At 44.0% G+C, this 57671-nt stretch carries 49 protein-coding genes (2 of these 49 running past the window's edge); 30 read left to right on the top strand and 19 right to left on the bottom strand.

Features of this window, described 5'->3' with window-relative positions; genetic code table 11:
* The 8 genes from ABDV94_RS08985 to ABDV94_RS08950 form a co-directional block, all read left to right on the top strand.
* Positions 1 to 1282 carry the 3' portion of a S9 family peptidase gene (locus ABDV94_RS08985; RefSeq protein WP_343606654.1) on the top strand. It extends 749 nt beyond the left edge of the window, so the window shows 1282 of its 2031 coding nt (coding positions 750–2031); the start codon falls outside the window, past its left edge; its stop codon occupies positions 1280 to 1282.
* Positions 1283 to 1435: 153 nt separating this feature from the next.
* Positions 1436 to 4120 carry an MMPL family transporter gene (locus tag ABDV94_RS08980; RefSeq protein ID WP_343606652.1) on the top strand — a complete coding sequence of 895 codons (2685 nt, stop codon included), beginning with the start codon at positions 1436 to 1438 and terminating at the stop codon, positions 4118 to 4120.
* Positions 4121 to 4123: 3 nt separating this feature from the next.
* Entirely contained in the window at positions 4124 to 4987 is an 864-nt protein-coding gene (gene rfbA, locus ABDV94_RS08975; RefSeq protein WP_343606650.1) for a glucose-1-phosphate thymidylyltransferase RfbA, read from the top strand.
* The gene (locus tag ABDV94_RS08970) at positions 4987 to 5955 is read left to right on the top strand and encodes a polyprenyl synthetase family protein (RefSeq protein ID WP_343606648.1); all 969 of its coding nucleotides are present in this window, start codon (positions 4987 to 4989) and stop codon (positions 5953 to 5955) included. Before rfbA ends, ABDV94_RS08970 begins: the two co-directional genes overlap by 1 nt.
* 13 nt (positions 5956 to 5968) lie before the next feature.
* Entirely contained in the window at positions 5969 to 6388 is a 420-nt protein-coding gene (locus ABDV94_RS08965) for a hypothetical protein (protein ID WP_343606646.1), read from the top strand.
* A 190-nt stretch (positions 6389 to 6578) separates the two neighbouring features.
* Positions 6579 to 9596 (top strand): hypothetical protein, encoded by a 3018-nt coding sequence (locus tag ABDV94_RS08960; RefSeq protein ID WP_343606645.1) that lies wholly within the window; start codon positions 6579 to 6581, stop codon positions 9594 to 9596.
* 44 nt (positions 9597 to 9640) lie between these two features.
* The gene (locus ABDV94_RS08955; protein ID WP_343606643.1) at positions 9641 to 10723 is read left to right on the top strand and encodes a hypothetical protein; all 1083 of its coding nucleotides are present in this window, start codon (positions 9641 to 9643) and stop codon (positions 10721 to 10723) included.
* A gap of 1 nt (position 10724) precedes the next feature.
* The gene (locus tag ABDV94_RS08950; RefSeq protein WP_343606641.1) at positions 10725 to 12401 is read left to right on the top strand and encodes a hypothetical protein; all 1677 of its coding nucleotides are present in this window, start codon (positions 10725 to 10727) and stop codon (positions 12399 to 12401) included.
* Positions 12402 to 12994: 593 nt separating this feature from the next.
* Here ABDV94_RS08950 and ABDV94_RS08945 read toward each other — a convergent pair.
* The 7 genes from ABDV94_RS08945 to ABDV94_RS08915 all read right to left on the bottom strand — a co-directional run bounded on the left by ABDV94_RS08945 (position 12995) and on the right by ABDV94_RS08915 (position 19130).
* The gene (locus ABDV94_RS08945) at positions 12995 to 13684 is read right to left on the bottom strand and encodes a lycopene cyclase domain-containing protein (protein WP_343606639.1); all 690 of its coding nucleotides are present in this window, start codon (positions 13682 to 13684) and stop codon (positions 12995 to 12997) included.
* Entirely contained in the window at positions 13684 to 14166 is a 483-nt protein-coding gene (locus tag ABDV94_RS08940; RefSeq protein ID WP_343606636.1) for a carotene hydroxylase, read from the bottom strand. Before ABDV94_RS08940 ends, ABDV94_RS08945 begins: the two co-directional genes overlap by 1 nt.
* A complete protein-coding gene (locus tag ABDV94_RS08935; RefSeq protein ID WP_343606635.1) occupies positions 14163 to 14789 on the bottom strand; it encodes a carotenoid biosynthesis protein in 627 nt (208 codons plus the stop codon). The genes ABDV94_RS08940 and ABDV94_RS08935 overlap by 4 nt, the downstream gene beginning before the upstream one ends.
* A gap of 4 nt (positions 14790 to 14793) precedes the next feature.
* Positions 14794 to 17001: a tetratricopeptide repeat protein gene (locus tag ABDV94_RS08930; protein WP_343606634.1), complete on the bottom strand. Its 2208-nt coding sequence runs from the start codon at positions 16999 to 17001 to the stop codon at positions 14794 to 14796.
* Positions 17002 to 17184: 183 nt separating this feature from the next.
* Positions 17185 to 18357: a GTPase HflX gene (hflX, locus tag ABDV94_RS08925; RefSeq protein ID WP_343606633.1), complete on the bottom strand. Its 1173-nt coding sequence runs from the start codon at positions 18355 to 18357 to the stop codon at positions 17185 to 17187.
* Positions 18358 to 18360: 3 nt separating this feature from the next.
* Positions 18361 to 18702, bottom strand: coding sequence for a cytochrome c (locus ABDV94_RS08920; protein WP_343606631.1), 342 nt, complete (start codon positions 18700 to 18702; stop codon positions 18361 to 18363).
* Positions 18693 to 19130 carry a hypothetical protein gene (locus ABDV94_RS08915; RefSeq protein ID WP_343606629.1) on the bottom strand — a complete coding sequence of 146 codons (438 nt, stop codon included), beginning with the start codon at positions 19128 to 19130 and terminating at the stop codon, positions 18693 to 18695. The genes ABDV94_RS08920 and ABDV94_RS08915 overlap by 10 nt, the downstream gene beginning before the upstream one ends.
* A gap of 115 nt (positions 19131 to 19245) precedes the next feature.
* On the opposite strand from ABDV94_RS08915, the gene ABDV94_RS08910 reads away from it, so the two are divergent.
* The 3 genes from ABDV94_RS08910 to ABDV94_RS08900 all read left to right on the top strand — a co-directional run bounded on the left by ABDV94_RS08910 (position 19246) and on the right by ABDV94_RS08900 (position 24686).
* Positions 19246 to 22278 carry an amidohydrolase family protein gene (locus ABDV94_RS08910; RefSeq protein WP_343606627.1) on the top strand — a complete coding sequence of 1011 codons (3033 nt, stop codon included), beginning with the start codon at positions 19246 to 19248 and terminating at the stop codon, positions 22276 to 22278.
* A gap of 19 nt (positions 22279 to 22297) precedes the next feature.
* A complete protein-coding gene (locus ABDV94_RS08905) occupies positions 22298 to 23581 on the top strand; it encodes an amidohydrolase family protein (RefSeq protein WP_343606625.1) in 1284 nt (427 codons plus the stop codon).
* Between the two features lie 505 nt (positions 23582 to 24086).
* Positions 24087 to 24686: a superoxide dismutase gene (locus ABDV94_RS08900; protein WP_343606624.1), complete on the top strand. Its 600-nt coding sequence runs from the start codon at positions 24087 to 24089 to the stop codon at positions 24684 to 24686.
* Between the two features lie 200 nt (positions 24687 to 24886).
* Here the strand turns inward: ABDV94_RS08900 and ABDV94_RS08895 are convergent, their stop codons facing one another.
* The 3 genes from ABDV94_RS08895 to ABDV94_RS08885 all read right to left on the bottom strand — a co-directional run bounded on the left by ABDV94_RS08895 (position 24887) and on the right by ABDV94_RS08885 (position 31149).
* On the bottom strand, positions 24887 to 25132 hold the full coding sequence (locus ABDV94_RS08895; protein WP_343606622.1) for a NifU family protein: 246 nt from the start codon (positions 25130 to 25132) through the stop codon (positions 24887 to 24889).
* Complete coding sequence (locus ABDV94_RS08890) at positions 25119 to 26213, bottom strand: Mrp/NBP35 family ATP-binding protein (protein ID WP_343606621.1); 1095 nt, start codon at positions 26211 to 26213, stop codon at positions 25119 to 25121. Before ABDV94_RS08890 ends, ABDV94_RS08895 begins: the two co-directional genes overlap by 14 nt.
* A gap of 97 nt (positions 26214 to 26310) precedes the next feature.
* Positions 26311 to 31149 (bottom strand): hypothetical protein, encoded by a 4839-nt coding sequence (locus ABDV94_RS08885; RefSeq protein WP_343606619.1) that lies wholly within the window; start codon positions 31147 to 31149, stop codon positions 26311 to 26313.
* A gap of 158 nt (positions 31150 to 31307) precedes the next feature.
* Between ABDV94_RS08885 and ABDV94_RS08880 the strand changes: the two genes are divergently transcribed.
* The 5 genes from ABDV94_RS08880 (at position 31308) to ABDV94_RS08860 (ending at position 35799) form a co-directional block, all read left to right on the top strand.
* Entirely contained in the window at positions 31308 to 32597 is a 1290-nt protein-coding gene (locus tag ABDV94_RS08880) for a gliding motility-associated C-terminal domain-containing protein (RefSeq protein ID WP_343606617.1), read from the top strand.
* Positions 32594 to 33523: a type IX secretion system membrane protein PorP/SprF gene (locus ABDV94_RS08875; protein WP_343606615.1), complete on the top strand. Its 930-nt coding sequence runs from the start codon at positions 32594 to 32596 to the stop codon at positions 33521 to 33523. The genes ABDV94_RS08880 and ABDV94_RS08875 overlap by 4 nt, the downstream gene beginning before the upstream one ends.
* Before the next feature lie 98 nt (positions 33524 to 33621).
* The gene (locus ABDV94_RS08870; RefSeq protein WP_343606613.1) at positions 33622 to 34587 is read left to right on the top strand and encodes an OmpA family protein; all 966 of its coding nucleotides are present in this window, start codon (positions 33622 to 33624) and stop codon (positions 34585 to 34587) included.
* A gap of 88 nt (positions 34588 to 34675) precedes the next feature.
* Entirely contained in the window at positions 34676 to 35035 is a 360-nt protein-coding gene (locus ABDV94_RS08865; protein WP_343606611.1) for a CoA-binding protein, read from the top strand.
* A gap of 5 nt (positions 35036 to 35040) precedes the next feature.
* The gene (locus tag ABDV94_RS08860; protein WP_343606610.1) at positions 35041 to 35799 is read left to right on the top strand and encodes a hypothetical protein; all 759 of its coding nucleotides are present in this window, start codon (positions 35041 to 35043) and stop codon (positions 35797 to 35799) included.
* On the opposite strand, the gene ABDV94_RS08855 is transcribed toward ABDV94_RS08860, so the two are convergent.
* From ABDV94_RS08855 to ABDV94_RS08830, 6 genes are all read right to left on the bottom strand, one after another.
* The gene (locus ABDV94_RS08855; RefSeq protein ID WP_343606609.1) at positions 35796 to 36866 is read right to left on the bottom strand and encodes a Fic family protein; all 1071 of its coding nucleotides are present in this window, start codon (positions 36864 to 36866) and stop codon (positions 35796 to 35798) included. The two genes, ABDV94_RS08860 and ABDV94_RS08855, sit on opposite strands and share 4 nt — an antisense overlap.
* A 78-nt stretch (positions 36867 to 36944) precedes the next feature.
* On the bottom strand, positions 36945 to 37994 hold the full coding sequence (gene queA, locus ABDV94_RS08850; RefSeq protein WP_343606988.1) for a tRNA preQ1(34) S-adenosylmethionine ribosyltransferase-isomerase QueA: 1050 nt from the start codon (positions 37992 to 37994) through the stop codon (positions 36945 to 36947).
* A 70-nt stretch (positions 37995 to 38064) separates the two neighbouring features.
* Positions 38065 to 38760, bottom strand: a complete 696-nt coding sequence (gene truB / locus ABDV94_RS08845) for a tRNA pseudouridine(55) synthase TruB (RefSeq protein ID WP_343606607.1) — start codon at positions 38758 to 38760, stop codon at positions 38065 to 38067.
* 4 nt (positions 38761 to 38764) lie between these two features.
* The gene (locus ABDV94_RS08840; RefSeq protein ID WP_343606605.1) at positions 38765 to 39559 is read right to left on the bottom strand and encodes an undecaprenyl-diphosphate phosphatase; all 795 of its coding nucleotides are present in this window, start codon (positions 39557 to 39559) and stop codon (positions 38765 to 38767) included.
* A gap of 3 nt (positions 39560 to 39562) precedes the next feature.
* On the bottom strand, positions 39563 to 39811 hold the full coding sequence (locus ABDV94_RS08835; protein ID WP_343606604.1) for a DUF3098 domain-containing protein: 249 nt from the start codon (positions 39809 to 39811) through the stop codon (positions 39563 to 39565).
* 24 nt (positions 39812 to 39835) lie between these two features.
* Positions 39836 to 40726, bottom strand: a complete 891-nt coding sequence (locus tag ABDV94_RS08830) for a permease-like cell division protein FtsX (protein WP_343606602.1) — start codon at positions 40724 to 40726, stop codon at positions 39836 to 39838.
* A 151-nt stretch (positions 40727 to 40877) separates the two neighbouring features.
* Between ABDV94_RS08830 and ABDV94_RS08825 the strand changes: the two genes are divergently transcribed.
* The 3 genes from ABDV94_RS08825 to ABDV94_RS08815 all read left to right on the top strand — a co-directional run bounded on the left by ABDV94_RS08825 (position 40878) and on the right by ABDV94_RS08815 (position 43844).
* Positions 40878 to 41510, top strand: a complete 633-nt coding sequence (locus tag ABDV94_RS08825; RefSeq protein WP_343606600.1) for a YceI family protein — start codon at positions 40878 to 40880, stop codon at positions 41508 to 41510.
* 218 nt (positions 41511 to 41728) lie between these two features.
* Positions 41729 to 43000, top strand: a complete 1272-nt coding sequence (locus ABDV94_RS08820; protein ID WP_343606597.1) for an aspartate kinase — start codon at positions 41729 to 41731, stop codon at positions 42998 to 43000.
* Positions 43001 to 43076: 76 nt separating this feature from the next.
* Entirely contained in the window at positions 43077 to 43844 is a 768-nt protein-coding gene (locus ABDV94_RS08815) for an OmpA family protein (RefSeq protein WP_343606596.1), read from the top strand.
* Positions 43845 to 43947: 103 nt separating this feature from the next.
* Here the strand turns inward: ABDV94_RS08815 and ABDV94_RS08810 are convergent, their stop codons facing one another.
* Positions 43948 to 44529, bottom strand: coding sequence for a hypothetical protein (locus tag ABDV94_RS08810; RefSeq protein WP_343606595.1), 582 nt, complete (start codon positions 44527 to 44529; stop codon positions 43948 to 43950).
* A gap of 156 nt (positions 44530 to 44685) precedes the next feature.
* Between ABDV94_RS08810 and ABDV94_RS08805 the strand changes: the two genes are divergently transcribed.
* The 7 genes from ABDV94_RS08805 (at position 44686) to ABDV94_RS08775 (ending at position 50722) form a co-directional block, all read left to right on the top strand.
* On the top strand, positions 44686 to 45552 hold the full coding sequence (locus tag ABDV94_RS08805; protein ID WP_343606594.1) for a MerR family transcriptional regulator: 867 nt from the start codon (positions 44686 to 44688) through the stop codon (positions 45550 to 45552).
* 143 nt (positions 45553 to 45695) lie between these two features.
* The gene (locus ABDV94_RS08800; RefSeq protein ID WP_343606592.1) at positions 45696 to 47174 is read left to right on the top strand and encodes an oleate hydratase; all 1479 of its coding nucleotides are present in this window, start codon (positions 45696 to 45698) and stop codon (positions 47172 to 47174) included.
* Positions 47175 to 47185: 11 nt separating this feature from the next.
* Positions 47186 to 48022: a phytoene/squalene synthase family protein gene (locus tag ABDV94_RS08795; RefSeq protein ID WP_343606590.1), complete on the top strand. Its 837-nt coding sequence runs from the start codon at positions 47186 to 47188 to the stop codon at positions 48020 to 48022.
* Positions 48023 to 48025: 3 nt separating this feature from the next.
* Positions 48026 to 48547 (top strand): isopentenyl-diphosphate Delta-isomerase, encoded by a 522-nt coding sequence (gene idi / locus ABDV94_RS08790; RefSeq protein ID WP_343606588.1) that lies wholly within the window; start codon positions 48026 to 48028, stop codon positions 48545 to 48547.
* Positions 48544 to 48948, top strand: coding sequence for a 6-carboxytetrahydropterin synthase (locus ABDV94_RS08785; RefSeq protein WP_343606586.1), 405 nt, complete (start codon positions 48544 to 48546; stop codon positions 48946 to 48948). Before idi ends, ABDV94_RS08785 begins: the two co-directional genes overlap by 4 nt.
* A 35-nt stretch (positions 48949 to 48983) precedes the next feature.
* Positions 48984 to 49304 carry a hypothetical protein gene (locus tag ABDV94_RS08780; RefSeq protein ID WP_343606584.1) on the top strand — a complete coding sequence of 107 codons (321 nt, stop codon included), beginning with the start codon at positions 48984 to 48986 and terminating at the stop codon, positions 49302 to 49304.
* A 104-nt stretch (positions 49305 to 49408) separates the two neighbouring features.
* Positions 49409 to 50722, top strand: coding sequence for a deoxyribodipyrimidine photo-lyase (locus ABDV94_RS08775; RefSeq protein ID WP_343606582.1), 1314 nt, complete (start codon positions 49409 to 49411; stop codon positions 50720 to 50722).
* 12 nt (positions 50723 to 50734) lie between these two features.
* Here the strand turns inward: ABDV94_RS08775 and ABDV94_RS08770 are convergent, their stop codons facing one another.
* Positions 50735 to 51367, bottom strand: a complete 633-nt coding sequence (locus ABDV94_RS08770) for a carboxypeptidase-like regulatory domain-containing protein (RefSeq protein WP_343606580.1) — start codon at positions 51365 to 51367, stop codon at positions 50735 to 50737.
* A gap of 166 nt (positions 51368 to 51533) precedes the next feature.
* Between ABDV94_RS08770 and guaB the strand changes: the two genes are divergently transcribed.
* The 3 genes from guaB (at position 51534) to ABDV94_RS08755 (ending at position 55890) form a co-directional block, all read left to right on the top strand.
* Positions 51534 to 53006, top strand: coding sequence for an IMP dehydrogenase (gene guaB / locus ABDV94_RS08765; RefSeq protein WP_343606578.1), 1473 nt, complete (start codon positions 51534 to 51536; stop codon positions 53004 to 53006).
* Positions 53007 to 53095: 89 nt separating this feature from the next.
* Positions 53096 to 55090, top strand: coding sequence for a hypothetical protein (locus tag ABDV94_RS08760; protein ID WP_343606577.1), 1995 nt, complete (start codon positions 53096 to 53098; stop codon positions 55088 to 55090).
* Positions 55087 to 55890, top strand: coding sequence for a hypothetical protein (locus ABDV94_RS08755; protein ID WP_343606576.1), 804 nt, complete (start codon positions 55087 to 55089; stop codon positions 55888 to 55890). Before ABDV94_RS08760 ends, ABDV94_RS08755 begins: the two co-directional genes overlap by 4 nt.
* A 123-nt stretch (positions 55891 to 56013) precedes the next feature.
* Here ABDV94_RS08755 and ABDV94_RS08750 read toward each other — a convergent pair whose 3' ends face one another.
* The gene (locus ABDV94_RS08750; RefSeq protein WP_343606574.1) at positions 56014 to 57162 is read right to left on the bottom strand and encodes an imelysin family protein; all 1149 of its coding nucleotides are present in this window, start codon (positions 57160 to 57162) and stop codon (positions 56014 to 56016) included.
* A 138-nt stretch (positions 57163 to 57300) separates the two neighbouring features.
* Between ABDV94_RS08750 and ABDV94_RS08745 the strand changes: the two genes are divergently transcribed.
* Positions 57301 to 57671: the 5' end (the start) of a peptidylprolyl isomerase gene (locus tag ABDV94_RS08745; RefSeq protein WP_343606572.1), read on the top strand. It continues 1585 nt past the right edge of the window; only the first 371 of its 1956 coding nucleotides appear in the window; the start codon lies at positions 57301 to 57303; the stop codon falls past the right edge of the window.

Below are 57671 nucleotides of genomic sequence, written 5' to 3'. Positions count from 1 at the left end.
AATTTATGCTTACCGCACGGCAGATAAAATCACCACGATTCTTTCTTCTGCGCACAAAGGCTACGATACCAATCCATCCGTAAATGCATCGGGAAAAACGCTTGCATGGCTGAGCATGGAAAAAGACGGTTTCGAAGCAGATAAAAACCGCATCCGCATCATGGATTTGGCGAGCAGACAGGAAAAAGACCTTACTGCTAGCCTGGATTTGAGCGTAGACGATTACGCCTGGCATCCATCCAAAGAACTGATTTATTTCACGGCAACCATCAAAGCGACCAAGCAGTTGTTCTCCGTGGATGTATTGACAGGGAAAATCCAGCAATTGACATCGGATCGCTGTGACTATGTTCACATCAGTGTGATGAAAGACCGCATTCTATTGGAAAGACAGGATATGATCCACCCGACGGATATCTGGATCTACACTCCGAAAACCGGTCAGAAAGAACAATTGACTTTTTCCAACAAAGAAGAATTGAGCGGAATCGCGGAACCGACCGTCCAGGAAAAATGGATCACCACTACAGACGGAAAGAAAATGCTGACCTGGGTGATTTATCCTCCGAACTACGATCCGGCGAAGAAATATCCTGCATTGTTGTACTGCCAGGGCGGACCTCAAAGTCCTGTTTCGCAGTATTTCTCCTACCGCTGGAATTTCCGGTTGATCGCTTCCCAGGGTTACATTGTGATTGCACCGAACCGCAGAGGTCTTCCGGGATTCGGGCAGGAATGGAATGATGCAATTTCGAAAGACTGGGGCGGACAAGCCATGCGCGATTACCTGACGGCAGTGGATAGCTGTGTGGCGCAAATTCCTTCCATCAACAAAGACAAATTGGGAGCTGTGGGAGCAAGTTACGGCGGATATTCTGTTTACTACCTTGCCGGAATCCACGAAAACCGCTTCAAGACATTCATCGCACATTGTGGTTTGTTCAACCTCGAAAGCTGGTACGGAACAACCGAAGAATTATTCTTTGCAAACTGGGATATCGGCGGGCCATACTGGCTTCCTGAAAACAAGGAGCTTTATGCGAAAAACAGTCCGCACCGCATGGTCGACAAATGGAACACGCCGATGCTCGTCATTCACGGAGGAAAGGATTTCAGAGTTCCGGAATCCGAAGGAATGCAGGCATTCCAGGTACTTCAGCTGAAAGGAATTCCAAGCAAGTTCCTGTACTTCCCGGATGAAGGCCACTGGGTAACCAAGCCGCAAAACAGCCTATTGTGGAACAGGGAATTCTTCGACTGGTTGAATACGTATTTGAAGTAAAGCCAGCACAACCGGATAATAGAAACAAACGTTCGTGCAGTTTTAAGAAATAAAACACCGTTTCAGACAAAAACAAGCGTTCACACAGATTAAAAAGTAACCAAAAACAGGTCCGTTCAATCGGTCTGATTCAAATTAAAAAACGAAAGAAGCATGTGGAATAGAATAGCCAACATCATTCTCAGAAACCGTTTCATCATTCTTGCCATCATGGCGCTTTTAACCGTGTTATTGGGTTATTACGCTTTGACCGGTTTGAAAATCGATAACAAGTATGGAAACATGCTTCCGAAGGACAGCGACACACAGATTACGTATCTGAAGTTCAAAAAAATGTTCGGGGAAGATGGTTCTGCGCTGATCATTGCGATCCAGGACAAGGATTTGTACACCAAGGAGAAATTCCTCTTGTGGAAAAACCTGGGAGATTCGATTCTCCAGATTGATGGGGTTGTATCGGTCATTTCGGAAGCGAAACTGTTCAACCTGATCAACGATACTGCCAACAGCCAGTTTACCATTAAACCAATTTTCTCCGATATAACCTTCAAGGAGAAATCCATTGAGCAGATCAAGAAGGAAATCCGACGCAACCCGATTTACAACGGGGTACTTTACAACGACTCTGCAAACGTGAGTTTGATGATGGTGAGCCTGGACGAAAGCTTCCTGGTTGACAAGGACAAACAAAAGGTGGTAATCGAGATCGAAAACCTGGCAAAATCCTACGAAAAGGAATTCAACAAAGTTCACTTCGCCGGATTGCCACACATGCGTGTACTTATCGGGAAACGCGTGATGAGCGAGATGTACATTTTCGTGATCCTTTCCTTGCTAATCTCTTTCGGAATCATGTATTTCTTCTTCCGTTCGGTGCGCGTAACACTCATCAGTTTGATTGTGGTTGCCATTACGGTAATCTGGGCAATGGGAACCATCGGGTTGTTCCAATACAACATTTCCATCATCATGGCGCTTATTCCGCCGCTGATGATTGTAATCGGGATTCCGAACTGTATTTACCTGTTCAACAAATACCACTTCGAATTCCGTTTACACCAAAATAAGATCAAGGCACTGGCACAAACGATCCGCAAAACCGGAACAGCCATGTGGCTCACCAACGTGACTACGGCAATCGGTTTCATGACCTTTATCTTCACCAATTCTACGAAATTCTTCGAATTCGGGGTGATTTCTTCCCTGAATATCATGCTGTGTTACGTGGTTTCATTGTGTTTGATTCCAATTTTCGCGTCGTTCTCCAAGCAACCGAAGACCCGGCACCTGAAACACCTCGACAGAAAAGCAGCTGTCCGATTCCTTGAAAAGCTGGTTTACATCACTGCAAACCGCCGCAAACTGGTTTATACGATCACCATTATTCTCACACTGGGGACAGGAGTTGGTATTGTTTTTATCAAAGTAACCGGAAACATCACGGGTGACCTCCCGGCAAAAGATCCGATCCTGAAAGACATCCAATTCATGGAGGCAAACTTCGGGGGAGCAGTTCCATTTGAAGTGTTGATTGATTACAAGGAAAGAGGCCGTTTGTTCGGGAAAAATACCATGCAAAGCGTGGAACAGGTTCAGGACATGCTCAACAAAGACACGTTGTTTGCGAAAAGCCTTTCCATCGTGGATTTTGTAAAAGTCGTGAACATGGCTTATTACAACAACAATCCTGCTCAATACAAGATTTTTGCAACGAAAGACAAACTCCGTCTGAATGATTACCTGAAGAATTTGTCTACGACTACAAACAATTCTACGTTCTCCATCAAGGAACTCGTTGATACGACGAACCACATCCTGCGTGTCCGTACTTCCATGAAGGATTTGGGATCGTATGAAGTGGAAGATGAGGTACACCTGATTCATCAGCGTATCGACAGTATCATGAACCCGGATAAGCCGATCCTGGAAACGTACTACAAGCAGGTGAAAAAAGGCAAACTGGGGTACATCGATTCTATTTTCGATCTGTCGAGCGGTGTCTACAACAACGTAACGGAAATTCTGTCGAACGGAGATGATAAAAAACAATACGCGTTTGACTCCGATCCGGAAATGGTTCGCCAATACTTCACCAAACCGAATTTCAAGAAAACGCTCCGTAAAGCCATTGATAAAGAATACTACGATGTAACGCTGACCGGAACCTCGGTTGTGGCGTCTGAGGGAACCAAATACCTGGTGAGTAACTTAACGCAGGATATTATTGTTGCGGTCTTTTCCATTGCCGCTCTGATGTGTGTCCTCTTCTACTCTTTCCGCATGGTACTCGTTTCGATGATCCCGAACCTCATCCCGATGGTAACTACTGCAGGAATCATGGGGCTTTTCGGAATTCCGTTGAAACCTTCTACGTTATTGATCTTCTCTATTGCATTGGGGATCACCGTCGATAATACCATTCACTTCCTGGCGCATTACCGTCACGAACTCAAGTTAAAGAAATGGGATTTGAAGGAATGTGTCGCAATCTCTATCCGCGAAACCGGTTTGAGTATCATCTACACTTCCGTGATCCTGTTCTTCGGATTCATCGTGTTTGTATTCTCTGATTTCGGAGGAACACAGGCCTTGGGTTACTTATCTGCGCTTACTTACTTCGTGGCTTTGTTCACCAACCTGATCCTGCTTCCTTGTTTGTTACTGAGCTACGAGCGCAGATTGACAACCAAATCATTCGAAGAACCGCTTTTCGAGATTTACGACGAAGATTCCGATATCAACTGGGATTTGCTGGAGATCGAAAAGGCAGAGGATGAAGAATTGAAGAAGCCCAACCCGGATTCGGAAGGTGAATCAAACGACAAAAAGGAAGATTAAACCATGAAAGGAATCATTCTGGCAGGAGGCTCAGGAACCAGGCTTCACCCGCTGACATTGGCGATCAGTAAACAGCTTATGCCGATTTACGACAAACCAATGATTTATTACCCGCTGTCGATTCTAATGACAGCCGGAATCCGGGAGATCCTGATTATTTCTACGCCGCACGATTTGCCACAGTTCAAAAAACTGCTTGGTGACGGAAGCCAGCTGGGATGTGCATTTTCCTACGCCGAACAACCGGAACCGAATGGACTCGCTCAGGCCTTTGTAATTGGAGAATCGTTTATCGGGTCTGATTCCGTGGCGCTCATTCTCGGAGACAACATCTTTTACGGTGTCGGAATGGACGAATTGCTGAAAGAAAATGTTTCTCCGGACGGGGGCGTTGTTTACGCGTATCATGTCAGTGATCCGGAACGTTATGGTGTGGTGGAATTCGATGAGGTCATGCAGGTCATTTCCATCGAAGAGAAACCCAAAAATCCGAAATCGAATTATGCTGTTCCCGGCTTGTATTTCTATGACAACGATGTGATCGAAATTGCCAAAAACCTGGAGCCTTCCGCACGCGGAGAATATGAAATTACCGATGTCAATGCAGAATACCTGCGACGTGGAAAACTGAAAGTGGCTATCCTGAGCAGGGGAACTGCCTGGCTCGATACCGGGACTTTCCCTTCACTCATGCAGGCCGGACAGTTTGTTCAGGTCATAGAAGAGCGCCAGGGACTGAAAGTAGGGTGTATCGAAGAGATTGCCTACCGGAACGGTTTTATTTCGGCAGAACAGCTAAAAACCATTGCTCAGCCTTTGGTAAAAAGCGGCTACGGAACTTATTTACTGCAATTGCTGAATAAATAATGGAGGAATTGACGGAATACACACAGTATCTCGAAAGCCGGATCTCAGAGATTGATTTCGACCGGGAACCGCGCAACTTATTCGACCCGCTGCGTTACTTTTTGGCTTTGGGAGGTAAACGCATGCGCCCGATGCTCACCATTCTTTCGGGAAGTATTTTTGATCTTCCGAGAGAAGAAAGTATTCATGCCGCTTTGTGCATCGAACTCTTTCACAATTTCTCGCTGATCCACGACGACATCATGGATGAAGCGCCGGTGCGCCGGGGAAAAGCAACCGTACACACCAAATGGAATTCGAATATTGCGATTCTTTCCGGCGATGTACTTTTCGTGGAAGCTTACCAGCAACTCGCAAAGTATGCTGATGCACGCCTGCCGCTGTTATTGAAACGATTCAACGAAACGGCCATTGAAGTGTGCCAGGGACAACAACTGGACATGGATTTTGAATCCCGGAAAGATGTTACGGAATTGGAATACATTGAAATGATCCGCTTGAAGACTTCTGTTTTATTGGGATGTGCGCTTGAATTCGGTGCAATCCTGGCAAACCAGGATGAAGAAACACGGAGCAGTTTGTACCAATTCGGTGTTTCGCTGGGAATTGCCTTTCAAATCCAGGACGATATTCTCGACCTTTACGGTGATCCGGAATTATTCGGGAAACAAGTCGGCGGAGACATTCTCTCAAACAAGAAAACACTGCTTTTCCTGAAGGCCAAAAAACTGGCAGCTCAACAAGGAGATTCGCGCTTTGACGATTTATTAAAGATGGAGCCTGCAAAAGACAAAATTGAGTTCGCGAAAGTCCTGTTTGAAGAAATCGGGGCACGCAACAATACGCTGGAAGTGATGGATTCCTATTACCAGTCAGCGATGCAGAATTTGAAAAACCTGGAAGAAAAAGGATTAAAAGTTTCTCCCCTGTTTAAACTTTCTGCCTATTTGATGAATCGAAACGTTTAAATACATCAAGCTTATGTTTAAATTCAAGGTACTCACAAGCATTTTAGTCCTGTTTTTGGCTGTTTCCTCGTTGAACTCCTGTAAGAAATATCCGGACGGTCCGGGCCTTTCTCTTCTGACGAGAAAAGCACGCATGCAGGGAAAATGGGATTTGCAGCAAACTGAACACGCTGATGGAACCACGACCAACGATCCGTATAAATATGTGCTCGAACTCAAAAAAGGAGGTACATTGACCTACACGATGGGAAACATTTCTTCAGATGGGCAGTGGGCGTTTTCGAGTGATAAATCGCATGTGACTTTTACAGGTGCAGGAGCTACGGGAACATTCCTGATCAGACGTCTGAAGAACAGACAACTTTGGCTGCAGGATGAGAGCTCACTGGACGTATTCAAATACGAAACATTCGATAATAACGCATTGTATTAAATAGAATCTAATTTTGACAGGGCGGTCTTCGGATCGCTTTTTTTTGCGCATTTCTTTTCAGAAATCACAATAGCAAAACATTTATGAATTATTTCCTTCAAAAAAACGTGTCTTTTTTTTGAAAATGCATTTCTTTTTTATACCTTTCACAAAATAGTTAACCTTTCTAGAAACCATTTAAACACCAAATATGAATAGCCCTATTAATGATGTCTTCAAGTTTTTGAACGTAAGACAGGCTCAAAAACTGACAGATGAAGAAATAAGCGCTCGCTTTATTACCTATAACTTTTTTTTCTCAATTGATCCAATTATCCTGCAAGAAATTCAGAGTCACGGACAACTACTTTATTCCCGTTTACTATCTGACCTCTCAAAAGCAAATCCACGGGATGTCATGGAAGCAACTGTATCTGAATACAGACTATCAAGTTCTTTTTACTGGGAAACAAAAGCAGAGTTGTCTGCAATCTTTCCCGGACTCAGTTCAATTCTGGATTATTTAACTTCCAAACAATTTCTGGATACTGCAGCATCTTTTAAAAGTGAGGTTGAGGATCACTTTATTGAATCTACGATAATTGAGTATCTAGAATCTTCCGATTATCTTGAAAAGAAATTACGTTTGTGGGATATCCTAATGGCGGAAGTAATTCTTCCTAAGAATCTGGGAGAAAGAGAACTCATAACCAACTTTCTCCGAGTTCTGCACATATTCGAGGAGATCGCTTCGAATAACAAATTGATGATGGACGAGGGCGGGTTTCGCAAGGTTGCTCTAGCATCCTGTGTTTTACCGAAACCCATATTTCCCTTACCGGAAATTGTAAATCCTATTGATGAAAATAATACTCCGATTGAACAGGACAACTCTGATATTATTGCAGCTCAAAAAAAGATTGAAGCCTTATCAGCAGCATTGGAAGAAATCACTCTATCATTAGATAATCAAGGGTATAATACTGCTTTCTCGACAAAGAATTCGGATGAAAAGTTAAGAGAAGATGTAAATAGTGCGACCGAGAACCCCATAAGAGAAGGGCCAATGTCAAAACTACCTGTTGATCCTATTTACTTAACCAGTGATAGCTATGATTTACTTACAGAAGAAACAAAAGAAGTTATCAATCTTTTAAAGATTCCTAACCAATATACCAAGATTGATACTGTTGCCGCAAGAATTCAAAAAGAAATCGACAAGCAAACAAACATCGTTTACCAAAAAAGAAAAGGTTCGGAAAGAGTCGTTCGCATCGGAGGGGCATTGGTTTCATTGTCGAATTATTGCTGGGAACTTCTTGAATTAGAAGATCAGCGAAATCCTTGTGATCCATTTTATGGTACAACAATCCCAAAAGGTTCAGGAAATATTCAACCGATAGGTGTAGCGGACTTATTAGTAATCAAGCAACAATTACTAAAATATGAAATGGGCGAAATTGCTCATATCGAAAATATTCTTCAATCGGAGAAAAAAGAACGTGAACATCGAAAACTGGAACGTATTGAGGAGACATATACCACTGAAACGGAAACAACTACAGAGACACAAAGAGACACTCAAACCACAGAACGTTTCGCATTGGAAAGAGAAATATCCAATGTAGTTCAGGAAAGTCAACAAAATCAGTCCTTCAATGAAAGCGGATTCGGAGCTACACTTACTGCAAGTTACGGTCCGGCAAGTATCTCCGCTTCGTATAACAACTCTTCAGGTGGCTCCTTTGCCTCTTCTTCTGCTTCTCTTGACGCAGAAAAAGTAGCTTCTTCTTATGCAAAAGAAGTGACCGAAAAAGCAATGCAAAGAGTCATTGAACGAGTTAGAGAACAACGCTCAAGAACAACAATAGATGAGGTTGTTGAAGTCAATACTCATGGCTTCGATAATACAGCCGGTACAGGTCATGTAACAGGAGTATACCATTGGGTTGATAAATATTATCTCTCAAAAATCATCAATTATGGTCGACGGATGATGTTTGAATTCATGATTCCGGAGCCAGCCGCATTTCATATTTTCTCACAAATAAACAGACCTCCGGAAGGTGGAGTTTTAGAAAAACCCGTTCCCTTAAAAGAAAACGGGCTGAATAACTTTAACGATATTACAGAAAGCAATTACGCGCACTTAGCTGCTTTATATGGAGTTCCAGATATTACGCCTCCCCCATCAATTTACAAATGGGTAAATAAAGCCTTTAATAAAGATAAAACTCCCAATAGTGATCCATATCCATGGCCGGTTACTTTTTCAAGTAATGATCTGGCTGTACCTGATGGATACGTTGCTAAATCAGCTATTGTTAAAATCATGAAATCATGGAGCGGTTGGGTGAAAGTATGGATTGGCGACAAATGGCAAGATGACGCCAACCAATATACCGTTTCACTAAACGATGAGACTGGAATAGTTCCATTTTCAGTAATGGCGGATCACCCCAACTCTTATGTTATCAACGTAGAAGTATTATGCCAACGGGCAGCGGATACATTGAGCAAATGGAAAATAAGCACATATAACGCAATTGTCGACACTTACAATCGCTCACTGGCAGCTTATGAGGAACAAGCCTCAGCAGCAAACATACAAGCAGGTGTCAGCATTTTGGGAGACAATCCTGCCCGAAACAGAGAAATCGAAAAAGAAGAATTAAAACGAGCATCGCTAGAGCTGTTCACCGGTCAGAAATACGAGGCATTTGATGCCATGAGAGATAATCAGCCATCACAAGGTTATCCTCAATTTAAGAATAACGAAGCAATAGCCGAAGGAAACTATATTAAGTTCTTTGAACAAGCATTTGAATGGTATAATATGATGTACCTCTTCTACCCATATTTTTGGGGCAGAAAGAAAAACTGGGTTGTCACTAAAAACTATGATGATACAGATCCTTTATTCATGAAATTTTTGCAGGCAGGCTATGCCCGTGTTGTCGTTCCGGTTCGTCCGATGTTTACTAAAGCGGTATTACATTATGTAAAAACAGGGCAAATCTGGAACGGTGGAGATCCTCCAACAATTGATGATGATCTTTACTTGTCTATTGTTCAGGAAATAAAAGATGCTGAAGATGACACAGAAGGTACTCCGGTAGGATCGCCATGGACTGTAAAAATGCCAACCAACCTGGTCATGTTACAGCAAACAATTCCTCCTGTACTTCCAGACTTTTCAAGTACTTTATTACCTCCGGTAACTCCATAACAAGTTTAACTGATAATTATCCGTCGACCATTATTTCTGCTAAAATGAAGGAGTTAATAAGAGTTTATTCCCTTGAAGACCCTATTATTTGGGATGAAAATAAACAGCTTTTATTGAAAGCTATTTTAAAAGCTATCAATATGCCATTTTCTATGGGAGTAAAAAAAGAATTTGCTTTTCAAGTTAATCCTGTTTCAGGATGGGTAAACTTTGAATGGCAGAATCAACTATGGACCTCATTCCAAAAGAGGGTGTTAAAAACTCCTCAGGAAGCAAAAAAAGTGGCCGATACTTTTTTGAGATCACTCATTAAAGAATCTGCGGGTAAGGAGTTTTCATCTAAAAAAATCCCTCCTATCCTGCCTCATAGCATTCATACAAAGATCGTACATAAATCAACGAGACTAGTACCACACCAGGACCGTTTTTTAATTGATCATTGGATGGTGAGTTATGCCGTTCAATTAAAAAAGAATAGTACAGATACTGAATTTATCGAGTTAGAAGGTAGTACAATTACAATTCGGATCGGATTTAATGACAATATCATTGGTTTTTCATCTCAATGGAGACCTTCTTTTTTGCAATCAGAAGAAGAAGAATTGGTTCACCATCATGAAGAAGAACACTCAGATGATGAAACTCACGACCACGATGAAACACAAAGTACTAGTTCAGACCAGGAAGAACATGAAGAACAAACAATCATTTTTGAATTAGCTGGAGAAAGTGAGTTTCAGAACAGAATAGTTCCATACTATAAGTCAGCTGAATCGCACCACTCCAGCTATTCTCCCGCTTCTTCAACTGCTTTTGTAATTTCGCTATCAGAAAATTACACTTTATCAGGAGAAAAGGAAATATCCATTCAAATTAATGGAGGATCGGGTGATTTTGCGTATTCCGTGCATGCATTCAAACCTGATGAAGTATTCGAAGAAGGGCATTTTAAAATAGCTGACGGTATTTACAGGGAGGGAGACTCAAAAATTTACCTCCCCAAGGCTATTTATAACCTGATAATATGGGTAGCCGACGTGCAAACAGGATTTATCCGAAAATATGAACAAAGTATTTATTCATTTCCAATAACAGACGGTGAAACTCCGTCTGAAAGTATCGTCTAACATGGCTATTTTCAAAACATCTCGTTGGTATATGGAATATGATGCCGAAAAAGACGGCTCATTACCCGATGGCGGAATTATTCTCAGAAATGTTCGGCATGATAATTATAATCTGGCAAAAGAAATCAGGGTCATTGGATTTTGGATCGAGTTTGAAACTTTTACAAACGGAAAAAGCACCGCAAAACAACATAAATTTTTTGCTCTCAACAAGGCAACATTTACATATGGAAATCAAGGCAAACCCCTTCTTCTGGATGAAAGAAGTGATTCTGCCTTAAAAAAGATCAAGGATCTGAAGTCAAAAAAGCTTTATGATAAACAGGATAAAAACCAGAAGAAAAAGTACGATTCCTACATCAATATTCTGGACAATTTGCAAAATTTTTCAAAATACCACTTTATCAAAGGAATTCAGGAAAAATACCTATTAAAGAGTACCTTTGATTTTGAAAATTGCGAGTTTTCGGGGGTCAATATCACACAAACCTATTTATTTACTGACTATCAGGACAGACCTGCCCATGAACCCAGCGGAGCGCTGAAAGCCGCCCGGCTTTTCCCGCTGGTCAAAACGGAATTCACAAAAAACCAGGATTTTAAACCAAAAGAGCAAAAAGTAACTCGGATCAATTCCATACGCATTGATTATAAATTTCATCCTGCTTTGGATACTTACCTATTTGATAGTGACACACAAGAAAAAATAAACCAGGCAAACAATCAAAAATTGGAAGGAATGGTAAATGGTTTATCCGGAATCTCCAAAGATGAAAAAGCAGAAGCTCTTTATATATTAAAAAACAAACCGCAACAAGCAGGTGTTTTTATTGACGAAGAAAGTGTTGACTATCCGAGCGGCGGGCTTTATGGTCCACAAGAAGCAGTATTTAAAGCTGCAGAAAAACCCTTAGTGTATGAAATTGGCGGAGTTGGTCTTGCTAAAGGAATGCCTGCGTTTTCCGATAAGGATCAGAAAGCGTACAAAACCTGGGACAATATCCACTGGTGGGGAGGATACAAAAAAACACATATTCCTTCCGCTCCGGGTGCTTTTCATGCTCTTCACTTACATTGGCGCTGGGGTGGAGCTGTAAAAAAAACGTCGGATCCGGCGAGTCCCAAATACGGAAATGACTCGCAATTTTCTTCGTCAGGTGTGCCATCAGAAGTTTTAAAAGACAAGCGGTACAAGGGACTTCTCGGACCACTTGTACATCCGGATTGCTGGATTCAGTCTATTCGTTTTGCCGTCGTGAAACATACTGACAAAACAACCAATACAACAACTAAAGAATTTAGAGATAAGTTTGCTGATAAGATCGATACTCCGTCAACGAATCTGAAAAAGATTGATCAAGGGGATAATATATTGCTGTGGTACTCTATAGAAATTCACAAAAAAGTAACCTTGCCAGGATATACGACTGAAGACATTTCTCTTGCTCCTGGGAATACGAGAGTCAATATACCTGAAAAGGAACTCACCGGAAAATTGAACGGAACAGTATTCATTCATGGAATGTTTTTTGCGCATGAGCAGGAAAAAACGGTAAAAGCAAAAACTTTTCTTGGTGTAAAAATTGAAACTACAGGTTCTCAAACAGAAGAGTATTTTCCAAACGAAAAAAATACTATTATTAAAGAAAAAAAGTTTATACGTGATGTCGAGTATTAAGAACTGCATAACAATATATACCATACTAATTGTAATCAATGCAATTGCGTGTTTCATTGACTTACCTGTAATATCCTCGAATATTCAGGCGAATTCTGGCGTTAGATTACATATCCTACCAACAATCATCAATAGCTTCCTGTTTTTAATTCTGGTTTCTATATCAAACGTCCTATTGCAAAAAAAGGCTTCTGAAACAATCCTGAAAGCCCTTTATATCGGGGTTTCTTTTTTCATTTATTTGATATCCGTTATTTTCCTGTTTGCCGGAGCGTACATCATCGGAGGCGAATACGGAGCATTGGCTCTATTTCTAATTACTTTATTAGTATCACACGGTATTATCTTTTATACGATACATCCTAAAAGCGAAAGGAGCCTATTCATATTATCTTCTATTTTAATCATGATCGTATATTTTACGATGTATATTGTAATTCCGGCAAAAGCTAAATATGGTTTTGGAAATTACTTGTCTTTCTTATTAGATTTTATCTTATTGCTTAATAGCATTGGAGCACTTGTGATACTCCGAAAGAAATTATCCTGATATGGAAAAGTATAAAAGTGGCGTTCTTATTGACTTATTGACTCTACCCCTTCTTTCTCTTCTGTGACAGTAACTCGTGAATGAACACAACCGGTAGCAACATATCCAGGTTGTAAAAAATGTCTTCCAGTGGAATGGTTCCGATCCGGATTCCCACGATATGGTCTTCGGAATACCAGACCACGGGTTCAGGAGTTGTAAAACCTGTCAGGATACCATTGACAATCAGGAAAGGAATCAAACAAATGATAAATGCAAGGGCGAAATGATTGAACCATGTGGCCCGTGCCCGGAAGTAAATCCCAATGATCAGCAGAACGGACAGTGCGCAAGCAGTGAGTGTGTACCAATTCCGCAGGTAGCAGATCGTCAGTAACAAACCCGAAAGCACCATCAGGAAAGCAAAAGCACGTCCCAGTAAATCCAGTTTTAGATCCGGGAAATATCCCTTGATTACTTCGTAAACAAACACACAGGCATACGGAACGACCAGGAAAAACAAGATTTCTTCGAGCGGAAGCCGGAGCAGGTAAATTCCCTGTACGTATTTTCCGTTGAACCCCCACACTCCGTGATCGGTGAAATAATTATCCCACAGGAGAAAGAATAAACCAACCAGTAGAATCGCCGGGAAAATGGTTTTCCAATGCGTGTAAAAATGAATTTTCCGATCAAAACTCAACAGAAAAGGAAAGGTAATCGTTCCCAGGATGATCCACAGATACAAGCTCATCAGACAGCCCGGTTTTGCCTGGAAGCTTTTCGGGCTTCCAAATAATACTTCATCGGAACAATCAACAGACCGAAACATTCACCATCTTCTTTATTCACGTGCTTGTGATGCATTTTATGCGCTCTGCGAATTGCCATGAAATAAGGCGTATTGATCTCCCGAATCCATTTGAAACGTCGGTGGATAAACACATCGTGGATGAGGAAATAGGTAAATCCGTAAGCCATAATCCCGAATCCCATCCACACAAAAATGTAGTATTGGTACATGAGTCCGAGCATGATTCCAAGCCAGCTCGGAATGGCAAAAATGAGGAAGAAGACATCGTTTCGTTCAAAAAATCCGGATTTTCCCTGGTGATGATCCCGGTGGAAATGCCACATAAAACCATGCATCACGAATTTGTGTGCAGACCACGCAGCGAATTCTGTCAGGAAAAATGTCAAGACCAAAAAAAATATGCCAAGTCCAATTGAAATCATCGGTTTAAAATTGCGAAAAAAAGTGCAATTATCACAAATAATCCGACACTTACTTTATTCGTTTCAACGGTTTTCCGTTTCAGGATCCAGTAACTGAACAAGGTTGAGAAGATCATCCAGCACACGTAGTTGTATACGGGAATCGCGCCATTTGTCCAATGCCAGAAACCGGAACGAACGGCAACCGGTTCCATCAACCAGTCCAAAGCGGTCATTAAAACCCCGGAAACAAGTGCTTTCAGCAGCAAAGGCAGCTTCCATTTGTGTACGATGGCCGCAGCACCAAACGTGAGCAACACCCAATTCAGCCCAATGATCAGCGGAATGTCATCTGCTTTGAAACCTAAAACCGTTCCGTAAGCGTAATGACCGAACAGCAGCGAAGTATGCACTCCAACCCACTCGATGAGGTAACCACAAAGCGCTACCAGGAACAGGTCGACATGTTTTTTTGCAGAATAATCTTTAAATGACAAATACAAGCATCCGAATGACAACAGCAGGTTGAACGGTGTCAGCTTCAGGAAAGCTCCCCGCATATCCGTATGCAGACCGATTACTCCGACCGTATAGAAAATCATCAGAATCACCAGCAACAGGTTCTGTCTTTTACTTAAAATCATCTTCTCAACTTATTTTCACTCCGAATACACACACATCATCTACCTGATCCAGGTTTCCTTTCCAGGCCGTAAAATGCGTTTGCAGCAAATGAGGACGATCACTCACCCGCTCTTTGGTTAATTCCTTCAGGTACGCATTCAGGTTAGCCAGTTTCAGCTTCTTCCCTTTTTCTCCGCCAAACTGATCGGCATATCCGTCTGTGTAGGCAAACAACGTGTCTCCTTCTTTCGTTTCGATGGAATAGGTTTTGAAACCTTCCATGGCATCACTCTTCCCAACCGGCATTTTATCCGCCGGAAATTTGATTAATTCCTCATCGCGAATCACAATCGGGCTGTTATAAGCCGCGGCGTACGTCAGGGATTTGTTTCCTTCGTCAAAACAAAACAAGATGCCGTCCATTCCGTCGCGCGCGCCGTCGTGCGAAATGGATTCCACCAAACGGCTGCGTACATGGTTGAAAATTTGCCCGGGCTCTTCGATGCCCAGCTGGTTAATTGCTTCTCCAAGCAGTGTCATGTTCAAAGCGCTCATAAACGCTCCGGGAACGCCGTGTCCCGTACTGTCGCAAATAGCCAGGTAGAATTTCCCGTTCCGCCGGGTTGCCCAGTAAAAATCTCCCGAAACAATGTCTTTGGGTTGAAAGAAAATAAAGGATTCCGGAAGAGTTTCCAGGAGCAGTCGTCTTTGAACCAGCAGGGATTCCTGGATGCGTTTCGCATAATGAATGGAATCGAGGATTTCGGTCTGCTTCGCTTCAATGAGGGATTTCTGGGCTTCAATTTCTTCGTTTTGCCGGTTGAGCAACGCATTCGCCTTTTTCTTATCCCGGTTCGACTTAAAGCTGATTGCCAGCGAAATAACGATCAATCCCCCGATTAAAAACAACCCGAAGATGAGGTTACTCTTGCGTTCGTTTTCGGCAGAAATCCGCTGGTTGGTTTGCTTCGAAAGTGCCAGATCCTGTTCTTTCCTGTCGAGTTCATTCAATGAGTTCAGGGTCGCAATCTGGTTGGTGACAGATTCCAGGTCCATTTTCTCTTTCAGGTTATTTGCCCGCTCGAAATATTCCAGTGCTTTCTTATGATCTCCCGCTTTTTGTAAAATCTCTGAGAGTGTTTTGTATGCCCGAACCTGCGCATTGAGGTCTTCCGTATCGAGAAAGGCATCCAAGGCAATTTCGCCATGTTTGACCGCCAAAGCCGTTTTTCCCATGGACTGGTAGATCGATGCTTTTGTGAGCTGAACTTCTGCATAGTTCAATAAATCCGCTTCCTGGTTCGACATCTTTTCGGCCCTGTTTGCCGCTTCCAATGCCTGGTCATACTGCTTGATATCTGCCAGGTAATTTGCCTGCGCATGGTAGTAGGAAAGCCAAATCTCGTCTTCATCCAGTTTCTGAGCAACGGTATGAAGTTCCTCCAGGGTGTTCTTTGCCTTCCCGAACTGTTTGGTATTCCGGTAATCCAGCGTGAGGTTGTACAGGATGGTCTCCAACGTTCTGTAATTATTGGATTTCTCCATGATTTCTTTCGCGATCTGGTGATACTTCACCGACTGCCCATACATCTGGCGCTCGTGGTACACCGTTGCGATATTCAAGTACAAACGTCCTTCCTGCTCTTCGTTCCGGATCTGCTTGTTGAGTTCGAGCCCTTCCTGGAATGCTTTGACCGCCTGATCGAACAAACCGCTCGATTTATAAGCAACTCCAAGATTCGTATACAGGATCAGCACATTTTCATCATCCTTGAATTTTCGTGCAATGTCGATCGCTTCCTGGTAATTTTTCAATGCCTGTGCATAATTTCCCTTTTCGAGGTAAACCGATCCCAGGTTCGAATAGGCCCCTACCAGTTTATTTTCCTGGTGGTATTTCTGGCGCAGACCGATCAATTCTTCGTATGTACGGATTGCTTCCGGGTATTGCGAGTTGAGACGGTAATATACCCCCAGCGTATTTTTAGCATCCATGACTCCGTTCGCGTAGTGCTTCCGGCGGGCCAGTTCCAATCCTTTTTGCAAATAAAAATAAGTAGAATCAAGGGAATAATCCAGGTAAGTCCACGCAATCTCGTTGTATTGAAAAACGCGCATGGTGTCAGAAGATACGGGCTTCTGAAGCGCCAACCTCAAACTATCCAGATAAGGCGTCTGCCCCTGTGCCAGGGAACAAACAAACAGGACCGTCACCAAAATCCAACTTCGCATAACCGAAGATACGGAAAATTCAAACGGGTGAATGTAAAATTCAAAAAGGATCAACCGAAAGGTTCATTTCAATTCAAAATGATCAATGCAAAAAAAGCCGAATTCAAAATGAAAAAAGAAGTTTCACAGAAATTATCCTTTTTGCACTTCGAATTTTGAATTTTGCTATTTTGAATTAATCAATCAGTATAGGAAATTATTAAACGGGTAGCGGACAGCAAAAATACGTTTGATCTCCGAATACATGGTTTCTTTCAGCTCTTCCACGTTCTGCTTATCCGTTGCGGAAATAAACACACATTTGGTAGCCGGAAGGCGGTTCATCCACGTTTTCTTCAATTCTTCCAATGTCATGTTGGAACCTTGCTCATCCGGTTTGTACGCATCAATTTTATTGAACACCAAAATAACCGGCTTGTCTTTGTTGTCCAGTTCTGCCAGCGTTTCGTTTACCACGTGGATGTGGTCTTCAAAATTCGGATGGGAAATATCTACTACATGGATCAGCAAATCGGCTTCGCGCACCTCATCCAGCGTCGATTTGAACGATTCTACCAGCTGGTGCGGCAATTTACGAATGAATCCAACAGTATCGGTCAACAGGAACGGCAAATTCTCTATCACTACCTTTCGCACCGTGGTGTCTAATGTTGCGAACAGTTTGTTTTCTGCAAATACTTCGGATTTACTCAACAAGTTCATCATCGTGCTTTTTCCAACGTTGGTGTACCCCACCAAAGCCACACGAACCAGTTGTCCGCGGTTGCTTCGCTGCACGGCCATCTGCTTATCGATTTCCTTCAACTTTTCTTTCAGGAGAGCAATCCGCATTTGGATAATCCGGCGGTCGGTTTCAATCTGGGATTCCCCCGGACCACGCAGACCAATCCCCCCTTTTTGTCGCTCCAGGTGAGTCCAGAGGCGTTTCAATCGCGGGAGCATGTATTGCATTTGTGCCAGTTCTACCTGTGTTTTCGCATGGGATGTACGGGCGCGGGACGCAAAAATATCGAGGATCAAAATGTTCCGGTCCAGGATTTTGCATTCCAGTTCTTTTTCAATGTTTCGCAATTGAGAAGGAGAAAGCTCGTCATCAAAAATGACCAGCTCTACTCCGTTTTCTTTAATGTATTCTTTGATTTCTTCCAGCTTCCCGGTTCCCACAAAGGTTCTCGGGTTTGCAATCGGAAGTTTCTGTACAAATCGTTTGACAGTCGTTGCCCCGGCTGTTTCAGCGAGAAACTCCAGTTCATCGAGGTATTCATGAGCTTGTTCGTCCGTAACAGAAGAGGTAATAATTCCAACAAGTACGCAGGTTTCTTCTACTGCATCCACTAATACGTGACCTTCACTCATAATTTATTTTCGTAGTGTTTGAACGAATTTTACTAATCCTTTAATTTCAGGGGTAGTGAGCATTTCTTCGTAAGGCATCATCCCCTTGTCATTTCCTTTGCGAATGGTCTGTTCAATCTTTTTGTCATCGATTGTACTAATTGACAAATCCGCTGCATTGGAAGCTTTCAATGTTCCGTCCGGGCCGTGGCAGGAAGCACAATTGAGTGTGTAGACCGCACGTGCGTCTTCCAGTGAAATCGGTTCGTTGGAAACAGGTTTCGTTGTTTCTTCCGGTGTATCGTTTCCACATCCCGCCAAAAACAGGCTGCAGAAAAGTCCGGGAAATAGTATTCTTAAAACCATGATCCTCCTAATGCTGTTCTGAACGGCCACGGAATTCCTGCAAAAATGATAATCAATACAATCGTATACCAAATCAGGATTGTTTTGTGTTTTTTCGCCGGATCAACTGCTTTTTCCGCTTTCTTTCTTCCGATAGTTGCCAATACCACAGCCAATACCATCAACAGGATGTGCTCCAAGCCGAAGAAACGGTATTGCGGGTTTTTCATCCAACCCTCCGCGTAGGAAATTTTACCGGAAACGAAAGCCAACACAGTTCCCAACGTAACCTGGATATGCAGCATCACCATCGCAAACAAGTTCAGCATCTTGTCGCCTTTCTCGTATTTACCGCCTTTCAGTTTCAACATGGCATTCACGATCGCGAAAACCAACAATGCAAGAGCCAGCCAACGCAGGCCCGAATGTCCGTGTACTAGTGCACCCATAATCAAAAAGTTTTGGCAAAATTACCGAAAAAAAGACCTCATTCACCTTCTCAGATCACTTATTTCCGCAGAGAATCATTATTTTTCAGCCCTCAAAACCAGAAGTTACCAAAAAATGATTCGTTATATCCTTGCGCTACTGATTCCTTTCAGTGTATTCAGTCAGGCGGAAAAACCTCAAAACGGTGTCAAAGCACCTGATCAGAATTCATTCGTACTGACGAATGTGACCATCCTGGTTTCACCAGACAAAACCATCGAAAACGGAACCATTACCGTTCGAAACGGAAAGATTGTTTCAGTCGAAAAATTCTCGCTGACGAATCCGAAAGACCTGCAGGTCATTGATGGAAACCAGGCAATTGTTGTTCCATCGTTCATTGAAGTAAACAGCACCCTGGGGATTCAGCAAGATCAAAAGGCAGAAAACAAAACCGGACCATACTACTGGAATAATGCCATCCGCGCCGATTTTGATGCGGTGGACTGGTTTAAAGCAGACGAAAAACTCATGTCCGAATACCAGAAAATGGGCTTCGGAACAGTGCTTGTTCACCGGCATGACGGATTGGCCCAAGGATATGCACCGCTCATTCAGCTGGGGATGAAAAACCCGGATCAACAAGTGTATGCCAACAAAATTGCTTCGTTCTATTCTTTCCGTAAAGGAAGCTCACAGCAGGAATATCCGAGTTCGCTGGTTGGAGCAATCGCCTTGCTCAGACAAGCTTTTTACGATGCGCAGTGGCATGCCGAATATGGGAAAGATGCCAATTACAGCCTGGATGCGCTGACGCAGCAATTGAAAAAACCGGCCTTTTTTACCCTGGACGATAAATCAGATGTGTTCCGCGTGAAGATGTTCATGCGTGAATTCAAACGCGATTTCACGGTTATCGGAACCGGGCAGGAACAATTCCTCGGGAATATCTGGGACACCATCAAAGTACCACTCGTGATTCCGGTTAATTTTCCGGATGCGTTCGATATGAAAGATCCATACCTGGCGCATGAAATCCCTTACGGCGAATTGAAAATCTGGGAAATGGCTCCTAAAAACCCGGCCTTCCTGATGAAGCACAAAGTTCCCTTCATTACTTCTGCTTCCGGACACACTGCTGCCGCAGATTTCTGGAAACACATTCATCAGGCACTGGCTGCAGGCTGGACCATCAACGACGTGCTTCGTTCCCTGACCGTCGCTCCGGCAACACTCCTTGGAGTTCAGAAAGAAACCGGAACCATCGAAGCGGAAAAATGGGCCAATTTTACCGTATACGATCAAAACCCCTTCCTGTACCAGGCCAAAGTACTGGAAGTGTACGCCAAAGGAGAACGCAAAATATTCCAAAACCAGCCGATTGCTGATATTCGCGGAACCTACAGCCTCAATATCGACGGAACAAAATTCTTCCTCGACATTGCTGGAACAACCACTCAGCCGGAAGGAAAAGTGAAGCTGATCCGCACCATCCAGGACTCACTGACGCTGGCAAACAAATCAGACACACTGACGACCAATGCTAAAATTTCGGTCGTGAACAACGATATCGCGATTCATTTCATCCAGCAAGTGGACGGTGAAAAACAAAGCTTCAGTTTGAAGGGAGACATCAACCCGCGCGTCTTTATTTTCGAAGGGGAAGGAACCAACAACAAAGGAAAATGGATCAAATGGAGTGCTTTCCGAAGCAAAAAGTTTGAACCGAAAGATGAAAACAAACAGGCCTGGACATTGGATACCTTATCTGTTCCCGGAATCCGTTTCCCGAACAATGCTTATGGTTTCACCACACTTCCGAAACAAAGCACCATTATTTTCGAACAGGCTACCATCTGGACCAATACCGACGAAGGGATTATCCAGGAAGGAACTGTGATTGTTGAAAACGGAAAGATCAAGGCCATTCACAAAGGTTCCGGAACGTACCTGAAACCGAACAATGCCATTGTGATCAATGCACGCGGAAAAATTCTCACAACCGGAATCATCGACGAACACTCACACATTGCACTTACCCGCGGTGTAAACGAGGGTGGACAGGCTATCAGTTGTGAAGTCCGCATGGAAGATGCTCTAAATGCAGACGATATCGACATTTACCGCCAATTGGCAGGAGGTGTTACTGCCGCGCAATTACTTCATGGTTCAGCGAACCCGATCGGCGGACAATCTGCCCTGATCAAATTGAAGTGGGGACACTATCCGCAGGAATTGCTGATCAAAAACGCACCGAAATTCGTCAAATTCGCTTTGGGTGAAAACGTGAAGCAAACCAACTGGGGTTCCGGAAGTCGTTTCCCGCAAACCCGCATGGGAGTGGAGCAAGTCTATATCGATGCCTTTGTACGTGCTTTGGATTACCACCAGGCACAAAACCCTTCCGGGAAACACAAAGACAAAAATGCAGCTCCGCCGGCGAAAGACCTGGAACTGGAAGCATTGTACGAAATCGTGACCGGCGAACGAAACATTACGTGTCACAGCTATGTACAATCGGAAATCAATATGCTCATGCACGTGGCCGATTCGTTCGGGTTTAAGGTTAACACGTTTACGCACATCCTGGAAGGCTATAAACTGGCCGATAAAATGAAAGAACACGGTGTAGGCGCTTCGACCTTCTCTGATTGGTGGGCTTACAAATTCGAAGTACTGGATGCCATTCCGCAAAATGCCGCCCTGATGACGAATATGGGATTAACCGTTGCTATTAACTCGGACGATGCCGAAATGGGAAGACGTTTGAACCAGGAAGCAGCAAAAACCATCAAATACGGTGGTATGACAGAAGATCAGGCATGGAAAATGGTCACGCTAAACCCGGCAAAACTACTCCACCTCGATGACCGCATGGGAACGATCCAGGTTGGAAAAGATGCCGATCTTGTTTTGTGGACGAACAATCCGCTAAGCATTACAGCGAAACCACTGTATACGGTTGTCGACGGTGAAATCCTGTTTGATGCGCTGAAAGATTTCCAGATGCAGCAGGAAATTGCAGCGGAAAGAGCGCGTATCATTGCAAAGATGTCGGAAGAGAATAAAAAAGGGGAACCTGCCAAACCATTCACCCGCAAACGCCGTGGACATTTCCACTGCAATACCTTAGGAGAAACCGAATCACTTGAAGTCAATGAACACTAAGCAGGAAAACACCTTGAAGATGAAAAAAATCAGTTTATCGTTCCTGATCCTGCTTGCTTTTGCGGGAACAGGATACAGCCAGAAAAAATACGCTAAAATATTACTCGAAGGTGCAACGGTGCACATCGGAAACGGACAGGTTATTGCAACGGGGAGTATCGGGATTGAGAACGGGATCATTACGCTCGTTCGGAACAGCCTTGCTTATACGTACAACAAAGCTGACTGGGACACCGTGATCAGCCTGAGCGGACATCACATTTACCCGGGATTCGTGGCTCCGAATTCCACTTTGGGTCTCACGGAAATTGATGCCGTAAAAGCATCTCTTGATTTTCGCGAACTTGGAACCTACAACCCGCATGTGCGTTCTCAAATTGCGTTCAACTGTGAATCGAACGTGATTGAAACCGTGCGCACCAATGGAATCCTGATCATTCAAACCACTCCGCGCGGCGGCAGAATCTCCGGTCAGTCCAGTTTGATGGCCAGTTCATGCTGGAACTGGGAAGACGGAACAATGAAAGCCGACGACGGAATCCACATCAACTGGCCTTCCGCATACACACATTCGTGGGAAGGAGGCCACTCGAATACGAAACCCAGTGAATCGTATGAAGATCAGAAACGCGAATTGCTGGCATTCCTGACTGCAGCAAAAACTGCTGCTGCGAATAAAAATCCATGGACACCTCTGCAATACAGTGCCCTCAGCGACTGCTTTACCGGTGAAAAACGCTTGTATTTCCATGCAGACCAGGCACAACAGATCAACGATATTCTCGACCTGGTGACAGAACTGGAAATCAAATTTCCGGTGATCGTTGGAGGTTATGAAAGCTACCTGGTCGCAGACCGTTTGAAAATCAAAAAAGTTCCGGTCATGGTGGGTCGTTTGCATTCGCTTCCACAAAACGATGACGATTCATTTGATTTACCATACAAACTTCCGTTCCTGCTCCAACAAGCCGGCGTTCAGTTCTGTCTCCAAAACGAAGGCGACATGGAAGCCATGAATGCCCGAAACCTGCCTTTCCTGGCCGGAACAGCTATGGCTTACGGATTAACGGAAGAAGAAGCAATCCGTTCCATTACACTGAGCGCCTGCGAAATCATGGGAATCTCTAAAAATTACGGCAGCATTGAGATTGGGAAGAAAGCAACCCTATTTGGTTCCAATGGTTCTGCCCTGGAAATGAAAGGAAACCAGGCTTCCGTGATTTTAATCAACGGGGAATTTGTTCCTGTTTCCAATTTCCAGACGCGTTTGTATGAGAAGTACAAACAGAAATACGGGAAATAAGTATGGAGGGGCGCGAGATGCATCGGGATATAGGTATTATTCACACCCAAACCATTTTACAATAAAAACTTTATTGTATTTTCCCACAAATGTTGGAGGCGCTTACCAGCGGGATTTATGTACTTTAATCAGGTGACTACAAAAAGTACTTGTATGATTCATAATTTCAGTTCATGCCAGCAGGAACTCTTTATCTTTCCCGCAAATGCGCAAATATCTGATGCGCTTACCAGTCGCATCTTTACGCTGTAAACAATAACATTCAGCATTTATACTATTAGAAGCGAGTGCAGCCTGTCCCGATTTCTTTCGGGAGTAGCCGAGCTAAAAATTTGCGCATTTGCGGGAGACATTAAGTCTGGGTGCGTATTGTGATTAATTCCCGATGCATCGAGCGCCTCCATAGTTATTCAAATTAACCTTTCCTAACAAAAGCTTATTTCGGATTGAATCGGCTTTTTCAATTTTGTTTTTTATTTTTGTTAGACACATAAACTAAAATATCATGGCATTCGAATTACCAAAATTAGCATATGCATACGACGCGTTAGAACCGTATATCGATGCACGTACAATGGAAATCCATTACACCAAGCATCATCAGGCATATGCAACAAACTTGAATAATGCAATCGCAGGAACCGATTTGGAAGGAAAATCCATCGAGTTCATTTTGCAAAATTGTAAAGACAAACCGGCTGTTCGCAACAACGGAGGTGGTTTCTGGAACCACAACCTGTTTTGGGAAATCATGGCTCCGAAAGCTGGAGGTGTTCCAACAGGTGAACTGGCTCAAGCTATCAACGATGCATTCGGAACTTTCGAGCACTTCAAGGATGAGTTTTCAAAAGCAGCAACAACACGTTTTGGTTCAGGCTGGGCATGGTTGTGTGTTGAAGGAGGTAAATTGGTAATCTGTTCCACTCCAAACCAGGATAACCCAATCATGGGTGAAGGTTGTAAAGGAACTCCGATCCTTGCTTTGGACGTTTGGGAACACGCTTACTACCTGCACTACCAAAACCGTCGTCCGGACTATATCAATGCATTCTTCAACGTAATCAACTGGGAGGTTGTTACTAAGAAATTTACAGCAGCGAAATAATACGCTCAATGATATCAGACAAAAAACCCCGGTTTCAAATGAAACCGGGGTTTTTCTTTTTATGTCGTTTGGCTTAACTATTTTGTCTTCTTTCCGAAGGTCAATGAACAATGCCGTTCAGCTGTTAAAAATGACAGAAGAAAAATCATCAACCGACATGTCATTGCATGTCTTTAAAACTACGTACTTGTCCGGAAGGACTACTCTACTGCTTCAACAGCAACGATTTCCGGAGCCACTTTCTTCACAGCTTCTTCTAATCCTGCTTTGATCGTCATCATGCTCATGGAGCAATCACTGCATGCACCGAGTAATCTCACCTGTACGACACCTTCATCGGTAATATCAACCAATTCCATATCGCCACCGTCAGCGTTCAAGTGAGGTCTTAATTCACTTAATGAGTGGTTTATTTTATCGGTTAATTCGGTTTTATTTAACACCATCTGTTTGTGTTTTTATTGCTTTACGTGCTTTGATCACGTTTACCTCGTCTACAAAGATACGCACTAATTCTTCAAAAGCTAATGCTGTAGGCGTATTTTCCTGAAATACAGCCGGTCTTCCGACATCTCCGGATTCACGAACTCCCTGCACCAGTGGAATATGTCCCAAAAAGGTTTCGTTCATTCCCGCTGCCAGGTTTTTCACCCCGTCTCTTCCGAAAATGTAGTATTTGTTCTCCGGAAGTTCTGCAGGTGTAAACCACGCCATGTTTTCAACCAGACCTACTATCGGAACATTGATCGTATCGAGTTTGAACATATTGACTCCCTTACGCGCATCTGCCAGGGCCACTTCCTGTGGCGTGCTCACGATCACCACTCCATCGAGTGGAACGGTTTGTACAAGTGACAGGTGAATATCCCCTGTTCCCGGAGGAAGATCGATCAATAAGTAATCCAGATCTCCCCAATACGCATCTGTAAACAACTGCGTCATCGCTTTGGCAGCCATTGGTCCTCGCCACACGATTGCTTCGTCGTTTTGAGAGAAGAACCCGATGGACAGAATTTTGATTCCGTAGCTCATCACCGGATTGATCATCGGTTTTCCGTCAACATCCAGCATGGTCGGACGTTCTCCAACGACGTCAAACATCGTCGGCATACTCGGCCCGTAAATATCTGCATCTACAATTCCTACACGGTAACCGGCTTTTGCCAGTCCTCCTGCCAGGTTTGCCGTTACGGTAGACTTCCCTACCCCTCCTTTTCCGGATGCAATGGCAATGATATTCTTCACTTCCGGAAGAATTTTACGATGCGTTTCACGTGCTTCGGACGGAAGTCCTTTCACCATACAGGTAATCTCCAGGTTTTCCCCGAAAACTCGCTTCAAATTGAATTCCACAGCTTCCTGCATGCGTTTTCTGGCATGTAGTGCGGGATTGGAAACATAGATGGTCAGTGTGATCTTCGAATCTTCAATTTGCAGGTCTTCTACAAAATTGAGCGTTACGATGTCTTTCTTTAAATCGGGTTCCAAAATTGTCCCCAACACTTCCAAAACGGCTTCCTTGGTCATATACTTGAATTATGATACAAAAATACTGATTCGAAAGGGAAGAATGAATTCCTGGTCCAATAAAAAAGTCCTCTGAACATTCAGAGGACTTTTACTTTTATGGTCTAACTACCGGTTTCGGTGTTCTTATCGGTGTGGTCGTGGTTGGTTTTGTCGGCGGAGTCACAAGTGTTCCGGGCTTTGTTACACGAACAGGAGTCTTTCCGCTATCTTTTTCATCGTCGGTAGTACCGCCTTCGGTTCCATTCGGTCCACCTGAACCTTTCCCCGGGTTGGACTCATCTGTTCCATCCGTATTGTTTCCGTGTCCGTTGTTCCCATTCCCTGATCCTTCAGTTGCATTTTGATTGCTGCTTGGGTTTACAGTGAACAGACATGTTTTGCTATCCGATCCGGAAGCATTTCTCGCTGTGATCACCAACGGAATCGAAACCGTAGCCGAAGTAATATTCACCACGAATGAGAAGGTCAGGACATTGCTTTCAATACTGGAAGCGTATTCCACATTTTCTCCGTTATAGGAAATCCCTACCTGGCTTGCACTGGAAACATGCTGCACGGTTCCGGTTATCGTTACGTTTCCTGCAGGAAGAACCGCCGGACAACGCATCGGGTTTGTCAATGTAATCACCGGAGCAGGAATCACTTCCGGAGCATTGTAAATCACTGTTTTCGTATCGGATGCCGTTCCGCCGTTTGTAACTGCTGTTGCAACAATGACGTTTGCTCCCTGTACATAACTTGCATTGAACTTGATTGCACCGGTTGCTGCTTTGAAATCAAAGTTGGTTGCCACCCCGTTTACAGTTACTGAAACCTGGGATGCAGAAGTCACTCCTGTTGTTGCAATCAGGATCGTTTGAGCAGACTGATCTGTTTCCAGCGGCGTCATAGAGGGGCTCGTAATCTGGATAGTCGGCGGAGTAACTACCACGACTTCATTGCGCAGCACATTGATTGTCTGAGCCGCTTTTCCGCATCGGTTCACTACAGAAACGGTCAGCGCATTTGCTCCCAGAACCAGGTTACGCGATACGGTAAATACTCCCGTTTGCTGGTTGTAAACAAACGCAATGTTCTGTCCGTTATGCATCACGGTGATATTATCCTGGCTTTCTGCATTGGAAATCGTTCCTGACATGCTGAATGCATCGGAAGTGACGGTTGATCCGTTTGGAGTAGAACTGTTGGTAATTGTAATCACAGGCGGTTTGCACACATTGCGTGTTACCGTCCAGCTCAACTCTTTCGATCCGCACTCGTTTCTGACTACCGCAATGATCGTATGTGTTCCTTCTGTCAATGCAATCGTTGCAGACAAAATCTGAGATCCTTGATCGTATGTAAACGGAACCGCTACGCCGTCCATTTTCAGTTCGATTTGAGACGCTTGTGTAATCTTGCTCAGTGCAGCCGTCAAGGTAACCGATTCGGCTTCTGTTGTCAATTGATCAGAATCCGGTTTCAGTCGTGTGATATTCGGAGCAACACAAGGCTGCTTCATCACTACGATCGTTGTTACGCTCGTGAATCCGCAAGTATTGGTCGCTTTGATCTCGATTGAGTTTGAACCTTCAACCAATACCAGCATTTTTTCAAATCCGGTTGTTCCTGCATCGTATGTTCCCGCTGTTTGCAAACTTCCGTTCAGGTAAACCTCAATCTGGTTCACAGAAGTCACATTCAATACCGTTGCCTGCAGGTTCAATCTGCTGATTTCAACAGTTGTGCTCTGTGCTGCCGGGTTCTTGAATGTAATTACCGGCTTGTTGCACGGAACTTCAATCTTCTTATAGATCACCGATGTAGAAGCAGTGTGGCTTCCCCCGGCATTGGTTCCTGTAATTTCAAACACATTGTTTCCTGCATTCAGGTTGTGGTTAAACGTTACTTCGCTGGTTGAAGGATTGAACGTCCAGAAACTTGGATTTACGACCAACCCATCTTCTTTCAATACAATCTGCGACTGAGTAGTCACATTCAACACGTGTGCTTTCACCACATAAGCTTCATTCGAAACAACTTGTCCCGGACTTGCAGGATTGATAAATGTCACGAACGGAGGGTTGATGACCTCATCACGTTTGAAAATGATCTGCGTATCATCGGATGCCGTTCCGGCCGTATTGCTTGCTGTAATTTTCACGGTGTTTGTTCCCAGATTCAGCGGCGTATTCATCGTCAATACTTTCGTCGCTGCGGAATAGGTAAATGCCGTAGTTGCAATTCCATTTACCAGCACCTGGATTTGCTGCTGACCGTCTACGTTAAGAACTGTTGCCGATACATTGCTATTTGCAACATTCACTGTATGCGGGTTTGCAGCCGGATAGGTAATCGTTACCACCGGAGGAACCGTCGGATTCGGAGCACGGTAATTAATCAGCGTTGTTTTCGAATCGGAACCTGCAGCATTTGTCGCTGTAATTTCGATCACATTCGAACCATTTACCAGTCCGGTTGTGAATTCCATCATTTCACTGGATGCGACGTAACTGAAGTTGGTAGAAACCTGTCCGTTAATCTTTAAGACAATTTGATTTGCAGCAGCAACAAAACGTACGCGTGCTTTTACCAGGTATGTTGCGTTGAATGATGTAGCCGGGCTCACATTCGGATCGATGAAAGAAACCACCGGAGGCTGAACCGTAACCGGTTTTCTGTACAGGATTGTTTGCGGTTCACTTGCAGTACCCGCAGTATTGGTTCCCGTAACGGTGATGATGTTTGCTCCTTCGATCAGGTTTACCGTGAAAGCAGCTACACTGTTTACAAACGTAAAGTTGGTAATGTTCGTCCCATTCACATTCACGTTTACTCCGCTCTGGTTGGTTACATTCAATACCGAAGCCGTTACGTTGTAAGTCGAAGATGTCGTAGAATACGGATCTACATTCGGATTCGTAAACTGAACAACCGGAGGCTGCACCACAATTGCCGGTTTGTAAATGATCGTGGTTTGTTTTGAATCTGTTCCGTCCGTATTCGTTCCTGTAACCGTTACCACGTTTGCACCGGCAACCAGGTTCAACGTTTCAGTCACCCCGTTTGTTCCGGAATTGTAAACAAAATTCGGAAGGTTCGCACCGTTCAAAGTCACTTTGATCTGACTTTTCTGCGTCACGTTCAACACCGTTGCATTCAGGTTGAACACGCTGCTCGAAGTTTCCTGCGGATTCACCGAAGGATTCGTAATGGTTACGATCGGCGGTTTCGGAGCCGGACGGTTGTAAACAATAATCGTTGTTGCCGAAGCGGAACCTGCCGCATTCGTTCCGATGATTTCAAACACGTTTTGTCCCGGATTCAACACCACGTTGCTCGTAAACTTATCTGATTGTGCGTTATAAGCAAAGTTGTTATTGATCGTTCCGTTTTGTTTGAAGCTTACGTGCTGTGCATCATCCACATTCAATACATCCGCATTCAGTGTGAAGGTATTCTGGTTCACAGTATACGGGTTGATATTCGGGTTCACGAAGTACACTACAGGCGGTTGAATCACCTGCACCGGTTGGTAGATAATCGTTGCTGTTTCACTGTCCGTACCATATTGGTTGGTTCCGGTAGTGGTCACCATGTTTGATCCCGTAATCAGGTTCAATGTCGAAGTAATACCGCGTGTAGAACCGTTGTAAGTGAAATTCACCGGGGCTCCGTTCAACGTCATCGTAATCTGGTCTTTCCCGCTTACATTCAGAACTGTTCCCGTAAGGTTGAATAACGGATTCTGAACAGTTGTCGGGTTCGAAGCCGGGTTCGAATAAGTCACCACCGGAGGTGTCGGAGTTTCTCTGACATAATTGATCACTGTCTGATCCATATCAGATCCGTATTCGTTTGTTCCCGTTAGTTCAAAGGTATTTTGTCCCGGAACCAGGGTCGCTAAATATTGGAAATCCTGGGTAGACGGATTGAAGGTGAAATTTGTGATGTAATTTCCGTTCTGGCGGAAGATCACATTGGAGCTGGAGCTTACACGCTGAATGCGTCCTCTGATCAGATAACTACCGGCATTAACCGTTGTTCCGGTTACGCTCGGATTGGTAATATCAACAATCGGGGGATTGTTTACCGTAGCAGGAGGAGTCACTACCGGGTTCGTTACAACCGGCTGGCGAACCGTATCCTGGTAAGTCGTGTGGTCATAGTGTCTTCGGATATGGAATCTCAGGTAGAAACTGGTGTAGTGATACCAATCGTTTTTGTATTTTCCTTTTGCCTGTACATGTCCATCAAAACGGTCATCCAGCGTAAAAGTAGTCTTATGTTCAATTCCCAGTGAGAACCATTTCCCGACCTGGTAACCCAAACCGATTCCTACGCTTGGCATAAAACGCCCCAGGTTTGCAGGGGAATTCAAATCCGTGTCGAATTTTTTATCTGTTAAATTTTGAATTTCGGTTTGAGTGTACGTATGATTCGCCAATTTCAGCGAATCATACACATAGGTAAATCCGTCTTTATCAAACAAATCTCCTTTTGTACGATACCAGGTATAACCGATTCCTCCGAAAATATACGGATCCCAACCGGTTCTTTCTCTCAATTTGTTAAAGTGGATTGCCAGCTCCAAACTCAGTTCGTGCAGGCGTGTTCCGAAATTCAACGCAACCGGATCTCCCTGTGCAGTGTAATTGGAATAGATCGGATTAGCGGAAACATTTGCTGCTTCGGTGCTGTAACCTTTCCACAGACCGGTCAGGTATCTCAAACGCAGGTCAAAGCTCAGCGGTTTTCCGTAGTTGTAGTTGAACTGGTGTCCGAGAATGGCTCCGTAACCCAAATCCAATTTGAATGGAACGTCGGTTTTTGTCCAGGTTCCTCCGATGTTAAGTCCCCAAAACCAACGACTATCGTTGTCGTAATCGACCTTCTGTGCAAACAGGGAGGTAGTAAAGAGCAGACTTACAATTAGCGTGTAAAAATATTTCATAGTCCTAAGTTTAATCTATTTTGCTGCTTAACCATCTTTGTGCCAAAAAAACACCCGATCGGCTCTATTTAACAAAATTGACGGGGCGAAACTACGAAAAAACGTTTAAAATATCCCTGAATGTATTAGTTTTACAATTACATAGACGATTTCAGAGCATGCGTTTTCTTGCTGTTAAAGTATTGTTAATATCATTTTTATGTGCAATTGAAGGTTTCGCTCAATTGGCAAATGACGCTTGTGCGACAGCTACCTCTCTTTGTCCGAGTGTGGGAGTTTCCGGTTCGAATATTGGGGCAACGGCAGCTACCTGCCCTACCTGTGAAGATAATTTCACATTTTGTTTCTCCGGAACCAACAGTGTTTGGTATCAATTTAACACCAACGTAACGGGTGGAGATGTGGCCTTCACATTCAGCAATCTGAACTTCAACCTCCAGGCAAACCGGGGAAACCAACTCCAGGCAACCATCGTGCAAGCCGTCGTGCCATGCGATGCCGCAACCTACGCGATGGTCAGCAATTGTGAAGCAGGTTCAGCAGGAGCCTTTACCATCTCTGCAACCGGACTTCCTGCAAATACCACTTATTACCTGGTGGTAAACGGTGCAAAAAACGGTGGTGCAACCCTTCCCGCCGAAGCAACATTCGACCTCATCGGTTCAGGAACCGGATTTGATCGTCCTCCTGCCGGACTTTCCATCGGCGGACCAACCATGACTGTCTGTCCGCAAACTCCGACGTCTTTTACCGCTTACCTGGTAAACTGCACAGATACCAGTGATTTTTACTGGTCTGTAAACGGCACACTCAGAGCCGTTACCCAGAGTTCTCTCTGGCTCACCAGCGAATTACAGAATGGAGATGTGGTATCGGTTGTTTGCAGCTGCTTCAACATCTGCCCGGATACATTGACTTACACGTATCCTGCAGTCAGTGTGGATCCGCTTACGGTAGACGCCGGCCCGGATTTAACTGTTCAGGCTGGAGGAAGCGTGCAATTAGTCGGAACATCAAACGGGACGGATTTTATGTGGAATCCAACCCAGACATTGAACACCCCGTACGCCATTTCGACCTATGCCACACCGGAACAAACAACCGTTTACACCTTAACTGCATTGAATGCGAATTGCGCACTTTCAGATGAAATGACCGTATTCGTATCGGATAACCTGACCATTCCGGGAAGTTTTTCTCCGAACGGAGACGGGCACAATGACAAATGGGTCATCGAAGGAATTGAATTTTACCCGGATGCACAAGTGGTTGTTTACGACCGCTGGGGACAAAAAATCGCCGATATTGCGGGCTACAGCCTCACCAAAGCCTGGGATGGTACCAACAAAGGAAAACCGGTATCCGACGGCGTTTATTTTTATTCACTGGATTTACGCCTGAATAACGACACCAAACCTTTAAAAGGTAGTATAACCGTGATCCGATGATGAAAAACAGTCTGCTCTTCCTGTTTCTGCTCCTGTGTTCCTGTGCTTTTTCACAGCAGGTCGGACACATGTCCCAATGGATGCATCATCAGTATGCAATCAACCCGGCATATACCGGAATCAAAACATGTTTGGAAGCTCAGTCCACGCTGAGAGGACAATGGATCAAAGTAGATGGGGCTCCTTATACCGGCTGGGTGAGTGTCAATGCACCGCTGCAGGCAAAACGAAAAAAATTCCTGAGTGCACGGCATGGACTGGGTGGATTGGTCTACATGGACCAGATCGGACCCTTCCAGGATATCCGTGTACAGCTTTCCTACGCCGGACATTTCAATTTTTCAGTAACGAACCGTTTATCACTGGGACTGGCTGTCGGAGCACGGCAATTGTCTTTCGACATGAGTAAAGCCATGCCACTCACTCCCGATCCGACGATCAACGGAAGCGCTTCCCAAATTCTGCCTACCGCTACATTTGGAGCCTGGTGGAACGGTAAAAACTACTTCCTGGGATTCAGTTTGTACGAGTTGATTCCTCAGAAATGGAACATCATCGGAACAGACGCTCAATCTCAAATGCATGCGATGTTCACTGCCGGATACAAATACCAAATCAATCCGAAAATCGATCTTTATCCGGGAATGTATTTTGCCTACACCAAAAACACGCCGGTTGAACTCCAGTTTCATGCCATTGCAGAATTCCAGAAGAAATTCAACGTGGGGCTGGGTCTCCGAAACACAGATGCCTTGATTGCCATGTTCGGAATCCGTTTCAAAGACAAATGGAAACTGGGTTATTCCTATGATTTCGTCCTTTCCAAATTGCGCCCAAACACGTTCCACTCGCACGAATTGACACTTTCGTTCTCACCTTGTAAGCAGCGTTCGGAAAGCACATCCGGCTGTTTCGATTTCGATTAACCCCTGCAGCTATTCAGATTTCACTGTTTATAAGTATCTGTACACCGGCCTGAAAGCGGTTTTTTTCTTCCGAAATTTGAGAGCTAAAGCATTTTTCAATGAAATTACAACTTTCAATCCTTGCACTGGTTTGCTCACTGGCAGCTTGTGTACCTGCAAAAAAATACAACGAACTTCTTGAAAGAGAAAAGAGTTGCAGCGAAGAACTCAATAAATACAAAGCTTCCAGTATCGAAAACGAAGGAAAAGCAAAAGACCTGCAAGTTGCCGTAGACCAATTGCGGAAAGATGTCATCAACCTCAAAAAAGACACACTCGAACTTGGCTCCAACTTGCGCTTTCTGCAGTCTCAATACGACATGATGGTTGCACAGAATGAGGCATACGAACAGAAACTGGATCAACTGCGGATGAAAGGCGCAAAGGAATCTGCAACTTATCAGGCAGATATCGACTCGAAGAATCAGGAACTTCAGCGAAAAGAAGATGCACTGAAAAATTTGGAAAGCGAATTGATTGCCAAAGAAAAATTGCTGTTAGAACGCGAAGAGCGTTTAACAGAACTGGAAGAAATGATCAAGCGCAAGGACGATGCAATGAAACAATTGAAAACCCGCGTTTCAGCCGCTTTGAAAGGATTTGAGAACAAAGGACTGACCGTTGTTGAAAAAGACGGTAAAATCTATGTCTCCCTTGAAGCGAAGTTGTTGTTTGCATCCGGAAGCACATCTGTTGAAGCAGAAGGAAAGAAAGCCCTGGTGGATCTCTCCAAAGTACTGGAAAACGAAAAAGATCTTGAAGTTATCGTAGAAGGTCACACCGATACGGACAAACTGGCAAGCGCTTCACATCCGAAAAACAACTGGGAATTGAGCGTATTACGTGCAACAGCGGTTGTTGAAATCATGATTGCAAACAGTAAGATGAACCCTGCTCAACTCATGGCTGCGGGAAGAAGTGAGTTCCACCCGGTGGATGTAAAAGATAAAGCAAAAAACAGACGTATTGAAGTCATTATTTCTCCGAATCTGAACGAATTATACAAGATTCTCGAAGGAAAATAAACACCCGTTAAACTTTCCCAAAAGGCACCTGAATCGGGTGCCTTTTTGCTTGGATTTTCGTAACTTCAATACTCAAATAATAGAACAAATGGGACACACATTAGTCATCGGAGCAACAACCAAAGAAGACCGTTACGCAAACAGAGCAATCCGCTCATTGAGAAATCATCAACACCCCGTTATTGCATTCGGTCAGCGGGCCGGGAAGGTACAAGATGTAGAAATCGAAACCGAATGGAATCCCGAATGGAAAGTCGAAACGGTTACCTTATACCTCAATCCACATAACCAGGAAGCATTCATCGACCGGATCATTGCATTAAAACCAAAACGGGTGATTTTCAATCCGGGAACGGAAAACCCGGAATTCATTGAAAAATTAAACGCCGCCAATATCCACCCCGAAGTAGCGTGTACGCTTGTAATGCTCTCTATCGGAAATTACTAAATTACATGATTCAATTCTTCTCCTTCTTTATCATCCTGTTCATTCTTCTTTTCCTGGGAATTGTAGCACTCATCGTATGGGTCGTCGTAAAATCGACACAAAAGCCTGTTGGAGAAGAAGCCCGACAGGAACGAACTGAACTACTCAACAGCGTGCTTTCCAAAAGAGACAGACTGGTATCCTGGGATAATTACGCTATTGAAAACCTCCGTCCCAGTGCATCCTACAAATACATAAGGGGCATTACAAATAGTTTCTCCGGCAGACTACTTGCAGACGACGGGCAGTATGTACTCGCATTTAAACGCATTGAACGGGGATTTCAACCGGTTGGCTCTATAGCCGCAGCAACAACCTCCTTTGAACTCTTTTTCATCAATGAATCGGATCGTACTGAATTCTACTATGACCGGATGAAAATTGGTACCGTATTAAAAACCGGGGGCATTTTTGACAAAGATGGAAAGCGAATCGGAACCGTGAATCGCAGCAACACTTCAACGATTTCTATCGGAGAAATACTTGATATCCACACGGGCTCGCCTCATTACGATTTCACCATGAATGGTCGTGTACTGGCCAAATTTTATGTCACTCCACGGATTTCAAACTTCTTCGGAGGTAGCTTGTTTTCAATCAATGAAAACTCCGGAAGCAGAATTATTCAACCAATTGAAGAACCGAGGGAAGATGAAAAGAAGTGGCTGGAGGCCTGGACTGTCTATGAGTTAATCTATCACGGTTTTTGGTTTAACGAAGTTTAACCACATAATTCGATGTGTTCTTTCAGGGCTTGAATCACGGTTTCGGCAATCAAGTGATAAAATGCATTTTTCTGGTCTTCAGGAGCGGTTTCCAATGCATTGTAATAGCGTAGCCTGTTCTCCAACTCTCCTTTGATATTTGCAATGGGATAACCGTATTGCATCAGGATTAAATTCATCACTAAACGACAAGTTCTTCCATTCCCATCAATGAACGGATGAATCCGGACGATTTGTTCGTGCATTTCGGCTGCGAGAATCACCGGGTGGAGCACCGTTTTATTTTCCTTGTAATACACAAATACTTGCTCCATGAGAGGATTCAGCATGTAAGGTTCCGGCGGCAAATGAGCGCTTCCGGAAATACGAACTCCAATACCGCGATAAACGCCTGCATTTTCCCTGTCGATTCCTTTCAGGATCAGGTAATGAATTTCTTTCAATACGCGTTCTGAAAAAACCGTTTTATTCTGAATGATCTCTCCCAGGTAATGAATCGCTTCGGTATGATTAATCACTTCGAGGTGCTCTCTGACTGATTTTCCACCAACCGTAATTCCATCATTGACGACCAGGTAGGTTTCCTGCAAGGTCAGAGTATTGCCTTCAATCCGGTTACTATCATAGGTATAGCTCAAATTGAAATATTCTTCCATTTTGCGAAGCTGGGTCTGGTTCAATGGTTTCCGGGATGCCCAAATTCCCTGCAATCGCGAACATTCTTCCAATAAATCTGACAACTCAGAAGAAAGTGATTTTTCGTGTGTGATTTTTTTCTGCCGATCATATTTCACCCGTTCCTCAGCAACGCGCATTGCTTTATCAAACAAATGACTGTCATCACTAAACAGCGCATATATACGCTCTCCGATCCAGCTTGCTCTTGCTGTATCTTCATCCAGCTGCAGATGTTCTATCAACAGCTGAAGGTGTTTTTCAGACGGATGTCTTTCTCCTTTTTCATATCTGTTGAGAAGGGAGGTATCTATCCCGGATGCCGCTGATAATTCTTTCAGCGTATAGCTAAGCCGTGATCTTGCTTCTTTTAATATCTCTCCCAATCTCATTATTGACACATTTAACATTGACTAATTTAGTCAAATTTTTGGAATTAAAAAATCCCCGAAGCATTTCGGGGAGATTTTTTACAATATTAACATCGCATCACCGTACGAATAAAACTTATATTTTTCTTTGATTGCTTCATGATAAGCCTCCATCATCAGATCATGCCCGCAAAATGCTGAGATCATCATCAACAATGTAGAAAGTGGCGTATGGAAGTTTGTTACCAGGCTGTCTGCAATACTAAAATCGTATGGAGGGAAGATAAATTTATTCGTCCAACCATCAAATGCTTTCAGCATATTATCTGTAGAAACGGATGTTTCAATGGCACGCATAGAGGTTGTTCCAATAGCACAAACACGTTTCTTATTTCGTTTTGCCTGGTTTACAACTTCAGCTGCTTTTTCTGAAATAATTACCTGTTCGGAATCCATTTTATGCTTTGTCAGATCTTCCACTTCTACTGAGCGAAAAGTCCCCAATCCAACGTGCAATGTTACTTCTGCAAAGTTCACTCCCTTCAACTCCAAACGCTTCATTAGTTCACGGGAGAAGTGCAATCCTGCAGTTGGAGCTGCTACCGCCCCTTCTTCTTTCGCGTAAATTGTTTGATAACGTTCTTCATCCGCATCCTCTACATCTCTTTTGATGTACTTCGGAAGGGGTGTCTCACCCAACTCGGTGATCTTTGCCTTAAACTCTTCGTATGGTCCGTCAAAAAGGAAACGCAACGTACGCCCTCTCGAAGTCGTATTATCAATTACCTCAGCAACCAATGAATCATCATCACCGAAATACAATTTGTTCCCGATTCTGATTTTACGCGCCGGATCTACCAATACATCCCATAAAAGGCTCTCGCGGTTCAATTCTCTCAACAGGAACACTTCGATTTTAGCGCCGGTCTTTTCCTTATTCCCATACATTCGGGCAGGGAATACACGTGTATTGTTCATAATCATCACGTCACCTTCTCCGAAGTACTCAATGATATCTTTAAACAAACGGTGTTCGATTTTCCCGGTATCGCGGTGCACCACCATCAGGCGTGCTTCGTCGCGGTTTTCACTTGGGTATTCAGCAATCAGTTCGTCCGGAAGGTCAAAACTGAATTCGGAAAGCTTCATTTTATTCATACAAGCTGTATTTTTAACGCTTTAAATCAAAAGAGCGCAAAAGTATAAAAAATCAGGCTATTTACAAAGGCTGCTCTTCAATGAATGCAATCCACTCATCGACACTTTTAGAATCTTTAACATCGTAAGCCCCAGAGTGTGTTCTTCTCAGAGCAATCAATGTTGCACCACACCCCAGCTTCTGCCCGAAATCATGCGCAACAGAGCGAATATAGGTTCCTTTGGAACACGAAATTTCAAAATCAATTTCCGGAAACCGGGAGGCATCGATTTTGAAATCGGTAATTTCGATTGTATTGGATTTCAATTCTTTTTCAATTCCGGCACGCGCATAATCATAAGCACGTTTTCCATCAATTTGTTTTGCAGAAAATAACGGCGGAACCTGTTGCTGCACACCTAAAAAACTCTGACGAACTTCTTCCATTTGAGCTTCGGAAACTGCATCTGTCGGCTTATCGGAATTGTACTCTGTTTCCAGATCGTAAGAAGGTGTTGTTCGCCCCAACAAAAAGGTTCCGGTATATGTTTTGGCATCCGAAGTCAATCCTTCAATCAATTTGGTGTGTTTGCCGATACAAATTACCAGCAGACCGGTAGCCAGCGGATCCAATGTTCCTGCATGCCCTACTTTCAGTTTCTTTACCCCGAGGCGTTTTCTCAAATGCCAGCGAAGTTTATTCACCGCATCAAATGAAGTCCATTCAAAAGGTTTATCCACCAAAATGGTGCTTCCCTGAGCGAATTCAGTAATCATCAAATTAAAGGATTGTAAGTTGGTAGCCGGACAGCAATAAAATTAAAATCAGTCCGCCAAGAATGATTCGGTACCACCCGAATAGTTTGAATCCGTGTTTATTCAAAAAGCCGATGAATCCTTTGATTGCTACAATTGCTACAATGAATGCCACTACATTCCCGATAACCAGCAGATTGATCTGCTCTCCGGATAAGGCATCATTTTTCTCAAAGTAATCCAGCGTTTTCTTCGCTGTTGCTCCCAACATGGTAGGCAAAGCCAGGAAAAACGAAAATTCTGCCGCCAGTTTACGGCTCATCTTCTGGCTCATCCCTCCCACGATTGAAGCTCCTGAACGGGAAACTCCCGGAATCATCGCGATGCATTGAAAGAAACCAACCTTCAAGGCATCCCAATAGGTCATCTCTTCCATTTCATGAATCCGTGGTTTATTGAACCAGCGATCTACAAACAACAAAATCCCCCCTCCAACGAGTAGCGAAATAGCCACTGCCATCGGGTTTTCCAGGAGCTGATCAATATAATCGGAAAGTAACACCCCAAAAACAGCTGCAGGAATAAATGCCACGATGAGTTTCAGGTAAAACTGAACACTTTGAAAAAAGCGCTTGAAATAAAGCACGAACACCGCCAGGATTGCTCCCAACTGGATCATGATCATAAACAACTTGGTAAAATCATCGTTTTCGACACCCATTACTGCCGAACCCAAAATCATATGCCCTGTTGATGAAACAGGCAAAAACTCAGTCAGGCCCTCAATGAGAGCCAGGATTACTGCTTCAAACCAATTCATGAATTATTCTTGAGAATGATCTTTTTTCGCTTTCTTCATGATGCCGTAAATCATCACTGCAAATCCTGCAATGATCAGGATCGGCGAAATCGTGATACGTACGGTTGAGAATAACTCTTCCGCGTTAAATTCGTTTGGATTATCTGATCCTCCTCCAATCATCAGGAGATACCCCAAAATATTGATGGCTAAACCAATAAAAATGATTCGCAGGTTTTCTTTTCTAATTGGAAAGTCGAATTTATTGTCCATAGTAAAACTGAATGTGTGGCTAAATTAATATAAATCATCCAATTTCGCACGTAAATATTTGTTCAGTGCAAACCAGGTCGATACAATGGTCAAAACACAGCCGATCACCAGCAGGGAGGCGAAGAGCAATAAGATATCCAGCAGTTTCAGATCGATCTCAACCACATCCAGGATATTGTTCAAGGCAAAAAACACCGTCATCAGGAACGCCATGCCGATAATTCCGGAAACGATTCCCTGGAAAACAGCTTGCTTCAGGAATGGCCGGCGGATAAATCCACTCGTAGCACCAACCAATTGCATGGTTTTGATCGTAAAACGGCGGGAATAAAGCGCCAGACGGATGGTATTGTTAATCATGGCAACAGCAACTACGATCAGCAGGGAAGCCACCAGCAAAATCAAAAAGGCGATTTGCTTGAATCCCAGGTTGACTTCTTCCAAAGCTGCTTTATCGTAATTCACTTCCGCGAGCATATCGGCATACTTATCATGGAGGCGCGTTTCGATTTCTTTCATTCCCTTTTTGGTAGCGTAGGTGCTTACCGGTCGGAAATTAATCGTCGGAGGAAGCGGATTCTCCCCCTCGAAAATGGCCAGGATCTCATCCGAGTTTTGATCGGAGCCTTTGAATTCTTCAATGGCACGTTCCGGGGAAACAAAAACAACTTCCTTAAAGCAATCCCAGGATTTCAACTCCTGCTCCACTTGTTTGATATCCGCCGCATTGTATTCCGATTTGAAGAATAAATCACCGTGCAGATTCTCTCTGGCCTGTTTCTGCATGGAATCCAAACCGATCACTCCCGCCAAAACCAGACCGATCATGAACAAAACCAGCGAAATCCCAATTACCGTAGAAACGTAACTGGTACGCAGCCCCTTTTTTCCTGTCTTTTCGATTCTTTTACTCATCGAATCAAAATTAGTATTTTTTAATTAGATGCTTTTTTACTAATTTAAGAAGCTATTAACCAAGAAATGAACAAATTTTTATCTTTTTATAAAATTATTACCATGGTAAATAAAAAGATGTATATTTGTCATCAACATTAATTAAGTTCACATGAAGAAAACACTTTTTTACGCAGCATCAGTTGCATTTATCGCTTTCGGAATGACAGCGTGCGGAGGTTCAACAGAAGAAACTGCAGCAGCAGACACAGCCGTGACTTACCAATTGGATGCAGCAGCTACTACTCTGAAATGGAAAGGAAACTACGCAGATGATTCACACTCTCACAATGGAACGGTAAAGGTTTCTGAAGGTTCTGTAACTTACAAGGGAGATGCATTCGAATCAGGAAGCTTCAAAGTCGATATGAAAACTGTTGAGAGCGAATTGACTCCTGAGACAGGTTCTGATAAACTGATCGGTCACCTGAGCACTCCGGATTTCTTCAATATCGCACAATTCCCGAATGTTGAAGTAAAAGTAAACAGCATTTCCGACAAAGAAATCGATGCTACATTGGTTATTGCAGGAAAAGAAGTTCCGGCAAAAATGCCAGTGACTATTAAAAAATCAGACAAAGAATTGACTGCAAAAGGAAAATTCACCATCGATTTCTCTTCTTTGGATGTAAACGGTTTCAAACCAAATCCTGAAATGGAAAAAGAGAAGCCAAACCAGTATGTAAAACCAGGAGTTGAGTTCGAATTGAACCTGGTATTGAAAGCTGAAGCAGCAAAAGAATAATCAAACCTCAATAGGAGGTTTTCAGAAAGGCTTTCGTTTAACGGAAGCCTTTTTTATTTCCAGCAGCAACAAAAGCGAATGAATAAAAAATAACATTAAAGGATTATATTTAATCATTTACAAACAATTCGTTTTATATTTAAAAAAATGTGATTTTCTGTTTTCAGCCATTCTACTAAATCCTTTTCTGATTATTTTTGCCCCAAATTAATTCTCAGATGAAAGTTTTCAAATTTGGCGGGGCTTCAGTGAAAGACGCCAATGCTGTACGGAATGTGTCGCACATCCTGTCCCTTTTCCCTAAAGATCAACTGATCGTGGTCATTTCCGCCATGGGAAAAACTACCAATGCCATGGAGCAAATTGTGGACGCTTTGTGGAAACGGGACGAAAAACGCTACCTGGAACTGATCGAAGACCGTTATCAGTTTCACCAGTTAATTGCAGCAGAACTCTTTCCTGAGAAACATTATTACATCTACCAGCAAATAGAAGAGTTGTTCGATTCCCTGAAAAACCGCTTCCACCTGCCCGTTTCCGATAATTACAATTTCGAATACGACCAGATCGTTTCCCTCGGGGAAGTGTTATCGACGATCATTGTAGAAGCGTTCATGAAGGAAGAAGGACACCTGACAACCTGGATCGACTGCAGAAAAGTCATCCGCACCAACCACGAATACCGCGAAGGCGAAGTGGACTGGGCAAAAACGGAAGCATTAGTCAACGAGCGGTTGATCCCGCAATTCAAAGACAAGCGAATCGCCATTACACAAGGATTCATCGGACACACTTCCGAAGGTTTTACAACCACACTGGGTCGCGAAGGCTCTGACTTCACAGCTGGAATTCTCGCATACTGTACCCAGGCCGAAAGCGTAACGATCTGGAAAGATGTTCCGGGAATGCTGAACGCCGATCCGAAATGGTTCGACGACACGGTGAAACTGCAAAAGATCTCCTTCAAAGAAGCCATCGAATTGGCATACTACGGAGCAACCGTGATCCACCCGAAAACGATCAAACCGCTTCAAAACAAAGGAATCCCGTTATACGTTAAATCATTTGTAGATCCGGGCGCAGAAGGAACCGTGATCCAGGAATCCACGGATTTCGATCACCTCGTTCCGTCATTCATCTTCAAAATGGAACAGGTGCTGATGTCTTTTACTCCGAAGGATTTCTCATTCATCGTTGAGGAAAACCTGGGCGACATCTTCCAGCAGCTGGCATTTTACGGAGCAAAGATCAACCTGATGCAAAACTCAGCTTTGAGCTTCTCCATTTTGTTCGACCGGTCAAAAACCGACCCAATCAAACTGGTTGAAAAATTCAAAGATCAATACACTGTCCGCTACAACGAAGGACTGGAATTGGTTACGATTCGCCACTACGATCAGGCAACCATTAATCGTGTCACAGTAGACAAAGATATTTTACTCGAACAGCGGACAAGGCAGACCATCCGCATGGTGATGAAGAACAAATAACTGAAATCCCGTTTTCATCCGAAGGCGGGATTTTTTGTAACCAAAAGCTCCTTTCAGCATTCTCCATCTGAAACTTATGAAGATACTCGTACATTCACTCCTCCTCCTTCTATCCATCTCCGTCCAGGCACAATCCGGGGCAAAACCGGATTCAGCTGCATTTTATTTTCAATTCAACCACTCCGACCTGAGCATTCAGGACCGGCTCAATACAAAAGCGAAAACAAAACTCACTCAATTCACATCCCGGAAACTTATTCTCCGGGCTTATACGGATTCAACCGGATCAACGGAATACAATCTCAAGCTGGCACAACAGCGCCTGGAGTCCGTCAAGGCATTTTTGGCACAACACTATCCCAATCGATTCACGATTCAAACAGAAACAGCAATCGGCGAAGACAACAGCTTACTTTCAGATGCTGCCAAACGCAGAGTAGACATCCTGGAAGTTCCGGAAACGGCAGCAACCGGTAAAATCATGTATAAAAACCGCACATTCGAACTGGGAGTTCCCATTCAGCTGGAAATCATTTTCCTGATGGCCCAGGACGTTGTACTCCCCGGTTCGTATGATGACATCCGTTTTTTAATTGAAACGCTTAAAAACGATCCATCGCTCTCCGTTATACTTGCCGGGCACGTTTGCTGCGGCACAGACAGCGGTGATCTCTCCGGAAAGCGGGCAAACCGCATCAAACAACTCCTGATCATGGAAGGTGGGATTTCCGGAAACCGGATTACAGCCATCGGTTTTGGAAACAGAAAACCCTTATTCGTAGAAGATTCGGAAGAACACCGGCAAGCCAACCGGCGCGTAGAAGCAACTTTTATACGCAAATAACAAACGGCTTCAACTCCGCTCAGGCAACACAACAACAAACAAAAAGCCCCGGTCATTGAGCGAAGTCGAAATGCCGGGGCTTTATAGTGTATTCTAATTCTTTTTATGAATTCCCTTTCAAAGGCTTCACCGATTTGATCGATTTAGCCATCAGGTCTATGATCACTTTTTCATATCCGTCATCACGGCTTCTGAAAACGTATGTAATGTCGTCAATTACTTTCTGTCCGTAAACGTGATATGTTTTATGCTCTACACCCACTGATTTGGAAGCACCTTTCTTTCCGCTCACTTTCAATTCGCGTTCATACAAAATGAAGTCCGGCTCATCCACCAGGTATTTCACCTTGTAGAAATTCAATCCTTCGAGGCGTTTTTTCTCGGAGGAAACCATTTCACGATCAGAGCCCCAGTCATCAATCACCATATGAAAGTTTGGTCCAACCATCAATTCCCACTTGAAATCATCTTCCACATGAATTACTTCAGGTTGTGTTGAAGCTCCGATATTCGCCGTTTCATCCGGCAGCATGATCATGATCGGAATATCATACGGCTTCATGGAAAATCCCTGAAACTCATACAATTCATCATCCGTCAACTCTTTCCCCTCTTCTGCATCATTGCAACGCACTGTTACAAAAGATACCGCCAACAACAATAAAAAGATTGAAACTTTTTTCATACTTATTTTTTATTTCCGCTCCATTTCAGAGAAGTAATTAGGACAAATATAGTTTTTTTATCAATTTTGATTCACTATTAACAGTTTCATTTAACTCAAACACAAAAGATCACACTCCGATAAACTCGTTCATTTATTGAATGTTACACAATGATTATGGCAGGATATAAAATCAGGGATTTGGAAATGCTAACAGGTATTAAAGCCCACACGATCCGGATGTGGGAAAAAAGATACGGCCTGTTGAAGCCACAGCGAACAGCCACACAAATCCGCACCTATTCCAACGAAGAATTATTACTCCTGCTCAACATTTCACTGCTTAATAAAAAAGGGTACAAGATTTCGCGTATTGCAGAAATGAGTCCCGAAGAATTGTTTCAAACCTCCAGGGAAGTTCACGAAAGCAAATCTTCCGACACCAGCATCGAACAATTCATTGTTTCTGTCCTGAACCTGGACGAACAACTCTTTCACAATACCTTCCGGGAATTGACTCAAAAAACGAGTCTTTCGGAAGTATTCTCCGAACGTATCATTCCCTTTCTTCGAAGAATCGGAGTGATGTGGCTTGTCGGAACAATCAATCCTGCCCAGGAACATTTCATCTCAAACCTCATCCGGCAAAAAATCATCGCAGCAATTGATGCCCTTCCAATCCCGGAAGCCGGACAAAAGAAAATCCTGCTTTACCTCCCCGAACACGAATGGCATGAAATCAGTCTGCTGGTTTACCATTATCATTTAAGAGCGAAAGGATTGAACAGCATTTATCTCGGTCAATCCCTTCCGTACGAAGCACTCTTAAAAACCGTTCAACTACTGAATCCGACTCTGATTGTTTCCTCCTGGCTAACAGCAATCGAACCGCAAGAAATGTGTAATTACTTCTTCCGCCTAACAGAAGACTTCCCGCACATAACCATTGCAGCCAGCGGTTATCAGGTAGACCAACTCAAAAACCAGCTCCCGAAAACGATCAGGCATTTAAACGGAATTCCAGATTTAGATCAATTGATTTGAATGCTTTTTTCTTTTTGTTTAATCTTTTGATATATTTGTTAAACAAAAAAGAAATTCCTGCATGGAGAAAATAAAAATTGTATCTTCCAAGCAAGGTTCATTTAAACACGATGAGGTAACAAATCCCGAAAACAAGTAACCGGATGTCAGCAAAAAAAATAGCCCTTATCGGATCGGGGATTTCAAGTCTCTCCTGTGCTTCCTTCCTGGCAAAAGAAGGGCATGATGTTACCATCCTGGAAAAAAACGACAGCATCGGTGGGAGAGCAAGACAATTCCGGTCAGAGAATGGGTTCACCTTCGATATGGGGCCCAGCTGGTACTGGATGCCGGATATTTTTGAAAACTTCTACCGGCAATTCGGCTACACGACTTCCGATTTTTATGAGTTGGTACGACTGGATCCTTCCTACCAGGTGATCTGGAACGAACACGATACGGATCAAATTCCGGCTTCTGTTACCGAACTCGAACAATTCGTAGAAAAACTGGAACCCGGAAGCAGTATCAAACTGCGCCGGTTTTTGGCCGATGCCGAGAAAAAATACCAGATCGGGATGAAAGACCTGGTCTACAAACCCAGTTTGAAGCTCAGTGAATTTGCAGATACGCGGATTTTAAGCGGGTTGTTCAAAATGCATTTGTTCAAATCATACAGTTCCTTCATCCGGAAATACTTTTCCCACCCGAAAATTATTTCCCTGCTGGAATTCCCGATCCTGTTTCTCGGAGCAACTCCCAAAGACACACCGGCACTTTATTCGCTTATGAACTATGCGGACATCCAACTCGGAACGTGGTATCCGATGGGTGGCATGTTCGAATTTGTGAAAGCGTTTGAGCGCATTGCCCGCGAACAGGGAGTCCGGTTTCTGCTCGATCACGCTGTAACGGGGATCAATACTTCCAACGGAAAAATTCAGTCATTGAATACCAATCACGGCACATTCGGGTTCGATTTTGTGATCTCAGGCGCAGATTACCGTCACACGGAACAACTGCTCCAAAACCAGGCAAACTATTCCGATACTTACTGGGAAAAACGCGTGATGGCGCCTTCCTGCCTGATTTTTTACATCGGGTTGGATTGCAAAGCACCTCATCTGGAACACCACAACCTGTTTTTTGACGAAGACTTTGACAAACATGCTCATGAGATTTACAAAGATCCGCAATGGCCGTCAAAACCACTTTTTTATGTGAGCTGCCCGTCGAAAACCGATCCGTCAACAGCGCCGGAAGGCTCCGAAAATTTGTTCCTGCTCATTCCGATCGCCCCGGGATTAGAAGACAACGAACAACTGCGCGAACACTATTTTAACTTGCTGTGCGAGCGTTTGAGCAAGAAAACCGGATTCGACATTCGTCCACACATCAGCTACAAACGTAGTTACTGCATTTCCGATTTTATGAACGACTACCATGCTTTCAAAGGAAACGCATACGGTTTGGCAAACACACTGAAACAAACAGCTTTGCTGAAACCACGTATCCGGAACAAGCATTTGTCGAACCTGTTTTATACCGGACAACTTACCGTTCCGGGGCCGGGCATTCCTCCTTCAATCGTTTCAGGGGAAGTCGTTGCCAAATACCTGATCCGCCAAATCGAAAAACGCTAAACCGTACTGCTATGAAACAACTCTTTGACACACTTTCTCTGGACATGAGTGCACTGACAACCAAAAGGTACAGCACTTCTTTTTCGATCGGAGTCCGTTTTCTGGGCAAGGATCTCCAGGCTCCTATTCATGCTATTTATGGATTCGTACGCTTCGCGGATGAAATCGTGGACAGTTTTCACACCTTTGAAAAAGAAGAACTCCTTTCCGAATTCAAGACAGAAACATACAAAGCCATCGAACGGGGTATTTCCCTCAATCCTATTCTGAACAGTTTTCAATGGACGGTGAAGAAGTACGGAATTGACCCGGAATTGATCGAACTGTTCCTGCAGTCTATGGAAATGGATTTGGAAAAAACACAGTACGAACGCCAGGGGTACGAACGTTACATTCTCGGCTCTGCTGAAGTTGTGGGATTGATGTGCCTGAAAGTGTTTGTTCGCGGCGATCAGAAAGCGTATGAAAGGCTGAAAGAACCTGCCATGAAACTGGGATCTGCCTTTCAGAAAATCAATTTCCTGCGCGATCTTCATGCCGACTATTACCAACTCGGAAGAACCTATTTCCCGGAAATGAACTTCGATTTATTCGACTGCGCAATGAAGCAGAAAATCGAACGGGAAATCGAGGTGGACTTCAAAGCCGGCTACGAAGGAATCAAACAGCTTCCCAAAGATGCCCGTTTCGGCGTGTACATGGCTTACCGGTATTACGTGAAGCTTTTTCACAAAATCCGGAAGACAGATGCACAAATCATTTTGGGACAAAGAATCCGGATTCCGGACAATAAAAAGTACCGTTTGCTTTTTACTTCTTATCTTCGCCATAACTTGAATTTATTGTAAGATTTGGAAACGGTTGTTTTAGTCAATGAGCAGGACGAGGTGCTTGGTTTCATGGAAAAAATGGAAGCTCATCAGAAAGGGATACTACACCGCGCATTCTCTGTTTTCATTCACCGAAACGGAAAAATCCTCTTACAGCAACGCAGTCTGAATAAATACCATTCCGGTGGTTTATGGACAAATACCTGCTGCTCGCACCCACGAATGGATGAATCTCTTGCGAATGCAGGAAGCCGGCGTTTACAGGAAGAAATGGGGATTCATTGTGCAGTAAAACCGCATTTCCACTTTATTTACCGCGTACAGCTCGATTCAGGACTGATCGAAAACGAACTGGACTACGTGCTGTTCGGTTCCTACGATGGCGAAGTTTCGCCCAATCCGGACGAAGTAATGGATTACAAATGGATGGACTGGAACGAACTGAAAGCAGACATAGACCAGCATCCGGAACGCTACACTTCCTGGCTTCAGATATTAATAAGCGATTACAAACAACAGATCGAGGAAATCCTTTTTTCATGAAAATCTTTCGAGTAGAACAATTCAACGCCGCGCACCGGCTTTTCAATCCAACATGGGACGATGAAACAAACGACCGTGTTTTCGGAAAGTGCAACAATCCCAATTTCCACGGACACAATTACAAACTGGAGGTCGAACTCGACGGGCCGATCAACCCGGAAACGGGATATGTCCTGGACATGAAAAAACTGTCGGAAATCATCAAACTGGAAATCCTGGAACGTTTCGACCACCGGAACCTGAACCTCGATTGTCCGGAGTTCAAAGACCTGATTCCTTCAGCAGAAAACATTGCACTGGTTTGCTGGAATATCCTGCGTGAAAAACTGCCTGCCGACCTGAAGCTCAAGGTTCGCCTGTGGGAAACTCCCAGAAACGGCGTTGAATACGATGGTAACTAAGAATCTTTGTTATTTTTGTTAAACAGAATTAAATCATGAGAGCACTTTCAGCAATTGGTTTCGTAGTCAGCATCATCGGACTGCTTTTGGTTTCCTACAACCAGTTTGCTGTCATTCCTTTCCTGACAGATTTGAACAGCAGCGATGAAATCCGCGTCAACGAATTCACGATTGCATTGCGTCAGCACTATGAAACACAATTGCTTTTCATCAGCACGCTGAGCATCATTATCGGTGTTTTCTCTGTTCTATTCTGCTCCATGATCTACCTCAGAAAACGTACCCGCATGACTTTGATGGGAACCATTATCGGCGTAATCGTTGCGGTGATGGGAGTCGTTCATTCATGGTACTAAAGAAATTGAAAAGGTAAAATGGAGCATTGAAAAGTCTCATACTACAAATTAACTTTTCCCTTCTCACTCGTCAATTCTCCATTTTCAATTAATCACATCGGTTTATGAAACAACTCACGCTCTTCTGGCATCGCCGGGATTTACGGATTTCTGATAACGCCGGACTTTTCAAAGCATTGAAAAACGGAACGAACGTGCAGCCGGTTTTCATTTTCGACACCCAAATCCTCAAACACCTTCCCAAAGGGGATCAGCGGGTATTGTTCATTCATCAGACAGTTTCCGAACTAGCAGCAGCTTATCAACAAATCGGTGTTTCGCTCTGGGTGTTTCACGGAAATCCGCTGGAACTGATTCCGGCATTGGTAAAAGAACATCAGATTCAACATGTATTCTGCAACCGGGATTACGAACCGGAAGCCATTGCGCGGGACAAAGCTGTATATGAAAAACTCAAAGAATTAAACTGCACTTTCTCCGGATCAAAAGACCAGGTGATTTTTGAAAAAGAAGAAGTCGTGAAACCCGACGGCAATCCATACAGTGTTTACACGCCTTATATGAAGCGCTGGAAGGAAAACCTGACTGATTTTCACCTGAAAGCTTACCCGGTTGAGAAATACGCCGGTAACTTTCACCAAGACGAAAAAGCAAAAAAACCAATTCCCAGCCTGGCAGCCATGGGGTTCAGCGAAGTGCAAACACAGGATTTTCCTTCGGTTCAAATTCCTTCTTCCATCATTTCGAATTACCAGAATACCCGCGACATCCCTGCGATCAACGGAACTACCCGCTTGAGTGTCCACCTGCGTTTCGGAACGATTTCCATCCGGGAATTGGTGAAAGCATCTTTGTCCAATGAGAAGTTTCTCAACGAATTGATCTGGCGGGATTTCTACCAAATGATTTTGTACTGGTATCCCAATACCATTCACAACGCCTTCAAAAGCGAATACGACCGCATCGAGTGGGAATTCGACGAACACTTGTTCCAGGCCTGGTGCGAGGGCAAAACCGGTTATCCGCTGGTTGATGCCGGCATGCGCGAACTCAATGAGACGGGACACATGCACAACCGCGTGCGCATGGTGGTAGCCAGTTTCCTGTGCAAACACCTGCTTCACGACTGGCGTTTGGGGGAACGTTATTTTGCGGAAAAACTGCTGGATTTCGAACTGGCAAGCAATGTGGGCGGCTGGCAATGGGCGGCAGGATGCGGAGTCGATGCAGCTCCTTATTTCCGGGTTTTCAATCCCACCAGCCAGCAGGAAAAATTTGATCCGAAGTTCGAATACATCAAAAAATGGGTTCCTGAATTTGGTTCAGATACTTATCCGGAACCGGTTGTAGAACACAAATGGGCAAGAGAACGGATTTTGGAACGCTATAAAAGAGCGCTCAAACCAACATCAGAATAAGTTGTTCGATTGTTACTGCCTGTGCAATTCACCCGACCGCCATTTCTGCAGGAAGCTGGCCCATGCAAACGGGTTCAGTAAGTTGTTTACAGGCGACTGCCCCATCGTATACAGACGCGTGTTGTTTTGATTCACGACATTCCCGAATGAAAGGGAGGCATCACTTGAAACCATCGAAGCGATGGATGCCAGTGATTGACCGGATAATTGTTTCTGAGCTCTAAGCATCGCATCATCGTATGGATTCATTTCCACAAAGGCCTGCGCAAATGCTTCTCTAGACGGCCATGGATAAATGACCACCTCTTTCAACTGGATGGTATCGACATTCATCATGTGAATAATGGAATAACGGTCTTCTTTCAAACTGTCCGGAACAATATAAGAGGAAGGTTTGTGACCATAATATTTAAACATAATGGTATCTCCCGGTTGTACAACCAATGAGAAAAAACCGTAAATATCAGCAATCGTTCCACGTTTGACTGTTCTGTTGTAAACCGCCGCATAAGGCATTTCACGCAAACTGTCTGAGGAAACAACCACACCAGATAATTGAATCAATCGATCCTGTTTTTGAGAATTTGCGTTCAGTGAGACGATCAAAAGCATCCCTATAAGTCCGTATTTCAACCAATTATTCATGCTACAAGAATACGGATTTTTGAATAATTTATCGCCCCTTTTGGCCCGTTTAACAATAATTATCAGGAAAAAGCCAAAAAGTTAACAGAAAGTTTAACTAAACCGATTTGTTTGTGCCTGAAAATAATTACTTTTGCGAGAATTTATTTCAAAAATAGGTTCACACATGGCACTGTCCAATCTTAATTCAGTTAGAGAAGGTCTCACATACGACGATGTACTCTTAGTCCCGGCATTTTCACAAGTTCTACCCCGCGACGTTCAATTAAAAAGTAAAATCACACGCAACATTGAGGTAAACACTCCAATCGTTTCCGCAGCGATGGATACGGTTACGGAAGCAAATCTTGCTATTGCATTGGCTCAGCAGGGAGGAATCGGGGTGATTCACAAGAACATGTCAATTGCCGACCAGGCTTTGGAAGTAAGAAAAGTTAAACGTTCGGAAAGCGGTATGATCCTCGATCCTGTTACCTTATCCGAGCACGCATTGGTAAACGATGCACTTTCCCTGATGAAAGAATATAAGATCGGAGGAATTCCGGTGGTGGATGAGAACCGCAAACTCAAAGGAATTATCACCAACCGCGACCTGCGCTTCGAAAAGAATCATGCCCGTCCGGTTCGTGAAATTATGACCAGCGAAAACCTGGTGATCACCAAAGACGGAACGAGCCTGGCTACCGCTGAAGATATCCTTCAGGAAAATAAAATTGAAAAATTACCGGTTGTCGATGCAGACAATACCCTGATCGGGTTGATTACCTATCGCGACATCATCAAAGTAAAAACACATCCGAATTCGTGTAAAGACCAATACGGTCGCCTACGCGTTGCAGCAGCAGTTGGTGTTACTCAGGATACCCTGGAACGCGTAACAGCTTTGGTTGAAGCAGGTGTGGATGCGATCGTTATTGATACGGCACACGGGCACACAGAAGGAGTTGTGGTGAAACTGAAAGAAGTGAAAGCACAGTTCCCGACCCTGGAAGTGATCGTTGGAAATATTGCAACAGCTGCAGCTGCAAAATACCTGGTTGAAGCGGGTGCAGATGCGGTAAAAGTAGGAATCGGACCGGGTTCGATTTGTACAACCCGAATCATTGCAGGAGTCGGAGTTCCACAGTTAACAGCTGTAAACGACGTAGCGCTGGCATTGGAAGGAACAGGCGTTCCGGTTATTGCAGACGGAGGAATCCGCTACACCGGAGACATCGTGAAAGCAATCGCTGCCGGAGCAGATGTCGTGATGATCGGTTCTATGTTTGCAGGAGTAGAAGAATCTCCGGGTGAAACCATCATTTACGAAGGAAGAAAATTCAAGTCGTACCGGGGAATGGGATCTTTGGAAGCCATGCAGAAAGGTTCTAAAGACCGTTATTTCCAGGATGCAGAAGACGATATTAAAAAACTGGTTCCGGAAGGAATTTCCGGACGTGTTCCATACAAAGGAAACCTCTTCGAAGTGGTTTACCAGATTGTCGGAGGTCTGAGAGCCGGAATGGGTTATTGCGGGGCAGGTTCGATTGACAAGCTGAAAGGCGCTGAATTTGTGCGCATCACAGCTGCCGGAATGCGTGAATCACATCCACACGATGTCATCATCTCACGGGAAGCTCCGAACTATAGTTTAAAATAATTTCGATCTCAATTCAAGGTTTATTCTGATAAGCGGGTTACATTTACATGACCCGCTTTTTATTTTTGTATAACCTCACTCTGAAACGCATGAAACTGCTCGCATACATTGTTCTGATTCTACAGGCAGCATCGGGCTATGCGCAGGTTTCATACCAGGACTTGGTTCCGCTTCAATCGCGGGGAGAAATTCCGGAGTTTATGCGACCGGACTGCCGTTTCTTAAAATTCGACCAGTCACAAACTCCCTATCTGAGCACCGGGAAAAGTACCCCGGATGAAATCGATGCCGTTTTCAGAAGCCTGGCATCCAACGGGAGAATTGTCTACGGAGAAGAAGTTCACGCATTCTGCTCTTCCCTGCTCCGGAACCTGCTTTTACAGGATTCAAGCCTGAACCAGCAGATTGAAATTTATCCGTTCAAGTCTTCGCTTGCAAGTATTCTGAATGACGGAAACTCCAGGATTTACATTTCCACCGCACTGATTGCCCGGGCAGACAAAATAGAACAATTGTCTTTCCTGATTGCCACGCAGCTCTACCACATACAGGCAGGATCACTGCTTGAGTCTGTGAAACTAAACCGGCAGCCGAATTTGAATTCCCGGCTTGCTCAACTGGACAATTACGACAGCACAGCTATTTCCAAAGCAGATTCTTTTGCCTTTTCAATCAATGAACGGTTGAATTTTGATCCGTATTTCTTATTGGAAGGACTGGAACTTCTCCGGTTCAGAAATGATCCCATCGAACAGGTTTCCGTTCCGGCAAATTATTTCAATTCCGATCTGATGACCGTTCCAGCCAGCCTGTTTGAACGGAGTAACTACCGGTTGGAAAAGCGGCTTCCAAATCCCTACTCGATCAAACTCCTGAAACGCGAAGAAGAATTGGGCAAACATTTTATCGGAACAGCACGCGTCGAATACCTGGCAGACAATCCATATTTTGAACTCGTGCGGAATTTATGCACGTTCCAATATGTAGAAGATTTATTGCTGGAAAACAAACCCGACGAAGCACTTTATCATCTATACATCCTGGAAAAACGCGGTCTTGATCCACAGCCGATTGCCCGCTTGAAAGCTCATTCCTGGCTCAATATTGCTCAAAAAAGATTGTACCCGGTCTATAAGCGAACTGCTGTTTACAGACAGCTCTTTGATTCGCCCGGTTCTGTTTTCTATCTCGGTTTGTATCGCCTGACCGTGGAGAAAAACGGCGCCATGGCGCTAAGTTTAAGAATGATTACTGACCTGGCACGCGAAACCAATGACCCTGAAATAGGTTTGATTCGCAATTATCTGATCGACCTGATCCGGAAGAGCGGGGAATTTCACCCCGATTTGTTTTCCAAACAACCTCTTGCAACAAGCACCGATGGAACTTCCACAAAAACACCGTTCTACTTTTATGCGATCAGCGACCTGGTTTCCGACCCAGGATTCATTGAGCTGATAACAGGCACAAAACCGGTTTACGAAACAAACGAAGAACCACCCATCATGCTGCTTGTGGAGCCGACCGCGTACCTCTTCCACAAGAAAAAATTCCGGGAAGAAAAAACGGAAAGTAAAACCAAATTGCTGCTGGAATGCATCGAAAACAACAGCATTTACCAGGAAATAAACACCTACACACTTGTTCCCGACACGGTCGATAAAACCGCATGGACCAAACAATACAACCTGCGCTATGCCTTCAATGCGTTTGACCGGCAAATGCGCAATCAAAGTGATTACCTGCGTCCTGTATTTCCACTGAACTACAAACAACTAACCGAATTAACCGCAGATCAACCGACACATTTACTCGGAATTTTTCATTTCGAAAACCAGTACAACCTGAACATCCAGGGATATCACCTCATTGGGATTTTTGGCGTTCCCCTGCCTTTTGTATTAACGGATTTGATCCTGGGCGGAAACCATTGCCAGTTTGTTTCCATCGTCATTGACAAAACAAGCGGAAGGGTTCTTTCCGCCGAAAATTCGAAATACCGCGATCCGCTCACCAGGCCTTTTATCAAAAACAAGGTGCAGCATACTTTTCAAACTATCTTTAAATCCGATTCAGGCTTATGAGAATGGTGTTGATCTTTTTTTGGTTTGTTACAACCTGGGGGCATTCGCAATCCGGATACCTGAATCAGCGGAACTTGTTCTCGGCAGAACTCTTTGGAAATTCCCCGTTGATTCTCAATACCCAACTTCCGCAGTACCATCTCAAGGACGGAAAAATGACCGAGAAAAAAGAATGGCTGAACGGCGGCGGAAGTATTTACTTCATTCATGTATTCAATAAAAAAATCGGTTTCGGCGGAGAGGCAAATATCAAAAACATGAAGGTAATCGGCCCGCAAACCTTCAGCATTTCGAATAACACAGACAATATTGTCAACACCGATACCACCTGGCTACGGGCATCTCCATTCGATGTGAACTGCTACAGTTTTCTCGCCCGGCTGGAGGTTTACAACAAGCTTGGCAACGGCCCTGTCGGACTTGCTCATATTGTAGGCCTGGGATTTTCCATCTCAAAAGCGATTGATAAAACATACGATTACAGCCTGAACGAATTCGGCACGCAGAGTCAGTACGAACCATATTGGTCAACTCCCGACCACTTTTTCCTGGAAAAGAAATGGCCGCTGATCAAATCGATCGTGGCACAATACAGCATCCAGATGCGTTACCCGCTCGGCAGCCGCTTTTCACTCAATTTCGGAATCAAAGCCTTGTTCAACATTGCATTGCCCATCCGGAAAACGCGGATCGGTACCAATGACAACGATCCCTACCGACTCGACAACCTGTTTTACAACCTGCGCCGGGAAAATGTCTTCTCGCTGAACCTGAATACGGGAATCAGTTATCATTTTTAGAACTTCTTCGTCAATTCGAGTCCCGGACATCCGGGATATCGAGAATGACGAATATTTTTTCGTTTCAAGTTGTTCTCGATACACTGCATTTCATTCCGCTACTCGAACTGACTTGAAACACGATTAATCCAGTACTTTGGATTTAAAACCGGCCAACAGGTCGTGGATGGAAATCAAATCAGCGTAAATCCGGGTGAGTTGCTGCCGGCCCTGCGGATCGGAAATGGCCTGGTCAAAATCCAGCGGAAAACTCAGCAATTCATTCTCAATTGCCTCCAGTTTTGCCATTACCTGGTCGTATGCATCCGGATCGACTTCTTTGATAAAATCGTCGAGGAAAAATTCGGTTTGTGAGATATAGAGTGATCGCGGGTTCAAAAACAAGCGGATTGCTTCGGTTTTCACCAGGAGTTCACTCGCTGTAAAATCCGAAAAACGGCTCATTTCATCGTATTCGGATTGTGTGTCCAAAGGTTTTTTGATGCACTTTCCGGCAAAATCTTCTTTGATATACTTCAAAAATCCGGTCATAATGCAATCGAACGCAGCAGTTGGTTCGGCCTGCAACATGGCTTGTTTCAATCCATCTTGCTTAGGCAATTCCAGGAAATCATTCCGGAGCGCCATGGAAGCAAACAGGAAATACTGCCTTCTGCGCAGGTTGTTGAAATCTGAAACCGGACGGTTTCCGGGAGCGCCGTTGCTTAAGTCTTCTCCGTAGAGCAAAAATTCGAGTACGTGCATCCCGCAGGAGCGGTTGTTCGTTCCCGTCACATTGTCCCAGCTTTTGACCGTTGCTTCCGTGATGAAGGGATAAGTTACCGGGTCGTTAATGATTCCCGCTGTCGGATTGCCGTTCACATAATCCACATACTCCGGGTTAATCGGATAGGAATCAATCCGCGAATACAGCGCTTCACCCGGAAGTACAAACTGACCATTTCCATACAGATAAGGCCCGAGCAGCAGATAGGAAGACCGGAGGTTGAAATATGCCGAACGCGTACTGATGTAATTCGACTGGCTCACCACCCCGTAGAAGTTACTCGCCGCCGCGTAATACGCGGCAACACTGACCTGGTTCTGCTTGAACAACTCTTGTCTCGAAGTCAGGTAAGCATTCCGGATCTTCGACAACTGGATGGAATAATGCGCATCTGCTTCAAAAGAACCTTTCTTACAGGAAACAAGTACTACGGCCAGGATTCCCAACACTATTTTCACCGAATTCATCGCATGGCTTTTCATCAAACACGGGTTCTTACGTTCCATAAATATACTGATACCCTTTGCAATGAGCTGAATTTTCACCCAAAATTTAAATTTTTCTTAAATCGTGCATTTTTACTTTCAAACCCGAAACAATGTATTATTTTTGGCGTTCTTGGTTTGAATAAAGTATTACAATACATGAAAAAACGACTATTATTGACCTTCGGGATTTTACTTTCCATCCAGTCAATTGCCCAAACAGATAACACGGTAATGGAAATCGACGGAAAAAAGGTAAGTAAATCCGAGTTCCTGCAAATTTATTTGAAGAACAATAACGATCCGAAATACGACAAACAGTCTCTGGACGATTACATGGAATTGTTCAAGAAGTTCAAATTGAAAGTAGCGGAAGCTGAAACGCTTGGTTATGATACCATTCCGAAGCTGAAAAAAGAACTCGCAGGTTACAGAAAACAGTTGTCTCAACCCTATTTGATCGATTCGACAAAGAACAGCGCGTTGGTAAAACAGGCATATGAGCGTATGAAAAATGAAGTTCATGCGGC

The organism is Fluviicola sp. (assembly GCF_039596355.1).
Lineage (GTDB): Bacteria > Bacteroidota > Bacteroidia > Flavobacteriales_D > Crocinitomicaceae > Fluviicola.
This window is presented reverse-complemented; position numbering and strand designations above follow the sequence as displayed.

Coding starts and splice junctions, on each gene's coding strand:
- ABDV94_RS08980 (WP_343606652.1), top strand. CDS start 1,436: ATGTGGAATAGAATAGCCAACATCATTCTCAGAAACCGTTTCATCATT.
- rfbA (WP_343606650.1), top strand. CDS start 4,124: ATGAAAGGAATCATTCTGGCAGGAGGCTCAGGAACCAGGCTTCACCCG.
- ABDV94_RS08970 (WP_343606648.1), top strand. CDS start 4,987: ATGGAGGAATTGACGGAATACACACAGTATCTCGAAAGCCGGATCTCA.
- ABDV94_RS08965 (WP_343606646.1), top strand. CDS start 5,969: ATGTTTAAATTCAAGGTACTCACAAGCATTTTAGTCCTGTTTTTGGCT.
- ABDV94_RS08960 (WP_343606645.1), top strand. CDS start 6,579: ATGAATAGCCCTATTAATGATGTCTTCAAGTTTTTGAACGTAAGACAG.
- ABDV94_RS08955 (WP_343606643.1), top strand. CDS start 9,641: ATGAAGGAGTTAATAAGAGTTTATTCCCTTGAAGACCCTATTATTTGG.
- ABDV94_RS08950 (WP_343606641.1), top strand. CDS start 10,725: ATGGCTATTTTCAAAACATCTCGTTGGTATATGGAATATGATGCCGAA.
- ABDV94_RS08945 (WP_343606639.1), bottom strand. CDS start 13,684: ATGAGCTTGTATCTGTGGATCATCCTGGGAACGATTACCTTTCCTTTT.
- ABDV94_RS08940 (WP_343606636.1), bottom strand. CDS start 14,166: ATGATTTCAATTGGACTTGGCATATTTTTTTTGGTCTTGACATTTTTC.
- ABDV94_RS08935 (WP_343606635.1), bottom strand. CDS start 14,789: ATGATTTTAAGTAAAAGACAGAACCTGTTGCTGGTGATTCTGATGATT.
- ABDV94_RS08930 (WP_343606634.1), bottom strand. CDS start 17,001: ATGCGAAGTTGGATTTTGGTGACGGTCCTGTTTGTTTGTTCCCTGGCA.
- hflX (WP_343606633.1), bottom strand. CDS start 18,357: ATGAGTGAAGGTCACGTATTAGTGGATGCAGTAGAAGAAACCTGCGTA.
- ABDV94_RS08920 (WP_343606631.1), bottom strand. CDS start 18,702: ATGGTTTTAAGAATACTATTTCCCGGACTTTTCTGCAGCCTGTTTTTG.
- ABDV94_RS08915 (WP_343606629.1), bottom strand. CDS start 19,130: ATGGGTGCACTAGTACACGGACATTCGGGCCTGCGTTGGCTGGCTCTT.
- ABDV94_RS08910 (WP_343606627.1), top strand. CDS start 19,246: ATGATTCGTTATATCCTTGCGCTACTGATTCCTTTCAGTGTATTCAGT.
- ABDV94_RS08905 (WP_343606625.1), top strand. CDS start 22,298: ATGAAAAAAATCAGTTTATCGTTCCTGATCCTGCTTGCTTTTGCGGGA.
- ABDV94_RS08900 (WP_343606624.1), top strand. CDS start 24,087: ATGGCATTCGAATTACCAAAATTAGCATATGCATACGACGCGTTAGAA.
- ABDV94_RS08895 (WP_343606622.1), bottom strand. CDS start 25,132: ATGGTGTTAAATAAAACCGAATTAACCGATAAAATAAACCACTCATTA.
- ABDV94_RS08890 (WP_343606621.1), bottom strand. CDS start 26,213: ATGACCAAGGAAGCCGTTTTGGAAGTGTTGGGGACAATTTTGGAACCC.
- ABDV94_RS08885 (WP_343606619.1), bottom strand. CDS start 31,149: ATGAAATATTTTTACACGCTAATTGTAAGTCTGCTCTTTACTACCTCC.
- ABDV94_RS08880 (WP_343606617.1), top strand. CDS start 31,308: ATGCGTTTTCTTGCTGTTAAAGTATTGTTAATATCATTTTTATGTGCA.
- ABDV94_RS08875 (WP_343606615.1), top strand. CDS start 32,594: ATGATGAAAAACAGTCTGCTCTTCCTGTTTCTGCTCCTGTGTTCCTGT.
- ABDV94_RS08870 (WP_343606613.1), top strand. CDS start 33,622: ATGAAATTACAACTTTCAATCCTTGCACTGGTTTGCTCACTGGCAGCT.
- ABDV94_RS08865 (WP_343606611.1), top strand. CDS start 34,676: ATGGGACACACATTAGTCATCGGAGCAACAACCAAAGAAGACCGTTAC.
- ABDV94_RS08860 (WP_343606610.1), top strand. CDS start 35,041: ATGATTCAATTCTTCTCCTTCTTTATCATCCTGTTCATTCTTCTTTTC.
- ABDV94_RS08855 (WP_343606609.1), bottom strand. CDS start 36,866: ATGAGATTGGGAGAGATATTAAAAGAAGCAAGATCACGGCTTAGCTAT.
- queA (WP_343606988.1), bottom strand. CDS start 37,994: ATGAAGCTTTCCGAATTCAGTTTTGACCTTCCGGACGAACTGATTGCT.
- truB (WP_343606607.1), bottom strand. CDS start 38,760: ATGATTACTGAATTCGCTCAGGGAAGCACCATTTTGGTGGATAAACCT.
- ABDV94_RS08840 (WP_343606605.1), bottom strand. CDS start 39,559: ATGAATTGGTTTGAAGCAGTAATCCTGGCTCTCATTGAGGGCCTGACT.
- ABDV94_RS08835 (WP_343606604.1), bottom strand. CDS start 39,811: ATGGACAATAAATTCGACTTTCCAATTAGAAAAGAAAACCTGCGAATC.
- ABDV94_RS08830 (WP_343606602.1), bottom strand. CDS start 40,726: ATGAGTAAAAGAATCGAAAAGACAGGAAAAAAGGGGCTGCGTACCAGT.
- ABDV94_RS08825 (WP_343606600.1), top strand. CDS start 40,878: ATGAAGAAAACACTTTTTTACGCAGCATCAGTTGCATTTATCGCTTTC.
- ABDV94_RS08820 (WP_343606597.1), top strand. CDS start 41,729: ATGAAAGTTTTCAAATTTGGCGGGGCTTCAGTGAAAGACGCCAATGCT.
- ABDV94_RS08815 (WP_343606596.1), top strand. CDS start 43,077: ATGAAGATACTCGTACATTCACTCCTCCTCCTTCTATCCATCTCCGTC.
- ABDV94_RS08810 (WP_343606595.1), bottom strand. CDS start 44,529: ATGAAAAAAGTTTCAATCTTTTTATTGTTGTTGGCGGTATCTTTTGTA.
- ABDV94_RS08805 (WP_343606594.1), top strand. CDS start 44,686: ATGGCAGGATATAAAATCAGGGATTTGGAAATGCTAACAGGTATTAAA.
- ABDV94_RS08800 (WP_343606592.1), top strand. CDS start 45,696: ATGTCAGCAAAAAAAATAGCCCTTATCGGATCGGGGATTTCAAGTCTC.
- ABDV94_RS08795 (WP_343606590.1), top strand. CDS start 47,186: ATGAAACAACTCTTTGACACACTTTCTCTGGACATGAGTGCACTGACA.
- ABDV94_RS08785 (WP_343606586.1), top strand. CDS start 48,544: ATGAAAATCTTTCGAGTAGAACAATTCAACGCCGCGCACCGGCTTTTC.
- ABDV94_RS08780 (WP_343606584.1), top strand. CDS start 48,984: ATGAGAGCACTTTCAGCAATTGGTTTCGTAGTCAGCATCATCGGACTG.
- ABDV94_RS08775 (WP_343606582.1), top strand. CDS start 49,409: ATGAAACAACTCACGCTCTTCTGGCATCGCCGGGATTTACGGATTTCT.
- ABDV94_RS08770 (WP_343606580.1), bottom strand. CDS start 51,367: ATGAATAATTGGTTGAAATACGGACTTATAGGGATGCTTTTGATCGTC.
- guaB (WP_343606578.1), top strand. CDS start 51,534: ATGGCACTGTCCAATCTTAATTCAGTTAGAGAAGGTCTCACATACGAC.
- ABDV94_RS08760 (WP_343606577.1), top strand. CDS start 53,096: ATGAAACTGCTCGCATACATTGTTCTGATTCTACAGGCAGCATCGGGC.
- ABDV94_RS08755 (WP_343606576.1), top strand. CDS start 55,087: ATGAGAATGGTGTTGATCTTTTTTTGGTTTGTTACAACCTGGGGGCAT.
- ABDV94_RS08750 (WP_343606574.1), bottom strand. CDS start 57,162: ATGGAACGTAAGAACCCGTGTTTGATGAAAAGCCATGCGATGAATTCG.